This is a genomic window from Mesorhizobium sp. (assembly GCF_004963255.1).
Taxonomy (GTDB): domain Bacteria; phylum Pseudomonadota; class Alphaproteobacteria; order Rhizobiales; family Rhizobiaceae; genus Mesorhizobium.
Window position 1 is genome coordinate 1 of record NZ_SUGA01000045.1, and the last position, 45,081, is coordinate 45,081.

A 45,081-nucleotide genomic window follows, 5' to 3' on the forward strand; every position below is an offset into this window, starting at 1 on the left:
GTCGAGCAGTTCAGCATGGCCGTCGCCTGTGACCTCGTCCATTTCGTCGAATCCGGCCCATGTGAAGAAGACCATCGACGGGCCGTAGCCGAGTTCGAGGGTTGCCTACATGGCGCCGAAGGCGATCTCACCGTAGTTACCGGCGCCGATGGTGATTGTGGCGGGTCCATCGAGGTCGAGATAGTCGCTGACCTGCCACTGAATTTCCATCCGGCTGCAGTTAGAGCCTCGGCGGGTTTTACTCCGTATAGCGCGGGTTGAGCAACGGGTGATCGGCGGAGCTGGTCGGGGTTGCGCAGCCGATCGTCCGTTGCGGTGAGATTGGCGGCATTAGGCCGCAGGCGTGATGTATCCGAGCGCCGAATGTGGGCGCGATCGGTTGTAGTCGTCTGCCCATTCGGCGATGGTTGTTCGGGCATGGTCGAGGCCGAGGAACAGGGTTTCGTTCAGCAACTCGTCCCGCATCCGCCCATTGAAGCTTTCGCAGAAGCCGTTCTGCATCGGCTTGCCCGGCGCGATGAAGTGCCATTCCACCTGATGATCCTTCGACCAGGCGAGGATCGCGTTTCGAGGTAAACTCGGTGCTGTGGTCAGAGACATCATGCCCGGCTTGCCGCGCCGGGCGATCAGTTCCGTCAGTTCGCGCGCCACCCGGCGGCCGGAGATCGAGGTGTCCGGGATCGCAGCCAGGCATTCGCGCGTCACGTCGTCGACGATGTTGAGGACGCGGAACCGCCGCCCGCAGGCGAACTGGTCATGGACGAAGTCCAGCGACCAGCGCGCGTTCGGCTTCGCCTGAACCAGGATCGGTCCCCGCGTTCCTACCGCTCGGCGCCTGGCGCACGGCCAGTTCCTTCTTCGCGGTATAGCCGGTAGATGCGGTTGATACCCGATGCCTCGCCTTCGCGCCTGAGCAGAATGAACAGCCGCCGATAGCCGAAGCGCCGGCGCTCGTTGGCCAGGTCGCGTAGCCGGCCGCGCAGTGCCGCCTCAGGTGGGCGACAAGAACAATACCGGATCATCTTGCGATCAGCGCCCACAAAGGAACAGGCCCGCCGCCCATCGTGGCCTGCTGATGCGCAACGGCTTCGCGCTTGGCGGCGGGCCCTACCATTTTTTTGAAAGAAGCTCGCGCAGGACGCTTCCAGCATCTGGTCGGCGAGCAGCTTCTTCAGCCTCGCGTTCTCGTCCTCCAAGGCTTTTCGGCCGTTTGGCATCGGAGACGTCCATCCCGCCATACTTCGCCTTCCAGTTATACAGCGTCGCCTCGAAGATTCCATGCTTGCGCGCCAGGTCGCCCGCCTTCGCCGCGCTTCGTGCTCACGCAGAACCGCGATGATCCAGTCAAGGCGTGACGTTCGATGCAGGTTCTTTGCTTCTGTTCGCGGTCGGCACGCAGCCGCCGGCATGATGGTGTCCGTGGGTCCGATCGGTTCAAAGCTCTTCGGCGTGCTCGGGAAGCGGCAACGACAGATCATGCGAACTCGTCCGGACCGCGCCCTGCATCGAGCGCTCGCTATTCCGTGGACCAGCTCAGCCTAAGCTGCCGACCAACGGAAATCCTGTTCGTCAACCCACATGCGGTGAAGGGTGACTGCCATTCGTCTGGCCAGGGCGACCTTCGCACGTCGGGCACCCTGTCGATGGCAATCTTCATTGCCCAAGCCTTCATGCTCGACCGTCGGGTCGTCGGGCGCAGGATGACGTTTGCCGCCTCGAACAAGGCCGTTCGCGTCTCACTGTCACCCACTTTGGTGATGCGACCGACCCTGTCGACTTCTCCAGACTGGTATCTTCGCGGTGTGAGGCCGAGATACGCACCGACCGATCTGGATCGGCGGAAGCGCTTGGGGGTCATCGATCGTTGCCCTGTAGGTGAGCGCGGTGACGGGTCCTATGCCAGGGATGGTCATGAGGCGACGGCAGATGGGATCCACTCGAACCGCTCTCAGGACGAGCCGGTGCAGATCCGCCAGGTTCTCGCGCAGACACCTGTGCATCTGCAAGAGCGGTTCAAAGATACCCAGCAACAGCCGATCCGCTCCGACCAGCTGTCGAACGCTTGCCTCGAAACGAACGCGCGTGACGGCGCCAATCTTTAGCCCCAGGGACGCAACAAGCCTCGGATGACCTGCTCGTTGGCAGTGACCGCCCTGACGGCAGCCTTGCGCGCGGCGGTGAGCGTGCGCAGCCTCTGGCCGGCAGCGGACTTCAGATTGCCTTGAACCAACCTGTGCGCACAATCTGTGCAATCCCCTGCGCGTCATTTTGGTCCGTCTTCACCGTCATCGCGCCCAGAGCCGCTTTGACATGTCGACTCTCGAGACACTCGACAGGGAAGCCCTCGTCGACCAGGTGTCCGCCGATCCACTCCGATGTCGCACCGGCTTCCAAGCCAACGCGAACTAGATCGTCCCGCCATCGCTGAAGTGCAGCCGTCACAGCATCCGGGTCACCGAGCACCTTTCCCTGCCACAGCATCTCGCCGGTTCGGCGATAACGCAAATAGCTACAGCGTCGAGTGTCCGGGATTTAGGGAAAAGGGTGTCCTTACCGAAACACGCAGGTTGAGTGCAGTGTCGGCGGAAGTTCTGATCGATAATGCAGAGGCGCTGGTTGAGCACCACGACTCGGTGACGCGCGAGGTGAGCTTCATCGCCCGGCTGCACGCTTTTGCCCGATATTGGGGCTTCACACCGCGGGCCAGTGCCCCTATCGGGCCAGGACGAAGGGGAAAGACGAACGCGGATTCGGCTACATCAAGAAGAATGCGATCGCCGGCCGCCGGTTCGAGGCCTGGGCGGCGTTCGAGGCGCATCTGGATCAGTGGACGCGCGAGCTTGCCGACCGCGTGAACACGGCACCACCGGCGTGGCGTCGCCAATGCCCATTCTCGACAGGATCGTGCACAACGCCCACCGCATCGTGCTCCAGGCGACAGCATGCGAAAGCAAAGGGCGGCGCTCCTCTTGACCGGCGCCGAAAAAGGGATTTAGTGAACGACTGTCCGCGACTTAGCGGAATCCAGTCCGGCTTTTGCGAAATGCGCACCGTGAGTTTTCGCACGGCCTCGACTCAATGAGAACCTTTGTTCCCTCAAGCGCCGCCCGCTTCCTATCGGTGCGCTCAAGTACCAGCATCATCGGCGCGGTAGCGGAATCGCTTGATCACGTCATCCAGTGGTACGCCCATGGCCCGCTCTAGGTTCGCCCAGTAAGACTCTGCCTCAGCGAGTAGCTCCTCGCGCTGGTCAGGTGCTTGTTCAGCCTTCCAGTACCTGATCAACGCGAGCATGGTGAGCCTAGCGAGAGCCGCAATTGGTAAAAGTGGAAGTTCTGACTCGTTTATCGGCCTACTTTGCTCGTACCCAGCGACAAAAGCAAAAGCACCCTGCCAAGGGTGATCTTGAATGCGGCCGACCAGGTGAGCGACCGCGTTCGCGGGGTCAAAGATCACCGCGCTACGGACAGTGTCACCAAAGTCAAGGATGGCCTTCAGGAAGACGTCGCTGTGCGGATCCACCACAACATTGTTGGGAGCGTAGTCACCGTGGATTACTTGCGTCTCAAGATCGGGCAGACTCGGCAGCACGACTTCATCGAAGAGCCTGAAGGCCCGCTTAGCCAGCAGGCGGCGGTGGGGGTCCGGCGTGTACTCGACAAGCCCGGCCCAATGGGGAAAGTGCCTAATGTCGTAAACAATGTTGCGCTCTGCGGCTGGGTGCTCAAATAACCGCAGTGCACTGTTCATCTGCCCAAGCGCATCTCCCAGCTTAGTTAACTGCTCTACGTTCGAGTTTATCTGTTCCCATAACACCCCTTCGACGAAGCGGAAGACGCGAAGGATCCGACGGGTACCATCGCTCATGTCGATCGGAATGCTGTCGCTTCCATCAAGGGTCAACTCGATCCGCTGGACAGGCAACGCGTGAGCTGCATCATCGAGGTAACGCATCACGGCGGTCTGCAGTGCCGTCACCGATTCCGGCTCATCAGAGGGCGACACCTTCACGAGGTATTCACAGGAGGCCGTGGCGAGCCTCAAAGTGACGCCCTTTTCACTCGCCAGTCGTTTAACCTGTCCGCTGAGCCCATAGTGCCTCTGAAGCATGATCTTCAGCAACGGCAAGTCGATTGACTCGTGAGGCGACAACAGGCAACTCTCGTTGAGGAGACGTTGCAACGCCACGCCGCGTGACTTGTTCATGTCCGTCGAGCTTTCTACAAGGTGTGTTTCGCGACAACCGCAAATGTCTCAAGGAACCGCGACGCATCGGCAGCGGTGAAGGCGACCGGAGGACGGACCTTCAATACGTTGGACGCCAGGCCCGTCCGGCTGATCAGTACTCGACGATCGCGCAAGTGCTTAATAATGGCTTCGCAACGAGCGGAGTCGGGCTTAAGCGTCCTTTTATCCTTGACGATCTCGACACCCAAGTACAGTCCGCTGCCGCGGATTTCGCCAACGTAAGGGGATTCCCGTGTGAGTGTCTCAAGTCCTGCGCGTAAGGTCGCACCAGTGGAGACAACGCGCTCACGCACATTTTCCTGCTCGAACACATCGAGCACTGCAGACGCAGCAGCTACAGAGATCGATCTGCCACCCAACGTATTGAAGTAGCTGACCTTCTGTCCGAACTCGTCGGATACCTCGGGGCGGAAGACGACGCCGGAGATGGGGAACCCGTTGCCCATCGCCTTGCCCATCGTAACGATGTCCGGAAGCACATCGTGTCGACTGAACCCCCACATCGAATCTCCGAGCTGAGCGAACCCCGATTGAACTTCGTCCGCGACGTACAGGCCGCCGGCGGTGTGAACCTCGTCGACGACTGCCTTCATGAAGCCAACAGGGTGAGTGAAGATGCCGTCGGAGGTGAACGCCGAATCGGCGATCAACGCAGCCAGCCGGTACCCATGCCGCTCGAGATCACGAATCGCGGAACGTACCTGATCGCGCATGTAATCGTCGAGAGAACATCCAGACCTGACGAGTCGGGGGTCAGGAGCGGCAATCAGGCGGACGTTCGGTCCGAGCGCGGACCCTGCGCCCAGCATTGGGGAAAAACTCGCCACCTCGCGAGTGCGACCGTGAAACGCCCAGCGGGTCGCGATGATTCCCTCGCCGCCCGTGTGGAACCTCGCGACCCGAATCGCCAGGTCGTTCGCCTCGGATCCCGTGCAGGGCAAGCTTAGCTTCGACAGCGCCGCCGGAAAAGTCGCAAGTAGCCGCTCTGCATAGTCAACGAGTAGCTTCTGAGGGTAGCGCGTATCGGTATTGATTGCAGCCATCTGGCGCCAAATGGCGTCCACAACATGCTTGTGCACATGGCCGACGCCCTGAACGTTGTTATACGCGTCCAGATAGTCATTGCCGTCGCGGTCGACGAGGTGCGCGCCAAAGCTCAAGACAAACTCCACCGGAATCGTCTCGGAAAATTGGTAGCCCGGACCGAGCACTCTGTCACGACGTCGGATGATGTCCTGGAGTCGTTCTGGCAGATCGCTGACACCAGTCGCGATCCGCTTAGGGTTACGCGAGCTCATGTTCATCGGAGTGTCCTAGCGGTTGCATCAGGGCCATGTCTTTGATCGTCAATAAACAGCCGGCGGCCGCGAGGGTCCAATTCAGTTTGCAGATTGGTGTCTTCGCGCCACGAGATGACGGCTGCGAGGCGGTGGCTGGAGTCGTGCGAGGGCGCCAAGCAAGGCACGGGTCGGCCGCAATGCGCCGGCGCCATTCGCCAGCGCGCTGGGCATCCTACCCGACGACCATCTGTCCCCCGCGACGCCCCACACCCTGGGGCGAGGCTACTCGAGGCCGTTGGGGTTCAACCATACCCCATCGTGAGACAGGGCGACGAACTCGGAGCAACGAGCTTTACCTGTTGCGTGATGGTTCATGCCATGGATGTTCCTGTGATTCGGAGCGCCTGTGTTGATGACTAGCCTAGTTTCCGTCCACAAAAGACAAGCCTTTGATTCATTGAATGAATCGCTGATTTGCGCCAGTAAGGCCCAACGGTTGCAGGTACGTTGGATCATAATCCTGCCACCGCCGGAGCCGACAATGCGCCAAGAACGCACCGTCCAACCCAGCATATTCGATCTTTTCGCCACGCACGAGATCGGCTGCGAGTTGAAGGCGATGTCGCACTGGCTGGATAAGCATGGCCCGGTGGCGAGAGACCTGTGTCGGGCGGCATCAAAGCGACCGTACGGCAAGGCCTGCCGCCGAAGCGGTGCTGCGCTGCGCGCTGCTCAAACAATATCGGCAGCTGAGCTACCAGGAGTTGGCGTTTCACCTTGAGGACTCCGCCTCGTTACGGGAGCCCACAGAAGTCGGCGCTCCAAAAAACGATCAGGGCGCGATCCGGCCTGAAATTTGGGAACAGATTAACCGGACTCGGCAGGCGGGCTCGTTTGCCACTGCTTTCTTGTTGAGGCTGTCTCGGGCCTCGTATTCCTGATCGAGTTCCTGCCTGACGGCGATCATCTGGCGGCGCTCGAAGTCGGTGATCCTGATTGCCCGCCACCGCTCGGCAGCTCGGATCAAGGCGCCGAACATGAGCTTGAGAACGGGCTTCTCGCCGAAGGCATTGGGAATGATCTTTAGCCTGCGCCGCTCCTCGACGAACAGACGTTCCAGAAGATTGGTGGTCCTGATGGCGCGACGGTGAGTGATCGGCATTCTCAGATGCGCGATTTGCCGCTTCGAAGTTGTCCGTGAAGCCGACCGCGCTCGGCAGCTCGGCGGGATCAGGGGGCTTGGTTCTGACGTACGATGAGCGGCATTCCCTGAGGGCGGACCATCTAACTGGCCTGAATTTTGGGACATCAAGAAACAAGGGTCACCACCTGTCGGGAAACCTCCGCTAGCTGTGCTTCTCTTTCAGCTTTGAGAAGAAATCTTTGAGAATTGGATCGCGATGGATCCGGTAGACATAACGCATGGGATGCCGTGCGCGATCTACACTCCAAGTGAGCTGTGCCGTTACAATCGGGGTCGGGGCAATGACACTCTCGCACCAATCGGGATTGAGCAGCCAAGCAACAGGCGCCATGTCCCAAAGTTGCTTCGACCAACCGACGTGATCGCCGGATAACTCCTTAAACCTCTGTGCGAGAAAGCGGCCAATATCGCCATACGGTTCTACATGCCGCTCCATCTCCGGGACGGTACTCAAAAGATGGGAAACAACGCCCAGGCAAGGAAAGAGCACGAGCGGAACACCGCTATCAAGGAGGACCTGAGATCCGCCTACATCTTGGCACAGATTGAATTCGTTGGTGTCTGGCCATTCCAAAGCATTACCAGCCAGCCACACAACGACGATTTTATCGCTGATGTCCGGTGCCTTGATAAGGGCAGACGCGACGTTGCTGATCGCTGCGATTGCCACAACGTAAAGCGGATCTTCCGGCGAACTTGCTCGCGCCCGCTTGATCAAGTCATCGACGGCTGGTGCTTCACGAATCGTCTTCTGCGGACCAACGTAGTCCGTAACGCCTTTGAATACCAACCCCTCAGGCCGAAGTTGCATACGTTCCAGCACCCGAAAGATCTCCTCATGGCTCAATTCCATACCATGGCCGGGGCTTTCCGAGCGGTCCCTGAGAAAAAACGGTGCCGCATAAATTGCCTGCAGGTCCAGACGGTCAGATGACAGCAACATCTGCACGATAGCGAACTGATCATCGATTTCGTTGTAGGTGTCGGTATCAAGAACGCACCGTACCCGTCCTGAGGGGGGCTCCAGCATCCGTAGGCGTTCAGCGTAACTAAGGCTCGTCATGCATTGTTATTCCTTATCCGTGCTTCTGGTTGCGGCCCCACAGCTCTACCTTCGGCGGCCGCGGCTTATGCGGTTGGCAATATTAGGTTATTGCATTCTGCAAGAGATCACCGACCCTCAGAGCGGTACGGGTCGCGCGAGAAACGCCACTTCTTCGTTGCCTTGGACATACGCTCCTGATCGGATGCCGCAGACGATCGACGTCGTTGGCGCGCGAATATCGATGGAATCAGCGGGCAGCGAGTCCATCCGATGCAGGATGCCGATGAGATCTCCCTGCTTCACTTCATCCAACACTGAGCAGCGCGGTTCGAAGATGCCCGGTGCAGGAGATTTCAACTGGTCGGAAGGATGCGTTTCGAGTGATTGGCCCGATTTCTGCTGACGGAACACGGGATACTCGGCTTTGCCCTCGATCAACCCCAGCGCAATGAGGCCATTGCGCACCCCAGCTTCGTAGATCGCGAGAGCTTCGGCGCCGACTAGGCCGCCGCCAAATTCAGTGCAAATGAATACTTTGCCTTGACTATGTGCCCAAGTATCGAACATTCCAGCCGTCTCGTTGTGCTCCCAAAGCAATGTCACAGGTAGTTTGAATGCCGCTGAAAGGCGGAGCGTCTTCGTCATCAGATCGACATCAGCGAAGGGATGTGTGATGACCGACGGTGGAAAGTCCCATGTCGGTCCGAAACTGTGCAGATCAAATATGGTATCCACCATAGGCAACAACAGACGCGAAATCGCATCTGCGATGCGTTCGCTTACCGAGCCATCTGACCGGCCCGGAAACAATCGGTTGAGATTCTTTCCATCAATTGGCGTGTTGCGGGTCCAAGCTTGCACGGCAAGTGGATTGATCTCAGGCACGATGACAATCCTTCCGCACCTCTGCGCTTCGGGAAGCCATTCAACAAGCCGCCGAGCAACAATCGGCCCCTCCAGTTCATTGCCATGATTTCCGCCAGTGATAAGTAGGCTCGGCCCCTCCCCTTTATTGCAGCTGAACACTGGGAGCGAAAGAGCTTCGCAGTCCGCGCCTTTGGGGACAACAAGGTGGCCCGTGCTTACGCCAGGCCTGTCGAGATCAAACGTAATATGTGGTGCTTCGCTCATTGTTCATCCTATTGCGAGTATTCAGGCGACCAGGCGCCAAGTTGCGTTTCTCCGTTCCACGGGTATGCACCGAGCTGTCTTCAATTCGCCAATATAATGTTCCGAGCGGTGCCATCGCGCTCTTAGATGGCCGCTGCCTGGCTTGGTGGAACTACCGCTGCTCGATGGCCACAAGGGCGCTGCGACAGGCACCTCACGCCTGCGATCTATTACTGCGCCTTCGATACCGCTTCTTCGGAACGGCCGGCCAGATCTCAGGGGGCGTCGGCGCCGCCGGTTATCCCCAAGGATGTGCGCGAGAAGGTCGAGACAGGCATACTGACCGTGAAGGCGACCGCGCCAGGAAAGCGTGCCCTGAAGCCCCAGCCTGTTGATCGACGGGCACCGACGCATAGTCGATGACCAGCCGAGCAGTCGCGGTTCACGGCGAACGGCGAGGAAGCGCTTGGCCGTACTGCTCGTGCTTGCACCGGCGGCGCTAATCTCGGGGGTATGCGTTGGCGGAACCGCATCCGGCTTGCAAACTTCGCAAGGAGCGAGGGCGCGGCTCATGCGCGGAAGAGCTCCCTTCCCTGTGCGGCGGCTCTGCCTAAAGCTAAACTTCGATAATCCGCTCCTGCCAAGGCAGATCGGTCAACCGGCGCATGTAGTGGCTGCGGACGCGGGGGGTTCGCCAGCCGCAACATGGACAGCACGATTCCATCGTATTCGGCCGGGCTACAAACACTACCTCTTACCCATGGGAGAACCTGGACTATTGAAAGCACGGACGAAATCACGAGCGGAAGGATGGAGCACGGCCAAATCATCGCATCGATCGTGGTTCCGAACCGTCCGTGAATCGCGCAACCTGCACCAAATATGATACTGTTGGCCAAGTCAGCACTTTGGGCTCGACGAATGCAGAGGGCCTTGCTCCCTTGGGTATTCCCACTGTCGTTCCGGGCTGAGCCTTCAGTCGGAATTCCTGAGATGCGATGCGGGTCGCCGAAGCTGCATTTCGCGAAGCTGCGTGCTGATGATCCTGCGCGACGATTTGGGCCCAATCTTCCACGACCGACAGTTCGCGTCGCTCTATCCCGATCTCGGTCAGCCGCGACGCCATGGCGCCTGGTGCTCATCACCCCGCTGCAATTCGCCGAGGGTCCGTCGGATCGACAAACGGTGGATTCCGTGCAAAGCAGGATTGACTGGAAGCATCTTGCTGGTTCTCTCGCTCACCGATGCCGGCTTCGACCACACGGATCTTGTGCGAGGCTTCGGGCGCGTCTGATTACCGGTCTGGCTGAAGCGAATTGCTTGACGCTGCTCTCAACAACACCAAATCGCGCCATCCGTTCGAGATGTTGGCTGTGGCAGCGCCTCATTGGGTGGAGCGCTACCAACGGCCAACATTAGCCACACGCTTGCCCCGCAAAGAAACGGCGCGTGAGCACCATGCCCGCGAGATTGGAGAGGATGGTACCGAATCCCTGGCGGCGATCTTTGCCGCGGATGCGCCTAGACGGTTGCGCACGATATCGGCCGTCGAGACGTTGCGCCCGATGTGGCTGCAACTGTTAAGGGCTGCCCGACGGCGAGATGCATTGCCCCAGGGTGGCGGATGGTGCATTCCCCCGGCCGTTGATCCGATCGCGCCTACTGCGCAGGGGCACGTGCAAATCGGCGCAGCATGACGCTGCGCATGCGACGCAACATGAACGCCCGCAGCTCAAGCCGCAAGTTCCGGGAGCGGGTGGTGATCTCTCTGCCGGGACCGCCACCACGTGAGGTAGAGAACAATGAGCCAAAGCACGGGCACAAGCATTAGTAGGGACGACACCGCGGCGATCGTGGGATCGATCTGGTTGCGTAGGTTCTCGTACATTTTGAGTGGGAGGGTACGGATGGAATATCCGCTTACCAGCGATGTCACGACGAATTCATCGAACGACTGGAGGAACGCGAACACGGCGCCTCCTACTATGCCGGGCCGAATTAGCGGCAGTGTCACCCTCATGAAGGTTCGCAGGGGTCCCGCACGCATGCTTTTGGCTGCTTTCTCAAGCCTTCGGTCGAAATTCGCCAGCGTTGCTGATACAATCACGACGACAATGCCAATGGCGCCAATGCTGTGAGCCAAGACGATCCCTGTTTTCGAACCGATTAGTCCGAGATTGACCAGCCCGAGATAGGTCGCGATCCCTACGACGATGACGGGAATGGTGACCGGAGTCAGGATCGCCATTGTTAGGAAACCTCTTACCCGCGGCTGGGTGCGGTTGAGGCCATAGGCCGCGAGTGTCCCGACGATAGTCGACAGGATAGTCACCGCTACACCAATCTGGACGCTGGTCCAAGCGGCGCCATTCCAGGATGGATCGGCGAAGAACGATCGGTACCATTGCAGCGAAAGACCCGTGGGCGGGAATTCCAGAAAAGTCCCGGCACTAAAGGACATGACAATGACGATGAGGCCAGGGAAATGAAGGTAGACCATGACGAGCAATACAAACACCGTACCGAAAACATTCGACAAGCGGCTGTCATCTCCTACCTGGTAGAGCTGGGTCGTCCAAAGCTTCGCCCGATAGGGATTGGGAAACTCACCAAAATAGCGTTTCAGCCGGCCCAATATGGGCAGCCGCACTACCCAAGACCTACGCGCTGGTGCCGCCGCGCGCGCTTGAGCACCCATGAGATTGAGTCCGAGCATGGAAAGCACGGCGACAGCGACGGCAAGGAGGATGAAGGCTGAGGTGGCGATTCGTGAGATGTTGAAGGAGCTTGAAACTTGCCCCGCGATGAAGTTAGACAGCATGGCATCACCCAACCCGCCGAGGGCAGCTGGCGTTACGTAGAACCCCAGACAGAACACGAAGACCAGCAGTGAGCCACTGCGCACGCCTGGCAAGCTGAGCGGGAAGAACACCCGCCAAAAAGCTGTGAGCGGCCGCGCTCCCATACTGCGCGCCGCCGCCATCAGCGACCTGTCGATGCCCATCATGGCGCTAACCAGAGGCAGGATCATCACCGGCAGCATGATGTGCACCATGCCGAGATAGACAGCCGTGGTGTTGTAAATGAGCTGCAGTGGGCTGTGGATCAGCCCAAGTTGAAGCAACAAATTGTTGATCACGCCGCGATCGCCGAGAATAACAATCCATGCATATGTACGGGCCAGCCCACTGGTGAGATAAGGGACGAGGACGAGCACAATGAGGGTGGTGCGCACGCTCTTCGAGGCGGTCACGATCAGATAGGCCGTGGGATAGCCGACGATGAGGCAGATGAGGGTGGCCACGACGCTAACTTCGATAGTCTGGAAGAGTACGCGGACGTTCGCGGGCTGACCGAAAAACATATAATAGTTTTTTGCCGAAAAGTCAGGCGCATTGATGCTGGTCAGGAACAGAAGGAGTATCGGAATGCCGAATACTACAAGCAGGATGGCGAGGGCCGGGACGGTGAGCACAATCGGCATTTGGCCAAATTTTTGAAAAGTCTTCATGGAATCTACCCTGTCGGTGTCTCAGGCAGTAACAAAGCGAACGTCGCACCGCAGCCAGTCGAGGCGCACCTCGTCGCCAGACCGGAAAATCTGCTGTCCTGCAGCGACGTGCTCGCGAACAATCAGCACACTCCTTCCGACACGCACATAATATTTCCGCAACGGGCCAGCATAAATCATGTCTTCGACGGTGCCGGCGACGTACTGGCGCTGGTCCGCATCGGCGCGCTTCGGAGCTGACCCAGCAGCGACGTAGATGCGCTCCGGCCGGATCATGGCCACAGTACCGGACGGCGGCGTGGCATCGGATTCGACTTTGAACCCGGGATTTTCAAGGATGTTTGCCTCGCCCAAGAAATTCGCCACGAAGCACGTCGCCGGCCTGTCATAGAGTGCCTCGGGCGTGTCGGTCTGCTCGATCCGCCCGGCGCGCATGACCACAATGCGATCCGACAGGGTGAGCGCCTCCTCTTGGTCGTGCGTGACGCACATGGTGGTGATGCCGAACTCTTTGTGCAGGCTCTTCATCTCAACCTGCATCTGCTCGCGAAGGTTGCGGTCGAGCGCCCCGAGCGGCTCGTCGAGCAAGAGGAAGGGCGGATCAGCGATCAGCGCCCGAGCAAGTGCCACCCGCTGCTGCTGGCCGCCGCTCAATTGCGACGGCATACGGCCGCCAAACTCGGCGAGGTGCACGCGCTCCAGCATGCGGCGGACCCGTGTTGTCCTTTCAGCAGCGTTTATGCCGCGCATTTCGAGCGGGAACTCCAGGTTCCGCGTCACCGTGAGATGCGGAAAGAGTGCGTAGCTCTGAAAAACGATGCCTTGGTCGCGCCGATAGGACGGCACAGCGGCGAGGGAGCGCCCAGCGATTAAGATATCACCCGCAGTTGGGGCCTCAAAGCCGGCGAGCAGCATCAGCGCTGTGGTTTTGCCTGAACCGCTCGGACCGAGAATGGTAAGGAACTCCCCACGACGAACTGTTAGTGACAAATCTCTGACCGCAGCGACCGCCCCATACATCTTGGTGACGCCGCGGAACTCAATCTGCGGCAGAACGGGGATTTTCTCCAACGCGTCAACCTCTGAAAGTAGGACGGGCGGGGTTCCATGCATGTTCACTGTTGCTCCTCCAGCACGATCCGACCGCTGACGGACCCCTGCTAATTAACCGTAGCTGCTGCCGCCCAACTCGATGTGGAATACAGCGGCAGCCCCCTAACCAGCTAGTTTTTCGGCACCATTATGCGCAATCCCCAAGTTGGCCAAAAAAAGGGGGAGAGTTGGTTGGATCCATTCATCTCGCAGTCGGCAAGTCGACTGAGGTGACCATTCACCCGGCCACAATGACTCTAGTGGAATCCAGGGTCTATTGAAGAACCCATTCGTTCCAGCGCTGAACGAGCCGCTCGGTGTTCGTCAGGCCATCCGGCCCAATATCATTATACCACTGCCCATTTATAGTAACGCTGCTCTTCATGTAGTCAGGATTGCTAGTAAGTTTTCGAGCAATCTTTTCCGGAATCAGCTTAAAGGCGTTGCGGTTGGTTGGACCTTGTGGGAATATCTGGCAGAATGCTGCTTGGCGGTCAGCGCGAGTAATGAATTCAATGAACTTCTGGGCATTTTGCACGTTGGCCCCCCCCTTGGGAATTATGTAATAGTCCCATTGTAGCTTTGCCTGATTCCGGTTGATCTCGATTGGTGCACCCTGGTCGATCAGAAGAAGCGCCCGCCCATCATATGACTGCGCCACGTCGACTGCCTTATCATGCAACATTTGCTGGATCTCGGAGCCGGCGCCCCACCACTTACGGATATGCGGCTTGATCTTGTCCAGACTGGTGAAGATGCGATCGATGTCCATCGGGTAAAGTTGCTCGGCGGGTACGCCATCAGCCAGCAGAGCTTCCTCCCAAGGTCCCTCCGACCCGTACGCCCCTGACACAAGCGTTCGGATGCCGGGAAACTTTTCGACATCCCAGAAATCAGCCCAGGTTGTGGGCCTCGGGTTGCTAGCAGGGAATGATTCAGTATTGTAAACCATGTTGTACGAATACATGGGCCAGGCGACGCCGAACGGCTGCTTGGCGAATTCAAACATGCCGTCCAGCTCTTCCTTCTTGTGAATCGAATAATCGATCTTCTCGAGGAGGCCTTTTCCATCGGCGGTAATGGCAGTAGTTTGCGCTACAGCGCCGACGTCAAGCGTAACGTTGCCCGATTTCACCATCAACTCAATCGCGGACATGCTTGCATCCTCGGTGATCGCATTCACCTTGATACCTGTCTCAGCTTCGAATGGTTTGACAAAGGCCTCAATCGTGGCTTTACCCACATCGCCGCCCCCCACCGTCACCGTTAATTGACCCGACGATTGCGCAGAAGCCGGGAGAACGGAGGACAGTGCGCCGGCTGCGACAGCTGACGAGGTCGTTTGCATGAAACGTCTGCGATTTATCCAGAAGCTCATCTTAGTTCCCCTTTTTGGTGGTTAACGCTGACCACGTGTACGTCACGAATTTGTGTGCTCTACGGCCAAAAGCGCATTGTAAGTGATGATCGGTGGCACGAGAGTTTTCGTCAAATTCAGTTTACATATTAGCGTCATCTAGGAGCGAGATGGACCCCTACATCTGAGTTGAGCTCATGTATTCATTCGTTCTCGTGTTGGCAATGAGGGCGGTGGAGGTCGCCGATGCGACAGCTCCCATTCACCTATCAACTGCGGAGGTCCGAGAAAAAACCTTGCTGAGGATGCAAGGAGATCTGTGAGGCGTAACGCGGCCGAGCCGCGGCCGACGATGCGCTTCGCCTCAATATAGAAAGAGAAACTGGCAGGGTTTTGCGGTCTGAGGCGGCACAGAGTTACACGATTGGGGCCGACCTTTTTCGCTGCCGGCAACGTCGGTAGAGGCCCCGCGCCAATTCGTGTTGCAGCAACTTGCAGCTCCGATGCCGCTAATAACCGCCCTCACCCGATCGGCCGGATCGTCCCCTCTGAGCAGATCTTGTTGCTTCGATCGTTGATCCGTCACCACAGTGAGCTTAGGGGCGCGAAGTAGCTCCGGAGCTGAGTGGGACCGGAGGAGCAGGCAAGACGACGCCACCAACACGTAGATCATCGCCGCCGCCGCCCGGTGTGGGGTGAGAAGCCCCTATCAGCGCTTTTTGCGAGCGCGGCTCGTTCAACTGATCATCTCCCGCAGATATTATGCAGCTGACGCAAGAGCGGGATCGCCCGGGATAACGGTTTCCGCCGAGGTCCCCTCTACGGTTGCGCGATGCTCAGGAAAACTCAGGTCGCCGGAATAAGCCCTGATCGGCTTGGGCGAAATAGCGCTCAAGGTGCTCAGGGTGCGACCGACCAGCTAGGCTCTCCCGACGATCGGGTTGATCGTGTCGTCGCAGAGCCTGTCGCCGACGTTCAGGCTTTCGAAGTAAGCCGTGGGCAGAATGTTCTGGCGCCCGTTAAAGATGGAGCCATCGGGCATGAAGGCCGCCGTCATCGCGATCCGGCGGCGGCGGCTCAGTTGGCCCCGGCGCCATGCGCCGTAAGGCCGTTGTGAAAGCTGCAATCGCCCGCGAGCATTGGCACTGCGACAGGGTCCGTCTCTGCCATCGTGGGGTAGATTTTGAAGAGCCCCCAAGGTTTTCCCGATATCGATGTTGTCGTAGCCGGCTAGCTTGTGGCTGCCCGGCATGAACGACAGGCAGCCATTTAGCGGTGTCGCATCCTCGAGCGGCGATCCAGATCGAGATCGCGTCGCGCGACTGGAATGACCAGTAGGGATTGTCCAAGTACCACGCAGTCGGGTTGCTCTTTGATCAACGCCGGGTCGAGATAAATGCGCATCGCGGCCTGGCGGGCAAGGGCGCTGGCCATGTTGCCGATCTCGGGGCCGCGAATGTAGCGGTTTATCGTCTGATTAAGCTGCGAGACGTTGATCCGCTGCGTAAAGACCTTGTCGTAGTAGCGGTCGTCGCCGTCGAGCCGGTCGATACCGCCTGGGGGATCTTGCGGCCAGCCATCATCTCAACTGCCTCGAGGACGGCGGCTTTGTTCGGCCACCTCGGCCGGCGACAAAAGAGCTGGGATGTGCACGAACCCTTGTTCCTGGTATTCTCGCACCTGATCATGCGCGATAGAGCGTGGGTGGTGTTTGGCTCAGTAGTTCCGCACCACGCTCTGTCACCAGGACGTGAGCGCCAACCCCGAATAAGTAGCCGTTTTCGCTGCACAATATATTTGGCATGTGCAAGGTCATGCCGGACTTCAGGATATCCTCCGCGCCCGGCTCCAAGCTCAGGTCACCGCGTTCAGTCCAATTGATGCCAGTCTGGTATCCGGTGCGTTGGCGGAAAACTCCCTTTCTCCCAGATCGCTTCAGCACCTCACGGCCGGCAGCGTCGACTGCCGCCGCGGAGGTGCCCGGCTTAACTGCGGCAACAAGAGCGTCAATAACCTCCTCGGCCAAGCAGTGTAGAGACTCAGCCTCAGGATGTCGGCCAAGCACAGCGCACCGGACCATCCCTACGGCGTATCCGTATTTTGACGCGCCGATTTCCAGAAAAGCCGGCTCGTTATTACTAATTGGATGCTGGGATGGGGGTGCATGCGGCAGCTTCGTCCGTTCCCCGAACAAAATGGTACCGCCAGAAAGCCCAACTTCCCCGCCAGAGTTGCTGGCCTCTGCCCTGACGGCAGCCGCCATGGTCGCCGCCACCTCCTGTTCGGTAACACCTTCCCGTAGCGAACCTTGGAAGGTTCGCACTGCCAGGTCAGTCATGCGCATCGCGTCGCGCATGCACTCGAGTTCTAGCTCGCCCTTCACCGCTGCAACCGAAGAAACTAGACGAGTCGCATCGATAACTTTTAAGTCGGGAAGGTGAGCCTGAACCGCATTGACATCTGCCAGCGCGAGGTTCCAGCAGCCAAGCTCAAAACCGGTCCTCTTGCTTTGCAACCCATACCGACGAAGGACGTCGGCACACACTTTCCCAAAATCTTGCTGGTGGGTATAAGTAACTATCTCATCGATGCAACTATACGAACAAACCGCTTGTTCGTCATACTGCCGGACAACAAAAGTTGGCGACCGACCGGGCACCATGATCAAAGGAAACGGTGCGAAGTATCCACCACTGCCGTCGTATCCGCTGAGATACCGCAGATGGCCATGGGCAGTAACTACAAGCGCGTCTAGCCCCGCGCTCGCCACTGCCTCCAGCACGTTGAGCTGCCTGCGCTCGTACTCGGATCTCGGGAACGGGACACCCGTCAGAGGAATAGCTGAGGACATCGTCGCCATATCTCACCTCAATGATTTGCCATGTTGTGGTTCGGTTACGCAACAGTACGCATCGGACCGATGTTCGGAGATGTCGCTTAACGTGCTTTGGTTTAGGCAGACATTCAACGGTCCTAGCGGCTTGCGTCAAATGGAGTTTTTATATCGTCGTCATCTGGCGGCGAGATGACAGCTAAGGCACAGCGATCGATGAGGATAATTCCTGCTCCGCCACACGCCCATTCGCGTGCTGCGGTCGGGGCAAATCGGGCGCTTGATCGAACTGGTCCGCGCACGGCATGGATGGGCTGATCGGCGGGATCGTCACGCGTGCGGGTCCGGTCACTGACGCTGATTTCGCGCCGGCCGACCAGGAGGCGCTCGCCCGCCTCAAGCTCCGGCCGGTCTTCGTCGGGATCGAGCGCGACCTCATCCGCGCGGCCATCGACGCCCAGCCGCAGGCTGTGCGCACGCGGCTGACCCAGACAATCACCGGTTTGACCTCGTTCATGCGAGAACAATCAAAATTGTGCCCCGCGGGTATCGCAAAGCTCGGTCGTCCCACTTCAGCGAAGGTGGCCATAAGTCCTGACGTTGCCCCAATCAGCCCTCGTTCACTACTGGTCTCTGTTCTCCTCGTGGTCCGTTCTGGACCGAGTTGCAAAGTCGTTCGGGGGTGAGGCCGCGCACGATCGTGTGCGGCCGGTGCTCGTTGTAGTCGATACTCATTCTTCGATGATGCAACTTCCGCGGCCATCCCTCGACGAAGCCGTTTTGGTCGGCTTGCCGGGCGCGATGTAGTGCCATTCAATACGGTTGTCCTCCTGCCACTGCAGGATCGCCCGCGCCGTCAGCTCGGGGCCGTAGCACCTACGGAATCGAGGAGCGGCGGCAGCCAACCCATTCCGGAGAGACCGACCATGACCACTCTAGATTCTACACCCGCCGCCGCGGTGCTGGTAGCGATTGACATTTGCTACGTCCGCAATGAAGTCGTTATCGAAACACTTGGCTACAAGCGCCGGCGTCGCCCTTTTGGTCCTTAACACCCGTGCCGAACACGACCATCTGATCGAAGTGCTGAGGCGTACGGCCGACCTATGGTCTGCGCCTTTGAGGCGACAGGGAACTATCATCGGCCCATTGCATGGCGCTTGGCTGAGGCGGGCTTTGAGATGCGCCTGTTGTCGTCGTTGGCGCTCGCCCGAACACGCGAAGCCTGCACAACAGCTGGGACAAGAACGATCCCAAGGATGCGCAGGTGATCCTGCACATGCTCAGGATCCAGGCGACACAGGTCTAGCATGATCCGCTGCGCGCCGGCATCAACGACGTGCAGGAACTGTCGAAGACGCATGAAGCGATCGCCGGGGCCAAGACCGAGATCCAGCACCGTATCCTGACGCATTACCTGCCGCTGTATTTTCCCGAGATCGATCGCTTCCGGGGAAACAGTCGTAGCGACTGGTTCTTCGCCTTCCTCGATGCTTTTCCGACCCCAGCAAGGATCACGGCGCTGACGAAGGAGGAGGTTGTGACAGCAGCCTGGGAGAGCACCCTTATTCAACCACAGGCAGAAGGATGTGAGAGGGATGGTGGCGTTCGTGATGGATAGTGTTCTTCGCCACGACGGTGGTTGTTTCGGTGGCGTTATTGCTGCCTGTGTTCAGGTTGCGTGCGAAGTGCGGGAAGCTGCTGCTCGATACTTGCACGCGGATGCGGTGGCCGGGCCCGAACCAATTGCCCGTCGCCTGCATATCCACCTCAATCAGATAGATTTCGCCCGGCGTCATCAGCTTCGGCTCCTTGTAGCCTTCGCGGTAGCGCGCTCGGGCGATGCCGGTCCTGAGATTATAGACGCGGCCATCAGGGTAGACATCGCTTAGCTGCACGACGAAGTCCGTATCGGTCGCCGAGGAGGACACGTAAAGCACAGCCTTCAGCGGCCCGGTAACCTCTAGACCTTCGCGGAGCGGCTCGGACGTGAACACCAAACGGTCTTGCCGCAGGTCCACTTGGTGCTGGTCGACTGCGTTTCCGGGGGACCGGAGCTCGGCACGGCGGCCCTGCCCCGGGGGGACTGCGAAGTTCTCGGGGCTGGGCACGGGATCAAGGGGGTCATAGCGATAGTTGTCAGCAGGCCCCGAAGCCATCGTGGTGCACAGTTTGCCGTCACCATTGCTTGTATTCGCATTACCTTCGCTGGCGAGGTAGTAGGGCACGAAACGGGTCCCCGGCAGCGGCCAGCTATCTGCCGACTTCCAGCGGTTCGCCCCCATCAGGTAATATTGCACGTGCGGCATCTTGAAGTCGCCGCTGTCATCGTCGTTACACAGCCAGTGGTTAAACCAGCTCAGATAGATCGACCAATAATCCCGCCGAATGTCGCCAACGTCGCGCTCGCCCACGAAATGCGGTGTGCAGGCCTGTTCGCTTTTGCAATGAGCGGTTGGAGAGATGATTATGAATTGATTGCGCCGCGACTTCTCCGACGTAGACTGCTTCCTGAACATGTTGAACAGTTTTGCCGTCTCGCCGACATCCGTGTCGTACCACGAATTGACAAACAGTGCCGGCACGTCCGGGCGCGAGGTCTCATCAAAGAACGGGAATTTGTCCCACCAGAGGTCACCGGTCTCATGTGTGATCCAGTCGCGCCAATCGGTGGGATGGCTTCCAACACGATCCGCGGCGTCGGCGAGTGGCAGGGCTTCCAGCGCCTCGTATAGATCAACGTTTGGAACGGGCTGCGAGCGCTGGTTGGCATCCTGGACGAACCACTGGAAGGCCCAGCCGATCTCCGGCACGCCCGAAACCAGAACGCTGAATTTCCGCCAACGCAAGGCGCCGCCGGGTCCCTGCGGCAAGAGCGCCTTCAGCGCCGCCGGCCGCCGCTGCGACATCATCACCTGGTTAATGCCGAGCGCAGAGCAGCCGTACCCACCGACCTTGCCGTTGGACCAGGGCTGCGAAGCGACCCACGACACGGTATCGTAGCCGTCGTCTGCATCGCTTTCAGCCGGATGGAACGTGCCCTCTGAACGGAAGCGGCCGCGGATATCCTGCACCACGACCGCGAAGCCTTGGCCGGCGAACATGTAGGCGAGACCGCTTTTCGTCTCCGAAGCCGAGGCACGATAGGGGGCTTTGTCATACTGCGTGCGGATCAGGATGGTCGGCAGTTGATCCCCGGTCTCACGCGGACGGTAGATATCCGCGTAGAGACCGACGCCGTCACGCATGGCTACACGGACATCCTTTTCGAGATCGACCTCGAAAAGCGGTTTTGGGAAGGGAACGAGACCGTTGCCATCATCCATCTTGTCCGGTGTGCTGGTCATTTGTCGCCTGCCCAGATCTTCGGGCGCCGGTGGGCCCAAGGTCTAGCTTCCTCCAGATCGCGTGCGACACGGACCAGCGTGGCCTCGTCGCCAAAGCGACCGACGATCTGAATCCCGATCGGCAGCCCGTCGGCGCTTTGTGCCAATGGCAAGGAGACCGAAGGTTGTCCGGTGACATTGAATACCCCAGTGTACTGGAGATTCGCGGCGTCCGCTTCCTTGAATTCTTCCGCGGACAGCGTCGGGTTGGTCGTGCTGTTGATGCCGCCGTGCGGTAGGGCTGTCATTGGCATTGTGGGGGTCACCAGGATGTCGAACGGATGTATCGCCTCACCCACCCGGCGCCGCATTCTCTGCAAGACCTTTTCTACGTCGCCCGCACGTCCCTTGAAATTTCGGCCATACTCATAAAGCTTGAGATTGATGGGCTCCAAAGTATCCGCGTCTATAGCGCGTCTCACGGCCCGCGCCCCGTCTTCAAGTGAAGTCGCGGTGAAACATGCCCTGGAGAGCATTACTCGCGTGTATTCGATGGACTCATATGGCGGCTCGATGTCGGTGATGATGTGACCCATTTCCTCAAGAAGGGAGGCCGTCGCCTCGACAGCGTCCTGAACGTCCGGCTCGAGATCGACTGCGCCCCATTTGGTTCTCGCCACCCCCACTCTCAGCGTTCCGGTCGGCCGTGAAAGTTCATCGATATAGGGACGGTCCGGCTGAACGATGATAAATGGGTCGCCAGGATAGGGCTTGGAAAAGACGTCGAGCGCGGCGGCCATGTCGCGAACTGTCCGACATAGGACAAACTCGCGCGTCAGGCCAAACGACGCATCCTGGTTGTTTGGACCGCCGGAAACACGTCCGCGGGACGGATTCAGCCCGACAAGTCCTGACCAGGCGGCAGGGATGCGAATTGACCCGCCGCCATCGCTGCCGTGCGCAATAGGCGTGATTCCCGCGGCCACCGCCGCGGCTGCTCCGGCAGACGAGCCGCCTGTAGATCGTTCCAACTTCCACGGATTGCGAGTGATGCCATTAAGAATGCTCTCACTCAATACGGACATCCCAAGCTCCGGTGTGGTCGTTCTTCCTATCGTCCGGAGCCCGCTCTTCCGAGCGCTTTGAAAGAAGTAACTGTCGGTGTCAGAGCGACAGCCCTTGAACAGACGGCTTCCTTTTTCCTGGAGGCGGCCAGCTTCGGTGCCCCCGATATCCTTGCGAAGGAAAGGCACGCCGTGGAAAAGCCCTCCGCTCGCGCCAGCCACGGTTTCGGCATCTTCGTAGAGCTCGATGACGGCGTTGATGCGAGGATTGACCTCGTCGTGCGCCTCACCGGCCAGCCGCACCAACTCAGAGGGTGTTACCTGACCACTTGTCACTAGAGCGGCCAGACCGGTGGCATCGCAACAGACATACTCGCTCAATCTCATGTTGATGATGCCTCACCTAGCGAGTTCGTAGCGTCTGGCTTTCTCCGGAGAAGACCCAACAATTTGGGCGCATGCTTTGCGCCGCCGCTGAAGGCGCTCGAGATCTTCTGCTGGAATATGGCAACGGAAGATATGGCCAGGCTCCATTTCGGTCAGCGGTGGCTCCAAAGTCTCGCAGATTGCGCCAAGCTTGCGTGGGCATCGGTTTTGGAAGACGCAACCGGAAGGCGGATTGGCCGCGGAGGGAATTTCCCCAGAGAGCCGAATGCGGCTATCCTGGGACTCGTCCAGATTAGGGACTGCGGAAAGAAGCGCTTCGGTATAGGGATGGTTGGGTCCCTCGAATACCCGCTCTGATGGTCCCATCTCCATGATCCGCCCCAGGTAGAGAACGGCAATTCGGTCGGAAAGATAACGTACGACCCCAAGATCATGAGAGATGAAGACATAGCTGACGTCCCGTTTTGCCTGAAGCTCGGCCAGGAGATTCAAAATCGCCGCTTGGACCGAGACGTCGAGCGCGGAGGTGGGTTCGTCGCAGACCACGACACGAGGGTCCCCGGCAAAACTGCGCGCTATGGCGACACGCTGCTTGAGTCCGCCGGAAAGCTGAGATGGGCGAAGCGCTAGATGTTGAGGCGTCAGTCGAACTGCCTCCACGAGCGCGTCGAGACGACGAGATAAGTCGGCGCCTCGAAAACCGCCGAGCCTTCGCAACGCACGGCCAATGATGCGGGCGACCGCATGAGAGCGGTTTAGCGCCGAATCCGGGTTCTGGAAGACAATCTGTACTGCCTTCACCTCTTCGTCACAGCGCTGCCCGAGGCCGGCGGCAAGGGGCTTGCCGTCAAGCTCAATGGTCCCACCAGGATCTGGCTGGACGAGGCCTAGGAGCATTCGAGCTAACGTGGTCTTCCCAGACCCGGACTCGCCGACCAGACCGAGTGTTTCCCCCGGCAGCAGGCTTAGTGACACGTCGGCGACCGCACGAATCGGATGGCCGCCCTGACTGTAGGTTTTCGAGAGATTGCTAACTCGGAGTACCGGCGCGGCCTCGGATGCAGGTCTCGCTGGCGCCACATCGGCCGGCGAGCTACGCGGAAGGTCAGCCGCCCGATCGGGGTAATGGCAACGCACGAGCCGACCGTGGGCGTCCCCCAGCTCCGGAATTTCCGTCCGGCAACGGCCATCGGCGAGCGCACAGCGCTCGGCGAAGGGGCAGCCCGGCATCGGCGCGCCAGGCGAGGGCAGGAAACCAGGAATGGTGTCGAGCCTTGCGTGATCCTTTCGCTGCCCGCCCTGTGGCAGGCACCGCAGAAGCGCTACTGTGTAGGGATGGCGCGGTGAACCTAATGTCTCTCGCGTCAGACCTTCTTCCACCAGCATTCCCGCATAAAGAACGCCAACGCGGTCGCACATCTTTGCCACTACCGCGAGATTGTGGCTGATGAACAAGATTGACGTGCCGAGCTCGCGCCGCAGATCTGTGATAAGGTCAAGGACCTCGGCCTCCACGGTGGCGTCGAGGCCAGTTGTGGGCTCGTCGAGGATCAGCATCGTCGGTTCGTTCGCCAGCGCCATGGCGATCGCCACCCGCTGCTGCATCCCACCTGACAGCTGATGCGGATAGCGCCGCATCACAGAGCCGGGATCGGCTATCCGAACCTTCTTCAGCATCTCGAGCGCACGAACTTCGCGCTCGGCCGGACGGACGCCTACGACCTCGAATACCTCGGCCAGCTGCCGCCCAACCGTTAGCGAAGGGTTTAACGCTTTGCCTGGGTCTTGGTAGACCATCGAAACCCGATTTGCCCGGAGTTGCCTCAGCGCTTCGGGCCCAAGCCGCATCACATCCGTTCCGTCGAGCATAACCGATCCGCCAGTGATACTGCCGTTCCGCGGCAGGTAGCGGACTGCAGTCAGCGCCACGGTGGACTTGCCGCAGCCCGACTCGCCTACCAGCCCGTACGCCTCACCACGCGCTATCGTGAAGCTTACCTCACGCAGCACTGCGCGGTCCCGCCCGCCGGTGCGGTAGGCAACTGAAAGTCGATCTAGGCACAGCGCCGGTTCAGTCATTGAGGGCCCCGTGCAAGCCATCGGCCGTCAGATTAACTCCGACCACGAGGCTAGCGATGGCTAGGGCGTCGAACAGCACCGTCCACCAATAGCCGCCGCTGATCATCGAGTAGTTGGTCGCGATCGACAGCCCCCAATCCGGCGAGGGCGGCTGTAGGCCGAAGCCGATGAAGCTCAGGGTGGCGACTGCGAAGATCGCATAACCTAGGCGCACCGAGGATTCGACGAGGATGGGGGGGAGTATGTTGGGCAGGATTTCGACGAACATAATATGAATCGCATTCTCGCGGCGGAGCTTGGCGGCGGCGACGTAGTCGAGCTCCCGCTCCGACAATACCGCAGAGCGGACGGTGCGGGCGATGACTGGGCCAAAGGACAGGCCAATGACGATGATTACCGTCGTCTCGGAGGTGCCGAGCGCGACGATCGCGAGCAGCGCGACAATGACCGACGGGAGCGCCATCTTAGCCTCGATCAGACGCGAGACGACGTCATCGATGACGCCTCGGAAATAGCCGATGAAAAGACCGAGCACTGTCCCCACGGCGGTCGCCAGGATCGTCGCTAGAGGCGCGACGATGAGAAGATCTCGCGAGCCGACGATGACGCGGGAAAGGATGTCGCGGCCGAGTTGATCGGTCCCGAACCAATGTCTTGCCGAGGGAGGCCCGAGCGCGTTGAGGATATCCTCGGTGAGCGGGTCGTAAGGCACGAGGTGTCCGCCGAATAGGGCGCAGACCACCCAGAAAAGCACGAGGGTCATGCCGGTCAGGAAGGATCCTGATTGGAACAGCGCCGCGACGACGTCCTGGCGCCGGCTACTAGGCTCGGCGTTAGCAACGTTTGTCATTGGCTCTCCTCCATCCGGATTCGCGGGTTGAGGAGGGAATAGAAGACATCGGCGAGCAATGTCGCCACCGCATACGCGATCCCGATGATTAGCACGCAGGCCTGCAGCATCGGGAAATCCTTGGCTCTGGCCGCGTTGAAAATCAGCGACCCGATGCCCTGGTAGCGGAACAACGTCTCTACTACCAAAAGGCCGCCAATCAGGTAGCCCGTCTGCGTGGCTACAACGGTGATCGTGGGCAGCAGCGCGTTCCTGAGGACATGCCGCCAAATGACCTGCCGCCAACGCAGGCCCTTAAGGACCGCGGTACGAGTATAGTCGGAGTCGAGCGCCTCGATCATGCCCGCGCGGGCCATGCGGGCAATGTAGCCGAACAGGACGAGCACGAGCGGTATCGCGGGCAAGATCAAGTGGTAGAGCTGGGTCAAAGCACCCGCGCCGTCAGGCCAAGCGGCGGAGATCGGCAGCCAGCCTAGCCAGACCCCTAAGACTAGGATCCCCAAAATGCCGGTGACAAACTCTGGCATAGCGGCCGCCGATAGACCGGCGAGACTGATAATGCGGTCGGTTGGCCGGTTGACATTCAGCGCGGCCACTACCCCACCAAAGATCCCGAGTGGCACGACGACGAGGAAGGCCACCGCCGCCAACTTCAGCGAATGGCTGAGGGCGGGAACTACAAAGTCAGCGATGGGAGTACGGTATATGTAGGACTGGCCCATGTCGCCTTGGACAAAGTGCCAGATCCAAGTGCCGTATTGCACGAAGAGCGGTCGATCGACGCCAAGCTGGTGATTCAGCGCATCTACCGCCTGCTGATCGGCAAAAGGGCCAAGGATGGCGCGAGCGACGTTGCCGGGCAAAATCTGCCCGAGAAAAAAAACGAGCAGGCTCAGCACGAACAGTGTCACGAACGAATAGGCGAGGCGCCGGGCGAGGAAGCGGTTCATCAGGTCTACCTAAAAGCGCGAAAGCGTGGCGGCGGCGGACCGGCGCGTACCGGTCCGCCCAACCGACGTCACACAATTCCCGCGCCATGAAGGAAGAGTTGCCCCATGGCCGTTGGCTGAGCGCCGACGACGCCCTTCTTGGTCGCGGTCAGGTGGTCGAAGAAGTAGCTGAAGAGCATGGGCGTTTCCTGAAGCAGTAGCCGCTGGATCTTGCCTGCATTTTCCCGCTGCGCCTCTAGGTCGGATGAGGCGATATAACTTTGGACCAGCCTGTCATATTCCTCGTTCTGGAACTTGGCCGCATTCCAAGCACCGCTGCTCGTCAGAAGTGATTTGAGAAGGACATTCGGCACACCCCGGTGACCCCAGTCGGCAATCCCCATTTCCGCGTCAAGCCAAGGCGACTTTCCGGGGACCGCATCGCCAAAATAGGAGCCTCGGTCCATGATGTTGAGTTTAAGATCGATGCCAATTTCCTTCACCCAGCTCTGGATAAGCTGTGCAAAGGCCGGAATCTCTTGAGTATGCGGGGCAGTAAGCGTCGCCTGAAAGCCTTTCTCAACCCCCGCCCCCTTCATCAGCTCTTTTGCTTTTTGGATGTCCTGTTTGCGCTGCGGTATTGACGGATCGGTTGAGGGATAGATCCACGCGAACGGGCTGTCGTTGCCGATGGCCGCCTTGCCCTTCATCAGGCCATTCACCAGTTTCTCGCGATCGAGACTCAGCGCCACCGCTTGGCGGATTCGCGCGTCTTTGAACGGGCCCATGTGACAATGCATATGGACTCCCTGATTCGCGGTTGATGGGATGCTGATTATCTCAAAGTTCGGGTCGTTTAGCAGTGCCACGCCCGCAAACGCGGGCAGTTTGTTGATGATATCAGCCTGCCCAGCCTGAAGCGCGAGGATTTGCGGCTGGATGTCCTGGTAGAAGGTGAATTCTGTCTTCGCCGGCAGGGCCTTTGGGCCCCAATAATCTTCATTGCGGACGAAACTTGCACCAACGTTCCTCGTGAATTTGTCAATTTTGAAGGGACCTGTGCCGTCCCAGGTTGTCTCGAAATCCCCGGCGTAGTTCGCCGGTAGGATGATGGCATTGTAGTTGTCGGAGGACACCAAATAGGGGAAATTGCCGTTCGCACCGTCAAGATGGAACTCGACGGTGTAGTCGTCCACTTTCCGGGTGGCACCCTTCTGCAGGATTCCCTTGAATACCGAGAGCGCGTTCGAAGAATTCTTCGGATCGGCCAGCCGGTCCATGGTGGCAACGACATCATCGGCTATCATCTCGCCGCCAGCATGGAACTTGACCCCTTTGCGCAACGTGAAGGTCCAGACAGTGCCGTCCTGATTGGGCTTCCAGCTTGTCGCGAGGCCAGGCTTTAGCATAAGGTCCGGCCCGTCCACACAAAGGAACTCGCCGACCTGCTGAAACATCAGTATCGGGCCGTAGTCCCCCGCCAGGACAGGGTCGATCGCACCGGTCGGCGCGGCGCATGCAACCCGAATGGTGGCGCCCGGCTGAACGTTCGCCCGCGCTACAGAAGGTGCTGCGCTGAAGCCTGCCGCCAACGCAACCCGTCCAAGGAACGGGAGCGAGAGGCCAAGCAAACTGCCGTGCCGCAATAAATCGCGGCGGCTCACGCGGCCATCGACGTAGCTATCGACCAGATGGTTCTCGACGGGGGTGAGACTGGAGCGAAGCTTATCGAGCAAGTTGACGTTTCGTGTCATGGCGGTTCCCCTTGTTCTTGATATTGGAGCCTGCCGCGCTGTTTCAGGTCAAATTCAGTTTTGCTATCCTTGCGATCTAGCAACGAGATGGGGGGCAAGCTGGACGCGCCCCCGGGCACAGATGACGGTGTCGCGCCTTTGTCGAGCCGCCGAAACGATCGCAGCAGAATGCCGTTCGTTGGTGGCTGGATTCAGATCAAGCACATGAATCCATCTCGCCCCTCGATCAAATTAGCATTCATGCCATTGTTGGCGAGGCATTCGCGGCCATCGGCACCCCCCCGTTGCCAACCCGCAGGCATTTCAGGATTGGGTCGTGCCGGACATGCCATCCCCCGAACCCGGCAAGATTTATCTCTGCGGGCAATTCGTTCCCGCGCAGCCCCTAACGACGCGTGAAGGCCTCCGATTGAGCGGGAGTCGGGTGCTCAGAGCGCCTTTTCGAGTTCCGGCAGGATAACGAAGAGATCGCCGACGATGCCGTAATCGGCGACTTGGAAGATCGGCGCCTCCTCGTCCTTGTTGATGGCGACGATGACCTTGGAATCCTTCATACCGGCGAGATGCTGGATGGCGCCGGAGATGCCGCAGGCGATGTAGAGGTCGGGCGCGACGACCTTGCCGGTCTGGCCGACCTGCCAGTCGTTGGGGGCGTAGCCGGCGTCGACCGCAGCGCGTGAGGCGCCAACGGCCGCGCCGAGCTTGTCGGCGACGGGCAGGATGACTTCCTGGAACTTTTCCGAAGAGCCCAGCGCGCGGCCGCCCGAAATGATGATTTTGGCCGAGGTCAGTTCGGGACGGTCTGTCCCCGAGAGCTTGTTTTCGACGAAGGTCGAGAGGCTGGGATTGGCCGCAGCGGCGACCGTTTCGACCGGAGCCGAGCCACCTTCGCCAGCCGCCTGGAAGGAAGCGGTGCGGACAGTGATCACCTTCTTGGCCGCGCCCGACTGCACTGTCTGGATAGCGTTGCCGGCATAGATCGGACGCTTGAACGTGCCGGGGGCGAGCACCTCGATGATTTCCGATATCTGGGCGACATCGAGCAAGGCGGCAATGCGCGGCGCGACGTTCTTGCCCGACGATGTCGCCGGCGCGACGATCGTGTCGTAGCCGTCGGCCAGCGAGACGACGAGTGCGGCCAGCGGCTCGGCAAGGCGCTGCTCGAGTTCGTCGGCCTCGGCCAGCAGCACCTTTGTGGCGCCCTTTAGCTTCGCGGCGGCGTCCGCGGCCGCCTTGGCGCCCTTGCCGGCCACCAGAACGTCGACGTCGGAACCGATATTGAGTGCTGCCGTCAACGCCTTGGCGGTCTGGTCGGACAGCGATGCATTGTCGTGTTCGGCAATCAGAAGAATAGCCATTTGCTTTTCCTTATCTCGGCGTCGGCGTCATCACGCGCTGGATGCCGGTGTTAAACCTGTCGTGCGCACGGCGACACGCTCAAAGCACGCCGGCTTCGTTCTTGAGCTTGTCCACCAGCTCGGCAACGGTCTTGACCTTGACGCCTGCCTTGCGGCCGCCCGGTTCCTCAGTCTTGAGGACGGTGAGCCGCGGCGCGACATCGGCGCCGAAATCGGCGGGAGTCTTCTCGTCGAGCGGCTTCTTCTTGGCCTTCATGATGTTTGGCAGCGAAGCGTAGCGCGGCTGGTTGAGGCGCAGATCGGTGGTCACGATCGCCGGCATCTTCAGTTCAACGGTTTGCAGGCCGCCATCGACTTCGCGCGTCACCGTGGCCTTGTCGCCGACAATCTCGATCTTTGAAGCGAAGGTGCCCTGGCTCCAGCCGAGCAGCGCCGAAAGCATCTGGCCGGTCTGGTTGGCGTCGTCGTCGATCGCCTGCTTGCCGAGAATGACGAGGCTTGGCTGTTCGGCTTCGACTACGCCCTTCAGCACCTTGGCGACGCCGAGCGGTTCGGTCTCACCGTCGGTCTTGACGAGGATGGCGCGGTCGGCGCCCATGGCGAGCGCGGTCCGCAGCGTCTCCTGCGCCTGCTGGGGTCCGATCGACACGACGACGATCTCATCGACCTTGCCGGCTTCCTTGAGCCGGATCGCCTCTTCGACGGCGATTTCGTCGAACGGGTTCATCGACATCTTCACATTGGCCAGTTCGACGCCCGAACCGTCCGACTTGACCCGGATTTTCACGTTGTAGTCGACAACCCGCTTCACGGGCACAAGAGTCTTCATGTGTAGATCACCTAACGTTGTCGCTTCGATTGCCGGATCCTGTTCTAGCCAGGACTTTTCCAACAAGTTTCCTGATTGTGCGATTGATGATCCCGCTCCGGGCGTCTTTGCTTTAGCCAACCCGATCGTTCACTCCCACAGACGTTACATATCGAAGGGCCGCCGCATGATCGCTTCATAAAGACGGCACCTGGCGCGCATTTTAGGCGAAACTCCGTCCGATACGGCCCGTAATCTGCTCGAACCACTGGTGCCGGGCAAACTGGCGACCAGTGCGCTGTTGGAGTAGGGCAATCGTCACGCGGATCAGTCGTCATTTATGCGCGACGGTTCCGTCGGAAGAATTCGTTTGTGTGAACATTTGGAATTGAGATTCCCGATCGACCGCATATGACTGCGCCTGAGCCCGCTTTGTATGTCCCGTCGGCAACGTCTCCCCCTCTCTCTATTGACCATCCTGTCGATCTCGATTCCAGATCGTCGAGATATGCAAACTGAATTGGAGGAGGCGGTGTGGCCGAATTACAGTGGCGTAAATATTGCTATTAGCGATCAACTGTCACGCGGGGGATAGCTTGCAAGGGGTTGAACGTTTCCGAGAGCTTCACGCGGAAGCAACGGAGTGGCGCCGGCATCTACATCGGAACCCCGAACTTGGCTTCCGTGTGGAGAAGACGGCGCAATTCGTGGCCGAAAAGCTAGCATCCTTCGGTATAAACCACATCGAAACGGGCATAGCCGAAACCGGCATTGTCGCTGTCATCCAAGGAGAAGGCGGAGAAGGGCCCACTATCGGGCTGAGAGCCGATATGGACGCGCTCCCCATACTCGAGGCCTCTGGAAAGGACTGGTCCTCAGAGACCCCTGGGCGAATGCACGGGTGCGGTCATGATGGTCATTCAGCAATGCTGCTCGGCGCGGCCAAGCACCTGGCCCAAAACCGAAACTTCCGGGGTTCCGTTGCGCTAATTTTCCAGCCCGCAGAAGAGATACTGCCGTCAGGCGCCCAGAAGATGGTTCAGGAGGGATTCCTTGACCGGTTCAGCATTTCCCAGGTATTCGGCCTACACAACACACCGGGTGTCGAAGTCGGCAAGTTCGCTACCTGCCACGGCCCAGCTCTGTCTTCGTTGGATGACTTCGACCTCGTCATAAAGGGAAAAAGCGGCCATGCGGCACGGCCGCACGAGGGCATTGACCCCATCGTCATCTCCGCGCAGGTGATACTGGGCCTGCAAACCTTGGTATCGCGCCTGACGAACCCGCTCGAGGCGCTAGTGATCTCCGTCACCAAGATCAATGCAGGGACAGCCTATAATGTCATACCCGAGCAGGTAGATTTGGCCGGCACGGTAAGGACATTTTCACCCGCGCTGAGCGCCTTCGCCGAAGTGAAAATGCGCGAATCCGCACAAAGCATCGCTCGCGTGTTCGGTGGTGACGCCGAGCTCGATTATCGGCGGGACACTCCGGTCACGGTGAACCACCCTGCGGAGACGGACCTCGCGATAAAGGCGGCGCAGAACCTAGTGGGCACCGCGTCAGTAAACCCAAAGATGAGTCCCCGTAGCTCTTCTGAGGATTTTGCCTTTATGCTCAAGGCGCGACCCGGAGCTATCATGTACCTCGGCAACGGGCCGACTGCCGCATTGCATAATCCAGCCTACGACTTTGACGATGAGGCTCTCCCCTACGGTATCGGGTACTGGGTCACTCTTGTCGAAACCGTGCTCGCGCCGCAGTCCTAGTCTGAATGTCCTAACAGAGTCGCTGTCGGCGGGGGCTGAACAAGGCCTTCGGTGACGTCCTGCAAACGCCGATTCTCAGACAGGCTTCAGCGACCCATCCGGTTTCAACAGTAGGAAAGCTATTTTGCGCAATGTGATCGACGGCAAGGCCGTTGCGGAAGACGTGATGGCGACGGTGAAGGACCTTGCAGCCAAGCTGAGCGGTATGAAGCCCGGTCTGGCGGTGGTAATCGTAGGCGAGGACCCAGCAAGCCAAGTCTATGTCACGGCCAAGAGCAAGAAGGCGAAGGAGTGCGGTTTCCACTCCATTCAGCACACGCTGCCCGGCGACACGGTTGAAGATGATCTCCTCAAGTTGATCGCAGACCTGAACGCCGATCCGGCGATCCACGGGACCCTTGTACAACTGCCGTTGCCTGGCCATCTCGATTCCGGCAAAATCATCCAGGCCATAGCGCCTGAAAAGGACGTCGACGGCTTCTCCTTCGTCAATGTAGGCAAGCTTGGTACGGGCGCGTCGGAGACGGCCTTCGTGCCCTGCACGCCCGCAGGCTCGATGATTCTAATCGAGCGGGCGCGCGGCAAGGATTTGGCGGGTCTCAACGCTGTCATCATAGGCCGATCCAACATCGTCGGCAAACCGATGGCGAACCTTCTGCTTGCCGCCAACTGTACCGTGACGATCGCCCACAGTCACACCAAAAGCCTGCCCGAAGTGTGCCGCAACGCCGATATCCTCGTCGCCGCGGTCGGTCGGCCTGAGATGGTCAAGGGCGACTGGGTAAAGCCGGGCGCCACTGTCATCGATGTTGGCATCAACCGTATCGCGGCGCCGGAGAAAGGTGAAGGCAAGCACCGCTTAGTCGGCGATGTCGATTATGCGGGTGCCGCTCGATGACCATCGCGCTATTGATGGCCAATACGCTGATCTCCGCCTGCCTCGCCGCTGGCCTCCCACGCCCTCGGTTTTGAATACGCCGAGACCTTCTCATCAGATCCACCTTTTGCCCCAGGCAGAGCGTGAAATCGGCACGGCGCGGCTTCGACGCGCCAACTCCACGCAAGCGAAGTGATTTGCCGCCTGGCGCGGCTGGCCCTAGTTTTGCATGTCTGAGGATTGGAGATCCGAGCCCTGAGCCTCAGGACATCGGGGAATGCTGAATTGCTGGCTCAACCGGTAAAGACGACGGTCTTCTTGCCGTTGAGAATCACCCGGTCCTCGAGATGGTACAGCACCGCGCGGGCTAAGACTCGTCGCTCGATATCCCTTCCCTTACGGACGAGATCGTCGGGGGTATCCTTGTGCGAAATGCGTTCGACATCTTGCTCGATGATCGGTCCTTCATCGAGGTCCGAGGTGACGTAGTGCGCCGTCGCGCCGATCAACTTGACTCCGCGCTCGTGCGCCTGGTGATAGGGTTTCGCGCCCTTGAATCCTGGCAGGAATGAGTGGTGGATGTTGATGCACCGTCCGGCAAGCTTCGCAGACAGACCATCTGACAGAATCTGCATGTATCGAGCCAGAATGACAAGGTCCGTATTCGTCTCCTGGACGAGGTCCCAGATTCGGGCCTCCTGCTCCATCTTGTTCTGCTTGCTGATCGGCAGGTGGTGAAACGGCAGTTCTGCCAAGTCGGCCGATGCCCCGTGTTCGTAGCCGTGATTGGAAACCACAGCCGTGACTTCCATCGGCAATTCGCCTGTGCGCCATCGGTAGAGCAGGTCCGCCAGGCAATGGTCAAACTTTGACACCAGCAGCATCACCCGCTTTACCGACGACGCCGGCCGGAGGGTGAAGGTCATTGTCAGACGCTCGGCGACTTCATTTACCAGAGACGCAATCTCCGCCTCGGATTTCGCGTGACCGAGTCGACCAAATAGAACGCGCATGAAAAAGCGCCCTGTCTCAACGTCATCGAACTGTTGAGCGTCGAGAATGTTGCACCCTGATTGGTAAAGGAGACCTGATACCGCAGAGACGATGCCGGGTCGGTCGGGGCACGAGAGCGTGAGAATCATCGATTGCTCGGCCGTAACAGCCATCGACTGGGAACTCCTGGTAGGTCGAATGGGACGAAACATGCGCCGCGCTAGCGCGCAGCACACAGTTCGGCGGAAACTAAACTTTCCAGCTCCAGCCACTCGCCTTTCACACGCGTGCGAGCCGCGTCGTAGAACGGGCGAAGGGAAGCAATAGCGGCGTGCCTTTGCCCGGCTATCTCGACTTCGAACCTCCCGTCCTTGAGCCACTGGGCGCTCACGCCTAAGTCAGCGTGCAGATAGCCCATGCCTATGCCGCAGCCTACTGTGTGGCCAAAGCCGGCAGAGCGCAGATAGCCGACAAGAACCCCGTCGCGCCAGACCGGTTCCGACCCGAACATGAGCGGAGCGTCACCAGGAACGGCCAACTGAACGAGGCGTCGCCGCGGGGTCTTCCCACGCTCGGCTTCAAGGGCAGTACGGCCGATGAATTCTGACTTCTTGTCCCAAGCAACCGTAAAGCCGAGGCCCGATTCCAGTGGCGTGTCCTCGTCACTGACGTCAGAGCCCCAGTCACGGTATCCAGCCTCTAGGCGCAGTGTGTTCAACGCGACATATCCTGCGTGATGAAGCTTGAGATCATATCCCGCGGCCACGATAGCATCATAGATACCGAGCGCTTGCTCGGTCGGGATATGAAGCTCCCACCCGAGCTCGCCAACGAAAGTCATTCGAAAGGCCAAAGCCAGGCCGTAGCCGATCTCGATTTCGCGAGCCGTGGCAAACGGGAATGCGGCATCCGAGAAATCGGCGGGGCTGACGCGTGATAGCAGTTCACGCGAACGCGGGCCCATGACCGACAATGTGACGTAGCCCGATGACACATCTGCGATGGTTACTTGCCCGGCTCTCTTGGCATGGTTCCTGAGCCAGGCGACATCGCGAATACGCTGTACAGCCGCAGTGACGACTAAGAACTCCTCTTCGTCGGTCCTGCAGACGGTGACGTCCGATTCCATGCCCCCGCGCTCGTTCAGCCACGGAGTGTAGACGATACGTCCAATAGGCACGTCGACATCGTTGGTCGACAGCCGCTGCAGGAGGGCAAGTGCATCACGGCCCTGAACCAGCAGATGCGCGAAAGAGGTCTGATCGAAAAGAGCAACGCCCGACCGCGTGGCGGCGTGTTCCGCGCCACTCTGCCGGAACCAGTCATCCTTCCCGAAGGTGGCGTGTGTCGCCGGCTGCACACCAGGCTCACCGAACCATTGCACACGCTCCCATCCTGCAACCTCGCCGAAATTCGCTCCCGCCCGAGCAAGCCGGTCGTGTAGCGGGGAAACCCGTACATTGCGGGCTGTTTTCGGAGACTTGTGCGGCCAGTGCAGATTCCAGAGGTTGCCCACGGCCTCGGTCGTGCGGTCGTAGAGATAGCGGCGATTGCGCTGGAACGGCATGGCGCGGCGCACGTCCATTTCCCAGTAATCGCTTGCGGGAATGCCCGTCGACATCCACTCGGCCATCACCTTGCCGGCGCCGCCCGAGGATTCGATGCCGCATGAATTGAAGCCTGCCGCAACGTAAAGGCCCGCAATGTCGGGCGCCGGGCCGAGCAGGAAGCGGTTGTCGGGCGTAAAGCTCTCAGGACCGTTGAAATTCAGCTGCAATCCCACATCGGCCAGTACGGGCATGCGCTCAATCGCGCGTGTCAGATAGGGCTCGATTTGATCAAAGTCATCGGGCAGCGAGTCGAAGCTAAAATCAAGCGGAATACCGTCCCGGCCCCATGGCTTGGCGTGGGACTCGAAGAAGCCGACCAGCAGCTTGCCGGCGTCCGGTTTGGCGTAGACCGCGGCGTCCATATCACGGATCGTCGGCAGGTCCGCAGGCAGACCTGGAATGGCCTCCGTCATAACGTAAAAATGCTCGGCCGCATGCAGCGGCACCGTCCAGTTGAGATCGGCGGCGACGTTGCGACTCCACAAGCCCGCACAAATAACTACCTTCTCAGCGCGGATAAGGCCCTCGGCCGTCTCAACGCCGACGAGGCGACCCTTGTCCGTCACTATGCGGTTTACTGGTGTCCGTTCCAGAATCTTCGCGCCGCCTTGTCGTGCACCGACGGCAAACGCTCGTGCGGTATCGATCGGATTGGTCATACCGTCAGAAGCGATCCAGGCGGCACCCAGCACGCCACTGACGTCAAGCAGCGGCACACGTCGCTTTGCTTCGGCCGCGTCGATGATTTCAACGTCGAGTCCGAATGATCGACCCATCGAGGAGCCACGGTTCAGCTCCTCCATGCGAGCATCCGTCGTCGCGACGGTGATGGAGCCGGTCTGCCTAAACCCGCTCGGTTGTCCGGTCAGCTGTTCGAGGTCGCGAAATAACTCGGCCGAGTATTGGGCCAACTTCGCCATGTTCTCATTTGCACGGAGCTGGGTGACAAGCCCGGCGGCATGCCAAGTGGTTCCGCACGTCAGTTGATCACGCTCGAGGAGCAAAACATCGCGGTGTCCCAGCCGTGTAAGGTGGTAGGCTATCGAGAGGCCAATAATCCCACCGCCGATAACCACATATTCGACATGGGACGGAAGTTTGCTTTGCATGTTGAAACTCGAGTGAAGACTGCGCCGGTTTCGTCGCGGTCGGGTGGAACACATAAAGAATGATTGTTGGTAGCACCGAGCCCGCAGAGATACGGGCTAGGACATTTCCGAATCGCTGATGTCTGCGGATGCGGTCACACTTCTGCCGACAAGCGAATCCATCCCGTTCTCCGTTTGATCGTTATTTGAAGCCAGGAGATTAAGGACAGACGCAGCAGAGTGTCGCCGAAGGATGACCAGATGAAGCTGAAATTCTGCGTCTTTGGCCACAAAGTTTGAGGAATTTGTTGCATGGTCCACCAGGGCCGTGGTGACGATTTAACGGTTGGGATTCCAGGCGCACATCAGATTCAACGCTGATCTTTGGAGATCAGCCGTGGAGAGCAATGCGCTTTGGGCCCATTAATGGGAACGGATTTACATGATTTGTGCCTGGCGGCACGAAGCCGAGCGGGGTCCGCGCAGATAACGGGCGATTTCTGGACGCGCTGCTGTGATGGCCGGCTCGGGTGGCCAGTGGCGCGACCTGCCCGAACGCCTTGGCGATTACCGCTCGGTGAAGCGGCGCTACTAACGCTGTGAAATGGAGGTTCTCGACGACTTGCCTGGGTGTTGGCGCGGGAATCCGACCTGGAATGGCTAATGATCGACTCGACCATAGTGCGGGCCCATCAACACGCGGCCGCGCTGATCAAAAGGGGGCGGATGCCCAGGGGCCTTGCCCGGTTTCGCGGCGGACTGACCACCAATATCTATGTGGCAAACGAAGCGCTCGGAAGCCCGGTCTGCCTCATCGCGAGCCACGGACAACGCCACGACATCGCCTTCGCTCACGATGTGATCGACGGCTTCCGTCGCGTCGGCACGCGATATGACAAGCGGCTCGCCAACTTCGTGGGCTCGCCGCTATCGCTAGTCTGGCTCAGATAGTTTGACCGTCCGCTTGCGCCCACAGAACCCACGAGCCGCGAGCTGAAGGTACCGCACGCAATCATTTCGAACATCAGACCTAAGATTTAATCGATTGGACTTGTATCGGTGAGCCGGACATGAATACATAAATCCGTCCTAAATCGCCTCTGCGCTGATGGTTTTCTGCGCTGCCGGGGTCTTCTGCGAGGATTTTGACCATTGGCATATCGTGGGTTCCCAAAAAAATACGATCGCATCGACGCTCGCATCCTCGAGCTCGTTCAAAAGAACAACCGACTGACCTCTGACGCTATTGGCGAACAGGTCGGATTGTCCGCGACCGCGTGTCAGCGACGATTGAAGCGGCTACGAGCCGAGGGCATCATAGAGGCCGATGTATCTATCGTGTCAGCGAAGGCGGTTGGAAGACCGATACAGATGCTTTTGCTGGTCACGCTTGAACGGGAGCGTGCAGATATCATTGACCGTTTCAAAAGAGACATCAAATCATCTTTAGAAATCGCCACCGGCTTTTACATTACCGGTGACGCGGATTTCCTGCTCTACATAACAGCCCGCAGCATGGAAGAATACGAGCAGTATACACGTCGGTTTTTTTACGAGAACCGCGACATCAAGAGCATCAAGACGATGGTCGTAGTGGACAGAGTCAAAGCGGGGTTTGCCATCCCGATCGATGATCCCGAGGATGACTAACGTTCGAGAGATTCGAAGGCTGCTTCCCCACTCGGACCTTCCGGTCCGCGCTGCACGATCAAGGGGAGCCTATGACACGAATTTCATCCATTTTCAGCGTGACATTCAGTTTCTCGCCAAGCTTTGGATGGCCTCCAAACGGGAAGCGCTCTTCCATCATGAGCTGTTCTCCGTTGATGTCGAGAATTATCCGGGTTGCACCACCGTAGTAGTGGGTTTCCACGACCCGCCCTTCCCTAGCGTGGCCGGCGGTACCGTCCGGCGAAAGGCGAATGTGTTCGGGGCGGATTACTGCGCTGCCCGGACCTGCCTTCCATTTGCCTGGCAGGCGAAGGCCTAGTTTGGAGACAAAGGTGCCCTCCGGGTCGACTGCTCCTTCCAGCATTGAGCACCAGCCGATGAACTTCGCGACGAACGGGCTTTCGGGCCTTTCATATATGTCGCCGGGTGTTCCGACCTGCTCGATCCTGCCACCATTCATGACGACAATACGATCCGACATGGTCAGCGCCTCCTCCTGATCATGGGTTACGAACAGGGTGGTGACCTCGACGCTGCGAATTACTGCGCGGAGCTCTTCACGCATCCGAACTCGGAGCTGCGCATCGAGGTTCGAGAACGGCTCGTCGAGAAGCAGCACGGCCGGGCGCATGGCCAAAGCGCGCGCGAGCGCGATGCGTTGTTGCTGTCCACCTGAAAGCTGGCTGGGTAGCCGTCCCGCGAGGTGTGGCAGTTCGACCAAATTTAGCATTTCGCTGACGCGCCGATCCCGATCGGCCCTGGTCCAATTTAGATTCTCAAGGCCGAACGCGATATTCTCCGCCACCGTCATATGAGGAAACAGCGCATAGCTTTGGAAAACCATCCCCGTATCGCGCCTATAGGGGGGCTGGTGGGTCATATCCTGGCCATTAATTTCAACGGTTCCGGACGTTGGCTCCACAAAACCGGCAACCATGCGAAGCGTCGTTGTTTTGCCGCAGCCGGAAGGTCCGAGAAGGCAGACCAGTTCGCCTCGTCCTACGCCCAGCGAAACATCCGCGACGGCAACCGCGTCACCATAGAGCTTGGAAACCGACCGCAGTTCAACGACGTAGTCACCCGGATCTCGGACCGACGTTTCAAAATCTTTCGACAAGCTGGCACCTCTTTCTCGCTAGGATAGTGTTTCTGCCCCGATCAGCCGCTCGATTGTCAGAATGACAGCGAGCGTTACAAAGATCATTATACTAGACACAGCTGCGACGAGTGGGTTGTAACTGTGATCCAAGTAAGTGAACAGCTGAACTGGCAATGTCACGTTTCCGCCATATGTAAGGAATACGGAAACCGTTACATTGCCAAAAGAAGTCACAAAGGCAAATATTGCGGCAGACAGTAGGCCTGGCAAGATAAGCGGTAACGTAATACGCCTCACAACTCGCAATGGCGAAGCCCGGAGGTTCATTGCTGCTTCTTCAAGCACGCGGTTGTGTAGGGTAAGGCTGGCGAGAACCGTCCTTACAACATATGGAATCGCAAGTACCAGATGGCCGGCAAATAGTGGGAACATTGTCTGGATAAGATTCATCCACGCAAATAGATACAACAGGCCGATGCCAAGTACGACGGCGGGAACGATTAACGGCGAAAAGGCAAGCGCCTGGAGCAGTCCCTTTCCCGGGAAGTCGAATCGGTTGATGGCGAATGCAGCGGCGAAGCCGATCACGAGTGCCGCGATAGCAACGATCACGGCGACGTAGGTACTGGTCCAAAGCGCGCTCATGAAAGGTTCGCTTTCGAACGCCTTCTGATACCATTGCATGGAAAATCCGGCAGGAGGGAAATCCATTGTTTCCCCGCTCGTAAATGACAAAACAACCACAAGTGCGGCCGGCAGGGCTAGCAAGGCATAGACCGCCACGCGAGTCACCGCACCTGCCACTATCAGAACGTAGTCGGTGAAATCATAACGCATGGCGTCCACCCCTGACAAAACGCGACGCGGCTAAAGCATTAAACGCCGCGGTAAAGCCGAGACCGGCCACAAAAAGAATGAACGCCATAGCCGCGCCAGAAGGCCAATTGAATTCCGACATGATGCGCTCATAGATGAGGCTCCCCAGCATGGGGACGCGGTTTCCGCCAATGAGACGGGGCGTGATAAACGCCGAAATCGACAGCACGAAAACGAGGTTGAAGCCAACAAGGATACCCGGGGTCGCCAGGGGAATAATGACCCTTCGGAAGGTGACAAGGCGGTTGGCACGCAGATTGGATGCTGCATGTTCCAGCACTGGATCGATCTGGGTAACGACACTCATGACTGAAAGAATCATGAAAGGAAGGAATTGCTGAACCAACACAAGGATCACAGCAGGGCGAGCGAATAGGAAAGTCTTCGGCGAAGAAATGATGCCTAGGTTCACAAGAACTGAATTGAGCAGCCCATTGCGGCCGAGCACGATCAACCAACCGAACACGATAACAACGAGGCTCAGCGTCAGCGGCATGATCACGATAATCGTGCGCCACCGCCGAGCCAGCGGAGGAAGACGGGCAAGCGAATAGCCCACTGGAAATCCAATCAACAGGCAAATCAGACTGACGACAAGGCCGTCCACAAATGTGTCCCATAACACCGATGAATAATAGGTATCGGAGAAGAAGCGCAGGTAATGCCTGAGCGTGAACCCATGCCCATCGAGGAGATAGTCACCATCCAAAAAGCTGTACCGAAGAACCCCTATCGCAGGCACCATCAAAAACCCTACAAGAAGCAAGATCATGGGAGCCAGCAAAAGTGCTGCAGTGAGTATCGGCTTTTGCCGGAAAGGTGGTCTCATCATGTTTCCTTCTGACGGTTTGAGCGAGTGCGACAGCAAGGGTTGCGCCCAGTTGCGCACAACCCTTGCTGCCAAAACAACCTGCTCAGCCACGAAGAATTTTGTTGATGCGCTCGATGCGGGCGCTGCGGTCGGCCATCCACTTCTGCCAATCGACCTTCTTTTTCAGCGCGATCCGTTCAGGTGTGTTGAAGGTTAGATCCTTTGCGATTTCATCAGGTAGCTTTACGTCCGTAGTTACGCCGAGCCTCAGTGCCCGAGGCAGGCCAAGCATACCCTCATCGGAAAGCATCTGGTCAAGGAATGCGAATGCTGCCTCTGGATGCTTAGCATTCTTGACAACGTTCATGTACGAGGTTGCCCCATAGATACCCTGCGGCGGATACACGCTTACGATAGGATGACCCTTCGTGCGCAACTCATGCCCTCGAGCATCTGATATTACACCGGCTGAAGCTTCTTTGGTTTCGAACATCTGGATCATCGCAACTGTACTTTGCGCCAGTGCGAGAATATTGGACTTAGCCTGCTCCAGTAACGAATACGCCGGCTCCATGTTGGAGATCGAACCACCGTTCTCCTCTGCCAACGCGAGCAGGTACAGGCTCCACGTATCGAAAGTTGCAGCGGGAAGTGCCACACGGCCCTCAAGGTCGGGCCTGGTCAGGTCGGTGTAAGTAGTTAGTGGCTGCTCGACGAGCTCCGAGTTATATATTGGAATATATGTGAATACGCTGTAGGGAACCCCATACTCGCCGTACTCGCGAAATCCGGGAAGGATGCGTTTGATGTTCGGGACCTCGGCTTCCGTTACTTCCTGGATCAAGTCGGCTTTTAGCGCCTCCACCATGTATGCGCTGTCCGCCTGGTACACGTCGAACGGAGGGTTCTCCTTATTCGCGACGAGCTTGACTAAGTCGGCGGATTGTGTGCCGGCGGTAATCTGGACCTTCAGCCCCGTCCTCTCCTCAAGCGGCGCCGCGACATACTTCTGAATGGTTTCGTCGTATAGTCCACCCCATCCCCCGAAGCGGAGGGTGATACCCGCGAACTTTTTTTCTTGTGCATGGACATAAGGCGCAGCCAGCGTGCTCATGGTGGTCGCGGTGGCGAGTTTCAAAAAGGTGCGTCTCTTCATCTACCATTCCTCCCTTTTGGGTGTAACTGACTGAGGCGACAACAGCGCCGGCAGTCGAATCTGCTAGGTCAGGCAGGCATTTATTGTGACCACCAGCGCTCGCTGAATCATATCCACTGAAGCCACCGACAATTGTAATCGGTTCCTGATCCGGTTTTGATCAAAAGACAGCCTGCCGCAGCAGAAAGGCTGCGCTGCTAGGATGGTTGTTGAAGGTTTCCATTGGCGCTGCGGTGGGCGTTTTTCGCACCGCCGGGATCGGGTGATCTCGATCGACCGTTCCGATCGGGGCTGCCCGTCTATTGAACTGCAGCTGAAGCCAGAGCGGAAGCGATCAAGGCTTGCAGTTCAGACGTAAAGGAAGCGATCATCAACGACCAGCGCGAGGACGGGACACCTGTGAACCTCAACCGAGACGAAGTATTCGGGCATGATATCATCGGAGATGAAGCGGCTACGCCCTGGCTGAAGAAGAACCCTTGCGAAATGTCGATGGTGCTCGCGAACGCCAGCGATACGACGGGACCGGACACCAGGGATCGTCATCAGAAGCCGGCACCTCATCATTGCGAGCATGTCCAGAACCGTCTTGTGCAACGGAGGCGAATACCTCGCACAGTTTACGCCTCGCGTCAGCAGCGACTTGATGACCTCCTGGAGATCGATCAGCCATGCTGTCGGCCAGCTAGCGGATACGCTCCTCGAATTTGACAACGTTTCCGTCCCTCAGCCCAAAATTGCGCAACAGTTCGTGAATGTCGTTATTCAATGGCGATCGCCTTTCGTGGCAGCAGCTTGCGCGTCGTCAGCAGGGCTCGCCGATTCGGGCTCGTCAGCGTTTAGACATGCACAGGACGATACAGATTGAGGTGGTGCCGACAATACAGATTGGTGGCTGAGATAACGACAGGAGGCTGACGACTAGGCCGACGCTTCGCTGCCTCTCTCCCGGACGATGACGCACGCCTCAGGGCCGATATGGGGCGCTACTCCTTCATCGTGCAGACTTGCACTGTTTACTTCCTGCCGGTCTCCCGGCGCACTCAAATCCACACTCTTACAGGTCGAAATGGCGCCTTGAACATCGCAAGCCTCCGAAATTGGTCCTTGGGCTTCGTGCGACACGCTGGAAACCGACACGTGCCAACAGATCCTTCAACTAAATTTGCAGAACCTTTGCGACCGCAGATAGCTGACTATGGTACTTCGCCGCAAAGTCTGAGGGGTAGGCACGGATAAAAAGCTGATGCCTATTCCCGGTCAGACCGCCGCACCCATGCAACGGAGGTTAACCCCAATGACACGAAGAGCGCTCATCCTGGTTGAAGGCCATAGGGGTAACGGTCCGCGATACGTCCAAGCGGCCCAGCGTCTTGGTCTTCATCCGATTACCCTATCGACTGATCCAGCTCAGTACGAATACCTTGCCGCCGAAATGCTTGAGGCAATTCGGGTCGATACAGACAATCTCGATGCGCTTATCCGCGAATGTTCCCGCATAGGTGCGACCTATGACATTGCTGGAATTACGGGCTTTGCGCTCCTCGACGAGTCGATCTATGCGACAGTTGGCAAGCTCTGCCGTCATTTCGATCTACCGGGACCGAACCCCGCATCAATTGAACGGTGCTGTGACAAATTCGCTCAACGTCAGTTCCTCGCGGATGCCGGCGTTCCAATACCTGCTTATCGCTTGGCAGCGGATGCGAGGGACGTAGAACGCGCTGCCGCGGAAATCGGCCTGCCGGTGGTTCTTAAGCCAGCCGTTGGCAGCGGAAGCGTCGGCGTCCGATTGTGCCGCAATGCCGATGAGTTAGCAGAACATACGACCTATTTATTGGGCGGGAAGCACACATGGCGGTCTTCGCCGAGAATACTGATCGAAGAATTCGCACAAGGCCCCCATTATTACGTTCCTATAATGGGAAATGAGCTCATTGGGATTGAGGCCTCGGACTGCCCTCCACCGCATTTCGTCTTCCATCGGGGCATCTTCCCGGCTCTGCTGACTCATGATGAGCATAAGCGTATCGCCAAAATTTCGCTGAGCTGTTTGCGAGCTCTCGGCCTTGGCTGGGGGCCAACGAACATTGAATTCCGATGGACGAAGCGTGGACCAGTCGTCATTGAGGTCAATCCGCGCCTTGGTGCCGGTGCTCCAACGGTTCAGCTGGCTTACGGTGTCGATCTCGTCACTGAGCACATCAAGCTTGTCATCGGCGAGGAATGGAATTTGCGCAGAAGGCATTCACACACTGTAGCCTGGCGGTCCTTACTTCCTGATCGCGATGGCATCCTCGATTGGATCACTGGCGACAGTCGGGCCGCTGCTATACCAGGTGTCGCCGAGGTCAAATTGTATGTCAAACCGAAGACCTCAATCGTGAGGAAAGGCGACTACCGAGACTGTATTGGACATATCAAGGCCGTCTCAACAAGCCCGGCTCGGAGCGAGGCGATACTTCAGCGTGCCGTCGACTCGATCAGTTGGTCGATCACACCATTTCCGACGTCTGGCGGAGAGAAACAATCTGCGGCCCTTCAACTTCCTGCACCGACGCAGGTGGCGCCAGGTAAGAGGTGATCGTCGCCTTCCAGGGGCACGATTCGGGCAGTGGGCGACTCGCGTTATGACAGAGACAACCTGAAAGCGTCGCCGATAATGGGTCGGCGCTGCGACCTCGACTCGGCAAGGGCACATCGGCGTCAGTATCAGAGGCTAGCTATGTCCCTTCAAGCATGTAGCGAACTGCGGCGGCGTGATACCTACAGGTAAGCGGTGTTTCGGGACCATCTTTCGGGAGTGATGTCGATCTGTGAGGTTGCCGGTTCTGCATTGGAATCGGAGATCGGCTTGTGTCTGGACTTGACCTTACGCTTGACCCGGAGCGGCAGC

Annotated in this window: 31 protein-coding genes and 9 pseudogenes; 9 read left to right on the forward strand and 31 right to left on the reverse strand. The window is 58.8% G+C overall.

Annotated features, from left to right (window positions below):
- Positions 1-261, forward strand: a 261-nt coding sequence (locus E5X34_RS29115; protein ID WP_292572198.1) for a hypothetical protein, incomplete at its 5' end; no start/stop codon positions are given.
- Positions 262-336: 75 nt separating this feature from the next.
- Here E5X34_RS29115 and E5X34_RS29120 read toward each other — a convergent pair.
- The 3 genes and pseudogenes from E5X34_RS29120 to E5X34_RS32945 all read right to left on the reverse strand — a co-directional run.
- Positions 337-1,367 (reverse strand): annotated as a pseudogene (locus E5X34_RS29120) (IS3 family transposase); the annotation flags it as partial.
- Between the two features lie 149 nt (positions 1,368-1,516).
- The gene (locus E5X34_RS29125) at positions 1,517-1,858 is read right to left on the reverse strand and encodes a transposase (protein WP_292112923.1); all 342 of its coding nucleotides are present in this window, start codon (positions 1,856-1,858) and stop codon (positions 1,517-1,519) included.
- Entirely contained in the window at positions 1,743-2,267 is a 525-nt protein-coding gene (locus E5X34_RS32945) for a transposase (RefSeq protein WP_365969061.1), read from the reverse strand. The genes E5X34_RS29125 and E5X34_RS32945 overlap by 116 nt, the downstream gene beginning before the upstream one ends.
- 318 nt (positions 2,268-2,585) lie before the next feature.
- Here E5X34_RS32945 and E5X34_RS29130 point away from each other — a divergent pair.
- A pseudogene (locus tag E5X34_RS29130) lies at positions 2,586-2,874 on the forward strand (IS21 family transposase); the annotation flags it as partial.
- Positions 2,875-3,126: 252 nt separating this feature from the next.
- Here E5X34_RS29130 and E5X34_RS29135 read toward each other — a convergent pair.
- The gene (locus E5X34_RS29135; protein WP_292112926.1) at positions 3,127-4,206 is read right to left on the reverse strand and encodes a phosphotransferase enzyme family protein; all 1,080 of its coding nucleotides are present in this window, start codon (positions 4,204-4,206) and stop codon (positions 3,127-3,129) included.
- 14 nt (positions 4,207-4,220) lie between these two features.
- On the reverse strand, positions 4,221-5,552 hold the full coding sequence (locus E5X34_RS29140; RefSeq protein ID WP_292112929.1) for an aspartate aminotransferase family protein: 1,332 nt from the start codon (positions 5,550-5,552) through the stop codon (positions 4,221-4,223).
- Between the two features lie 517 nt (positions 5,553-6,069).
- Between E5X34_RS29140 and E5X34_RS29145 the strand changes: the two are divergent.
- A pseudogene (locus E5X34_RS29145) lies at positions 6,070-6,403 on the forward strand (ISNCY family transposase); the annotation flags it as partial.
- Positions 6,404-6,540: 137 nt separating this feature from the next.
- Here E5X34_RS29145 and E5X34_RS29150 read toward each other — a convergent pair.
- The 12 genes and pseudogenes from E5X34_RS29150 to E5X34_RS29195 form a co-directional block, all read right to left on the reverse strand.
- Positions 6,541-6,837, reverse strand: a pseudogene (locus E5X34_RS29150) (transposase); the annotation flags it as partial.
- A gap of 37 nt (positions 6,838-6,874) precedes the next feature.
- Positions 6,875-7,795 (reverse strand): nucleoside hydrolase, encoded by a 921-nt coding sequence (locus tag E5X34_RS29155; RefSeq protein ID WP_292112931.1) that lies wholly within the window; start codon positions 7,793-7,795, stop codon positions 6,875-6,877.
- A gap of 117 nt (positions 7,796-7,912) precedes the next feature.
- The gene (locus E5X34_RS29160; protein WP_292112934.1) at positions 7,913-8,908 is read right to left on the reverse strand and encodes a succinylglutamate desuccinylase/aspartoacylase family protein; all 996 of its coding nucleotides are present in this window, start codon (positions 8,906-8,908) and stop codon (positions 7,913-7,915) included.
- A 1,711-nt stretch (positions 8,909-10,619) separates the two neighbouring features.
- Positions 10,620-12,398 carry an ABC transporter permease subunit gene (locus tag E5X34_RS29165; protein ID WP_292112937.1) on the reverse strand — a complete coding sequence of 593 codons (1,779 nt, stop codon included), beginning with the start codon at positions 12,396-12,398 and terminating at the stop codon, positions 10,620-10,622.
- A 21-nt stretch (positions 12,399-12,419) separates the two neighbouring features.
- Complete coding sequence (locus tag E5X34_RS29170; RefSeq protein ID WP_292113042.1) at positions 12,420-13,511, reverse strand: ABC transporter ATP-binding protein; 1,092 nt, start codon at positions 13,509-13,511, stop codon at positions 12,420-12,422.
- 253 nt (positions 13,512-13,764) lie between these two features.
- Entirely contained in the window at positions 13,765-14,868 is a 1,104-nt protein-coding gene (locus tag E5X34_RS29175) for an ABC transporter substrate-binding protein (RefSeq protein ID WP_292112941.1), read from the reverse strand.
- Positions 14,869-15,766: 898 nt separating this feature from the next.
- Positions 15,767-15,904 (reverse strand): hypothetical protein, encoded by a 138-nt coding sequence (locus E5X34_RS32950; RefSeq protein ID WP_363791668.1) that lies wholly within the window; start codon positions 15,902-15,904, stop codon positions 15,767-15,769.
- Between the two features lie 20 nt (positions 15,905-15,924).
- Positions 15,925-16,017 (reverse strand): phytanoyl-CoA dioxygenase family protein, encoded by a 93-nt coding sequence (locus tag E5X34_RS32955; RefSeq protein ID WP_363791671.1) that lies wholly within the window; start codon positions 16,015-16,017, stop codon positions 15,925-15,927.
- Between the two features lie 88 nt (positions 16,018-16,105).
- Positions 16,106-16,207: pseudogene (locus E5X34_RS32960) on the reverse strand (hypothetical protein); the annotation flags it as partial.
- Between the two features lie 324 nt (positions 16,208-16,531).
- Positions 16,532-17,707 (reverse strand): Xaa-Pro peptidase family protein, encoded by a 1,176-nt coding sequence (locus E5X34_RS29185; protein ID WP_292112946.1) that lies wholly within the window; start codon positions 17,705-17,707, stop codon positions 16,532-16,534.
- A gap of 113 nt (positions 17,708-17,820) precedes the next feature.
- Entirely contained in the window at positions 17,821-18,207 is a 387-nt protein-coding gene (locus tag E5X34_RS29190; protein ID WP_292112949.1) for a hypothetical protein, read from the reverse strand.
- 82 nt (positions 18,208-18,289) lie between these two features.
- Positions 18,290-18,549 (reverse strand): annotated as a pseudogene (locus E5X34_RS29195) (integrase core domain-containing protein); the annotation flags it as partial.
- Positions 18,550-18,606: 57 nt separating this feature from the next.
- Between E5X34_RS29195 and E5X34_RS29200 the strand changes: the two are divergent.
- Positions 18,607-19,238: pseudogene (locus E5X34_RS29200) on the forward strand (transposase); the annotation flags it as partial.
- A 7-nt stretch (positions 19,239-19,245) separates the two neighbouring features.
- Here the strand turns inward: E5X34_RS29200 and E5X34_RS29205 are convergent.
- The 8 genes from E5X34_RS29205 to E5X34_RS29240 form a co-directional block, all read right to left on the reverse strand.
- Positions 19,246-21,027, reverse strand: coding sequence for a CocE/NonD family hydrolase (locus E5X34_RS29205; RefSeq protein WP_292112952.1), 1,782 nt, complete (start codon positions 21,025-21,027; stop codon positions 19,246-19,248).
- Positions 21,024-22,457, reverse strand: a complete 1,434-nt coding sequence (locus tag E5X34_RS29210; RefSeq protein WP_292112955.1) for an amidase — start codon at positions 22,455-22,457, stop codon at positions 21,024-21,026. Before E5X34_RS29210 ends, E5X34_RS29205 begins: the two co-directional genes overlap by 4 nt.
- A gap of 12 nt (positions 22,458-22,469) precedes the next feature.
- Complete coding sequence (locus E5X34_RS29215; protein ID WP_292112958.1) at positions 22,470-24,536, reverse strand: ABC transporter ATP-binding protein; 2,067 nt, start codon at positions 24,534-24,536, stop codon at positions 22,470-22,472.
- Entirely contained in the window at positions 24,529-25,386 is an 858-nt protein-coding gene (locus E5X34_RS29220) for an ABC transporter permease (protein WP_135920639.1), read from the reverse strand. The genes E5X34_RS29215 and E5X34_RS29220 overlap by 8 nt, the downstream gene beginning before the upstream one ends.
- The gene (locus E5X34_RS29225) at positions 25,383-26,336 is read right to left on the reverse strand and encodes an ABC transporter permease (RefSeq protein WP_292112965.1); all 954 of its coding nucleotides are present in this window, start codon (positions 26,334-26,336) and stop codon (positions 25,383-25,385) included. The genes E5X34_RS29220 and E5X34_RS29225 overlap by 4 nt, the downstream gene beginning before the upstream one ends.
- A gap of 68 nt (positions 26,337-26,404) precedes the next feature.
- Positions 26,405-28,069 (reverse strand): ABC transporter substrate-binding protein, encoded by a 1,665-nt coding sequence (locus E5X34_RS29230; RefSeq protein ID WP_292112966.1) that lies wholly within the window; start codon positions 28,067-28,069, stop codon positions 26,405-26,407.
- A gap of 428 nt (positions 28,070-28,497) precedes the next feature.
- On the reverse strand, positions 28,498-29,427 hold the full coding sequence (locus E5X34_RS29235; RefSeq protein ID WP_292112969.1) for an electron transfer flavoprotein subunit alpha/FixB family protein: 930 nt from the start codon (positions 29,425-29,427) through the stop codon (positions 28,498-28,500).
- Between the two features lie 79 nt (positions 29,428-29,506).
- Complete coding sequence (locus E5X34_RS29240; protein ID WP_292112971.1) at positions 29,507-30,256, reverse strand: electron transfer flavoprotein subunit beta/FixA family protein; 750 nt, start codon at positions 30,254-30,256, stop codon at positions 29,507-29,509.
- Positions 30,257-30,831: 575 nt separating this feature from the next.
- Here E5X34_RS29240 and E5X34_RS29245 point away from each other — a divergent pair.
- Together E5X34_RS29245 and folD are read left to right on the forward strand one after the other, a co-directional pair.
- Positions 30,832-32,004 (forward strand): M20 aminoacylase family protein, encoded by a 1,173-nt coding sequence (locus tag E5X34_RS29245; RefSeq protein WP_135920629.1) that lies wholly within the window; start codon positions 30,832-30,834, stop codon positions 32,002-32,004.
- A 124-nt stretch (positions 32,005-32,128) separates the two neighbouring features.
- Positions 32,129-32,976 (forward strand): annotated as a pseudogene (gene folD, locus E5X34_RS29250) (bifunctional methylenetetrahydrofolate dehydrogenase/methenyltetrahydrofolate cyclohydrolase FolD).
- A gap of 198 nt (positions 32,977-33,174) precedes the next feature.
- On the opposite strand, the gene purU reads toward folD, so the two are convergent.
- Together purU and E5X34_RS29260 are read right to left on the reverse strand one after the other, a co-directional pair.
- Positions 33,175-34,047, reverse strand: coding sequence for a formyltetrahydrofolate deformylase (purU, locus tag E5X34_RS29255; RefSeq protein WP_292112974.1), 873 nt, complete (start codon positions 34,045-34,047; stop codon positions 33,175-33,177).
- A gap of 47 nt (positions 34,048-34,094) precedes the next feature.
- The gene (locus E5X34_RS29260; protein WP_292112975.1) at positions 34,095-36,593 is read right to left on the reverse strand and encodes an FAD-dependent oxidoreductase; all 2,499 of its coding nucleotides are present in this window, start codon (positions 36,591-36,593) and stop codon (positions 34,095-34,097) included.
- A gap of 428 nt (positions 36,594-37,021) precedes the next feature.
- Here E5X34_RS29260 and E5X34_RS29265 point away from each other — a divergent pair.
- Both E5X34_RS29265 and E5X34_RS29270 read left to right on the forward strand, forming a co-directional pair.
- Positions 37,022-37,523 (forward strand): annotated as a pseudogene (locus E5X34_RS29265) (hypothetical protein).
- A gap of 201 nt (positions 37,524-37,724) precedes the next feature.
- Positions 37,725-38,222: an Lrp/AsnC family transcriptional regulator gene (locus E5X34_RS29270; RefSeq protein ID WP_135920623.1), complete on the forward strand. Its 498-nt coding sequence runs from the start codon at positions 37,725-37,727 to the stop codon at positions 38,220-38,222.
- A 58-nt stretch (positions 38,223-38,280) separates the two neighbouring features.
- Here E5X34_RS29270 and E5X34_RS29275 read toward each other — a convergent pair whose 3' ends face one another.
- From E5X34_RS29275 to E5X34_RS29290, 4 genes are all read right to left on the reverse strand, one after another.
- Entirely contained in the window at positions 38,281-39,306 is a 1,026-nt protein-coding gene (locus E5X34_RS29275; RefSeq protein WP_292113046.1) for an ABC transporter ATP-binding protein, read from the reverse strand.
- A 72-nt stretch (positions 39,307-39,378) separates the two neighbouring features.
- Positions 39,379-40,179 (reverse strand): ABC transporter permease, encoded by an 801-nt coding sequence (locus E5X34_RS29280; protein WP_292112979.1) that lies wholly within the window; start codon positions 40,177-40,179, stop codon positions 39,379-39,381.
- Positions 40,169-41,140: an ABC transporter permease gene (locus tag E5X34_RS29285; protein WP_292572204.1), complete on the reverse strand. Its 972-nt coding sequence runs from the start codon at positions 41,138-41,140 to the stop codon at positions 40,169-40,171. Before E5X34_RS29285 ends, E5X34_RS29280 begins: the two co-directional genes overlap by 11 nt.
- Positions 41,133-42,185, reverse strand: coding sequence for an extracellular solute-binding protein (locus E5X34_RS29290; RefSeq protein WP_135920617.1), 1,053 nt, complete (start codon positions 42,183-42,185; stop codon positions 41,133-41,135). Before E5X34_RS29290 ends, E5X34_RS29285 begins: the two co-directional genes overlap by 8 nt.
- A gap of 1,297 nt (positions 42,186-43,482) precedes the next feature.
- Here E5X34_RS29290 and E5X34_RS29295 point away from each other — a divergent pair.
- Positions 43,483-44,769, forward strand: coding sequence for an acetyl-CoA carboxylase biotin carboxylase subunit family protein (locus E5X34_RS29295; protein WP_292112985.1), 1,287 nt, complete (start codon positions 43,483-43,485; stop codon positions 44,767-44,769).
- Positions 44,770-45,081 lie beyond the last annotated feature (312 nt).

Bases quoted from the DNA above. Each gene is read 5' to 3' on its own strand.
- E5X34_RS32950 (WP_363791668.1), bottom strand. From the start codon at position 15,904: ATGACGGCGGCCTTCATGCCCGATGGCTCCATCTTTAACGGGCGCCAG.
- E5X34_RS29235 (WP_292112969.1), bottom strand. From the start codon at position 29,427: ATGGCTATTCTTCTGATTGCCGAACACGACAATGCATCGCTGTCCGAC.
- E5X34_RS29175 (WP_292112941.1), bottom strand. From the start codon at position 14,868: ATGAGCTTCTGGATAAATCGCAGACGTTTCATGCAAACGACCTCGTCA.
- E5X34_RS29220 (WP_135920639.1), bottom strand. From the start codon at position 25,386: ATGACAAACGTTGCTAACGCCGAGCCTAGTAGCCGGCGCCAGGACGTC.
- E5X34_RS29165 (WP_292112937.1), bottom strand. From the start codon at position 12,398: ATGAAGACTTTTCAAAAATTTGGCCAAATGCCGATTGTGCTCACCGTC.
- E5X34_RS29290 (WP_135920617.1), bottom strand. From the start codon at position 42,185: ATGAAGAGACGCACCTTTTTGAAACTCGCCACCGCGACCACCATGAGC.
- E5X34_RS32955 (WP_363791671.1), bottom strand. From the start codon at position 16,017: ATGGCAGAGACGGACCCTGTCGCAGTGCCAATGCTCGCGGGCGATTGC.
- E5X34_RS29170 (WP_292113042.1), bottom strand. From the start codon at position 13,511: ATGCATGGAACCCCGCCCGTCCTACTTTCAGAGGTTGACGCGTTGGAG.
- E5X34_RS29140 (WP_292112929.1), bottom strand. From the start codon at position 5,552: ATGAACATGAGCTCGCGTAACCCTAAGCGGATCGCGACTGGTGTCAGC.
- E5X34_RS29215 (WP_292112958.1), bottom strand. From the start codon at position 24,536: ATGACTGAACCGGCGCTGTGCCTAGATCGACTTTCAGTTGCCTACCGC.
- E5X34_RS29160 (WP_292112934.1), bottom strand. From the start codon at position 8,908: ATGAGCGAAGCACCACATATTACGTTTGATCTCGACAGGCCTGGCGTA.
- E5X34_RS29280 (WP_292112979.1), bottom strand. From the start codon at position 40,179: ATGCGTTATGATTTCACCGACTACGTTCTGATAGTGGCAGGTGCGGTG.
- purU (WP_292112974.1), bottom strand. From the start codon at position 34,047: ATGGCTGTTACGGCCGAGCAATCGATGATTCTCACGCTCTCGTGCCCC.
- E5X34_RS29240 (WP_292112971.1), bottom strand. From the start codon at position 30,256: ATGAAGACTCTTGTGCCCGTGAAGCGGGTTGTCGACTACAACGTGAAA.
- E5X34_RS29260 (WP_292112975.1), bottom strand. From the start codon at position 36,593: ATGCAAAGCAAACTTCCGTCCCATGTCGAATATGTGGTTATCGGCGGT.
- E5X34_RS29155 (WP_292112931.1), bottom strand. From the start codon at position 7,795: ATGACGAGCCTTAGTTACGCTGAACGCCTACGGATGCTGGAGCCCCCC.
- E5X34_RS29295 (WP_292112985.1), top strand. From the start codon at position 43,483: ATGACACGAAGAGCGCTCATCCTGGTTGAAGGCCATAGGGGTAACGGT.
- E5X34_RS29210 (WP_292112955.1), bottom strand. From the start codon at position 22,457: ATGAGATTGAGCGAGTATGTCTGTTGCGATGCCACCGGTCTGGCCGCT.
- E5X34_RS29230 (WP_292112966.1), bottom strand. From the start codon at position 28,069: ATGACACGAAACGTCAACTTGCTCGATAAGCTTCGCTCCAGTCTCACC.
- E5X34_RS29225 (WP_292112965.1), bottom strand. From the start codon at position 26,336: ATGAACCGCTTCCTCGCCCGGCGCCTCGCCTATTCGTTCGTGACACTG.
- E5X34_RS32945 (WP_365969061.1), bottom strand. From the start codon at position 2,267: ATGACGCGCAGGGGATTGCACAGATTGTGCGCACAGGTTGGTTCAAGG.
- E5X34_RS29125 (WP_292112923.1), bottom strand. From the start codon at position 1,858: ATGACCCCCAAGCGCTTCCGCCGATCCAGATCGGTCGGTGCGTATCTC.
- E5X34_RS29135 (WP_292112926.1), bottom strand. From the start codon at position 4,206: ATGAACAAGTCACGCGGCGTGGCGTTGCAACGTCTCCTCAACGAGAGT.
- E5X34_RS29185 (WP_292112946.1), bottom strand. From the start codon at position 17,707: ATGGCGACGATGTCCTCAGCTATTCCTCTGACGGGTGTCCCGTTCCCG.
- E5X34_RS29205 (WP_292112952.1), bottom strand. From the start codon at position 21,027: ATGACCAGCACACCGGACAAGATGGATGATGGCAACGGTCTCGTTCCC.